The organism is Sphingomonas sp. BK481 (assembly GCF_014194875.1).
GTDB lineage: Bacteria > Pseudomonadota > Alphaproteobacteria > Sphingomonadales > Sphingomonadaceae > Sphingomonas > Sphingomonas aerolata.
In genome coordinates this window covers 114670-171547 of sequence record NZ_JACIAP010000001.1, presented here as the reverse complement: position 1 = coordinate 171547, position 56878 = coordinate 114670, and the positions used below count along the sequence as shown (strand labels likewise).

Sequence of the window (56878 nt, the reverse complement as noted above, 5' to 3'; positions counted from 1 at the left end):
CGGGCCTGTCCTATCAGGAACGCCTGTCCTCGGGTCAGGCGCCGATCCTCTACGGTCTGTCGCTGCTCGTCGTCTTCCTGTGCCTCGCCGCGCTCTATGAGAGCTGGTCGATCCCGATCGCGGTGCTGCTCGTCATCCCCTTGGGCCTCGTCGGCGCGATCCTCGCGGTGACGCTGCGTGGGCTCATCAACGACGTGTATCTCCAGATCGGGCTGCTGACGACGATGGGGCTCGCGGCGAAGAACGCGATCCTGATGATCGAGTTCGCCGAACAGGAAGAGCGCAAGGGCAAGCGCGTCATCGAGGCTGCGCTGTCCGCCGCCAAGATCCGTCTTCGTCCGATCCTGATGACGTCGTTCGCGTTCATCCTCGGCGTGCTGCCGCTCGCGCTGTCGACCGGTGCGGGCGCGAACAGCCGCATCGCGATCGGTACCGCGGTGGTCGGCGGGATGCTGACCGCGACCCTGCTCGCGATCTTCTACATCCCGCTGTTCTTCGTGCTCGTCCGCCGCGGCGCGCGCGACGGCATCGCCAAGTTGCGTGGTCGCCCGACCGGCTTCCACGGCGGCGAGGATGATCATGACGGTCGCGATTCCGAAAAGCTCGGCCCTCCCGAACAACCAGGCCCCCACCGGCCGGAGCCCGCATGATGCGTTCGCCACTCCTGATCCTCGCCGCGTCGACCGTGCTTGCGGGCTGCTCGCTCGCCCCCAAATACGTTCGGCCCGAGCTGCCGACGCCGGTATCCTGGCCGGTCGGCGACGCCTATCTGCGTCAGTCGGAGGCGGCGCTGCCGGCCTTCACCTACCGCGACGTGTTCCGGGACCCGCGGCTCCAGCAGATCATCGTCCAGGCGCTTGCGAACAACCGCGACCTGCGCGTCGCCGCCGCGAACATCGCCGCGACCCGCGCGCAATATCGCATCCAGCGCGCCGACCTGCTCCCCCAGATCGATGCGAGCGGGCGCTACAGCTATTCGGGCGGCGGCAATGGCGCGCGCAGCACCGCGACGAGCAACACGGGCACGGGCACGGGCACGGGCGGCACAGGAACCGGGACAGGCACCGGCACGGGCGGTACCGGCACGGGGACCGGCGGCACCGGCACGGGCGGGACCGTCGTCAGCTCGTCCAGCTCGAACAGCGCCTTCTCGGTCGATCTCGGCACGACCGCGTTCGAGCTCGACCTGTTCGGCCGCATCCGCTCGCTTACCGGTGCCGCGCTCAACCGCTATTTCGAGACCGAGGCCGCGGCGCGTGCGACCCGGTTGACGCTGGTCGGCGACATCGCCGATGCGTGGCTGACCTATGCCTCCGACCAGAGCCTGCTCAAGATCGCGCAGGACACCGTCGCCAGCTCGCAGCGTAGCGTCACGCTGACCCAGGCGCGGCTCCGCGGCGGCGTCGCGCCGCGCACCGACCTGCGCCAGGCCCAGCAGATCCTCTTCACCGCGCAATCCGACCTCGCGACCCAGAAGACCGCACTCGCGCAGGATATCAACGCGCTGCAACTGCTCGTCGGCGCGCCGGTCGACGCCGCGCTGATGCCCGCCTCGATCGAGCAGGCGCTGCCGACCGTCGCCACCCTGCCCGCCGGCCTCGACAGCGGCATCCTGCTCCGCCGGCCTGACGTCGTTCAGGCGGAATATGAGCTGCGTGCGACCAATGCCGAGATCGGCGCGGCGCGTGCCGAGCTGTTCCCGCGCGTCTCGCTCACCGGTCTGCTCGGCTTTGCCAGCAGCGCGCTGACCTCGCTGTTTTCGGGCGGCGCGTTCAACTATTCTGTCGCGCCCTTGATCAGCTACCCGATCTTCCGCGCCGGCGCGGGCGTCGCCAATGTCGAATATACCAAGGCGCAGCGCGATGCCGCGCTCGCGACCTACGAGAAATCGATCCAGACCGCGTTCCAGGAAACCGCCGACGCGCTCGCGCGCCAGGGCACGATCGCCGATCAGCTCGCCGCCAACGTCAATTTCGCGGCGGCGGCGCAAGACACCTATCGCCTGTCCGACGCGCGCTATCGCGGCGGCATCGACACCTTCCTCAGCTCGCTCGACGCGCAGCGTTCGCTCTACACCGCGCAGCGCAACCTCGTCGCGACGCAGCTCGTCGGCGCGAGCAACCGCGTCACGCTCTACCGCGTGCTCGGCGGCGACTCGACGCTCGAGGCGACCGCCAACGGACCGCGGCCGGTCACCGCCACCGGCGCACCGCGCGCCGAATAAGCCGGTCGCGCCGGGCCGATCCGGTCGGCCCGGCGCGGGGTAAGGATCAGCCGCCCTTCATCGGCGTGACCGCGTCGCGCCCGAACCGCATGATCAGCTCGCCGATCTCGCGCGCCTGGCTCATGCTGCGCTCGCTCTGTGTCCGCAGATAGTCGCTCTGGATCTTCATCACGTCGGTCAGGTCCTTGGCGGACGCCGCCTCGCGCATCGCCGCGAACGCCTCGCGCGTGTTCTGTTCGGCCTGGTCGATCATCTTCGCGCCGATCGTCGATCCGTTCTCCGCCATCTTGCGCCCCGATTCCTTCAGCGCCTCGCCGGCGCGCTTGGCGGGTTCACCGAAATGATCCGAAAACGCGGCCTGCGCGCGCTGCGCATCCGCCTGCATCCGGTCGGTCGCGGTCTTCGCTGCACCCGCGGCCTGGTCGGTCGCGGCCTTTGCCCGATCAGCACCCTTGTCGATCGCGGCTTTGACATCGTCTGACATATTTACGGTCCTCTCCATTCCGGCGTGCTTGCTGCATCGACCTTCGACGGGCCCGAAGCATAACCGGTTGTGGCCCGGTCGCAATGTAAGTCGCGCACGCGAAACCGCGTCTCAGGCAAAACCCGCCCTTCCCCCGCCCGCCCCCCCTTGCTAAGGCCCCGGCAGTAACCGCATTCAGGTCGGTCCCCTACGCGCCCCCGCGGTCCCATAGGCCGCTTTCCCCTCGGCGCCCGGCGGCCCGACGCCCACGGGAAGGACCCCTATGACTGCCATCGGCCAGGACACCCTCAAGACCCGCACGAGCCTTTCGACCGGCGGCAAGTCCTATGACTATTACAGCCTCGCCAAGGCCTCCGAACAGCTCGGCGACATCAGCCGCCTGCCCTTCTCGATGAAGGTGCTGCTCGAGAACCTGCTGCGCTTCGAGGACGGCGTCACCGTCACGCGCGACGACATCCAGGCGATCGTCGACTGGCAGAAGGAGCGTCGCAGCGACCGCGAGATCCAGTATCGCCCGGCGCGCGTGCTGATGCAGGATTTCACCGGCGTGCCCTGCGTCGTCGATCTCGCCGCGATGCGCGACGCGATGACCAAGCTCGGCGGCAACCCCGAGAAGATCAACCCGCAGGTTCCCGTCCACCTCGTCATCGATCACTCGGTGATGGTCGACGAGTTCGGCACGCCCAAGGCGTTCGAGGATAACGTCGATCTCGAGTACGAGCGCAACATCGAGCGCTACGAGTTCCTGAAGTGGGGCAGCAAGGCGCTCGACAATTTCCAGGTCGTCCCCCCCGGCACCGGCATCTGCCACCAGGTGAACCTCGAATATATCGGCCAGGCCGTCTGGTCGTCGGCCTCGTCGGGTGATCACGGCGACGGCACGATGATCGCCTATCCGGACACGCTGGTCGGCACCGACAGCCACACGACGATGATCAACGGTCTCGGCGTGCTCGGCTGGGGCGTCGGCGGGATCGAGGCCGAGGCGGCGATGCTCGGCCAGCCCGTGTCGATGCTGATCCCCGAAGTCGTCGGCTTCAAGCTGACCGGCGCGCTGAACGAGGGCATCACCGCCACCGATCTCGTGCTCACCGTCACGCAGATGCTGCGCGCCAAGGGCGTGGTCGGCCGCTTCGTCGAGTTCTTCGGCCCAGGCCTGTCTTCGATGACGCTCGCCGATCGCGCGACGATCGCCAACATGGCGCCGGAATATGGCGCGACCTGCGGCTTCTTCCCGATCGACGACAAGACGCTCGATTACATGCGCCTCACCGCGCGGTCTGACGAGAATGTTGAGCTGGTCGAGGCGTACGCCAAGGCCAACGGCTTCTGGCGCGACGAGAATGCCGAAGACCCCGTCTTCACCGACACGCTCGAGCTCGACATGGGCTCGGTCGTCGCATCGCTCGCCGGCCCGAAGCGCCCGCAGGACCGCGTCAGCCTCAACAAGGTCGACGAGGTGTTCAACAGCGACCTCCACAAGCTCTACCACAAGGAGCAGCCCGAGCGCGTCGCGGTCGAGGGGCGTGAGCACGACATCGGCGACGGCGACGTCGTGATCGCCGCGATCACCAGCTGCACCAACACGTCGAACCCGTCGGTGCTCGTCGCCGCCGGCCTCGTCGCCCGCAAGGCGAACGCGCTGGGCCTCAAGTCGAAGCCCTGGGTGAAGACCTCGCTCGCGCCGGGTTCGCAGGTCGTCACCGACTATCTCGACAAGGCCGGCCTCACCGCCGACCTCAACGCACTCGGCTTCAACCTCGTCGGCTATGGCTGCACGACCTGCATCGGCAATTCGGGCCCGCTGGCGCCGGCGATTTCGTCGGCGATCAACGAGAACGACCTCGTCGCGGCGTCGGTCCTCTCGGGCAACCGCAACTTTGAGGGCCGCGTCTCGCCCGACGTCCGCGCCAACTTCCTGGCCAGCCCGCCGCTCGTCGTCGCCTATGCGATCAAGGGCACCGTCACGACCGACATGATCGAGACGCCGCTGGGTCAGGGCACCGACGGCCAGGACGTGTATCTGCGCGACATCTGGCCGACCAACGAGGAAGTCCGCAGCACGATGGACGCCAACATCGACGCATCGATGTTCGGTGCGCGCTACGGCGACGTCTATGCGGGCGACTCGAAGTGGCGCGAGATCGACGTCACGGGTTCGGACACCTACGCCTGGCGCGCAGGGTCGACCTATGTCGCCAACCCGCCCTATTTCGAGGGCCTCAGCATGACGCCGTCGCCGGTGCAGGACATCATCGACGCCAAGCCGCTCGCGATCCTCGGCGATTCGATCACCACCGATCACATCTCGCCCGCAGGCTCGATCAAGGCGGACAGCCCGGCCGGCCGTTTCCTCCAGGAGCATCAGGTCAGCAAGGCCGACTTCAACAGCTATGGCGCCCGTCGCGGCAACCATGACGTGATGATGCGCGGCACCTTCGCCAACATCCGCATCAAGAACGAGATGGTCCCCGGCGTCGAAGGCGGCATGTCCAAATATGACGGCGAGGTCATGGCGATCTACGACGCCGCGATGCGCTTCAAGCAGGACGGCACGCCGCTCGTGATCGTCGCGGGCAAGGAATATGGCACCGGTTCGTCGCGCGACTGGGCGGCCAAGGGCACCAACCTGCTCGGCGTCCGCGCGGTCATCACCGAGAGCTTCGAGCGTATCCACCGCTCGAACCTGGTCGGCATGGGCGTGCTGCCGCTGCAGTTCGCCGAAGGCACCGATCGCAAGACGCTCGGCCTCGACGGCTCGGAGACGTTCACCATCCTCGACGTGGCGAGCATCCGCCCGCGTCAGGACGTGAGCGTGAAGATGACCCGCGCCGACGGCACCAGCGAGACGTTCCAGACCAAGTGCCGGATCGATACCGTCAACGAGCTGGAATATTTCCTCAACGGCGGCATCCTGCACTACGTCCTGCGCAAGCTGGCCGCCTGATCCGGCGACGTCGTCCCGGAGCAATCCGGGGCGACGCCTGCGCCCTGAACGACCGTCATCCCAGCGAAAGCCGGGATATCCCCGTGAGGCTCACATCGCCCACCACAAGGGATATCCCGGCCGTCGCTGGGATGACGTGTTTCAGGTCAGGAGCGTGGCGGACGGCGCGTCTCGAACGCGACCCAGGCCCGGCAGAAAAAAGCGGGGCGACCATGACGATCGCCCCGTAGTTCAGGGAGGGACCGGGAGGGGGAACAACCCGGCCACGTCGCCGTCCACAGGGGGAGAGGGAGCGGCGACCCCCACCTCATCGCGCCGATATGTTGCACCAATGTGTCGGAGCCCACGGATCGCCGCAATTCTTCCGCCGATCACCGCACCCGGTGGCAAACCACCACCTCCCCCAACCGTCATCCTGACGAACGTCAAGACCCAGAGCCTCGCGCGTCACGCCGTCGCTAGAGCGCCCGCCCCGCCACCGCGTCGAGCTTCGCCACCAGCGCCGGATCCCTCGCCTCGCGCGCCGTGATGATCGCACTGTCGAGACAGGTATCGATCGGCGACGCCGCCCGCTCCGCCGGCAGGCCGCGCAGCAACGCCATCACCATCGCCCGCGCTTTCGCCGCATTAGCGCCGAGCTGCGCAATCACCTCCGCGACATCGACCCCCGCCGCCTCCTCGCGCCAGCAGTCATAGTCGGTCACCATCCCGACCAACGCATAGGGCAGCTCCGCCTCGCGCGCGAGCTTCGCCTCGGGCATCGCGGTCATCCCGATCACGTCGCACCCCCATTGGCGGTACAACCGGCTTTCCGCGCGCGTCGAGAATTGCGGCCCCTCCATCGCCAGATAGGTGCCACGGTCATCGACCTGCGCACCGGCCTGGCGCGCGGCATCGGCGGCATAGCCCGACAGGCGCGGACACACGGGATCCGCCATCGAGACATGCGCGACCAGGCCCGTACCGAAGAAGCTCGACACCCGCCCTTTGGTCCGGTCGATGAACTGGTCGACGATCGTGAAGCTCCCCGGCGGCCGCGCCTCGACCAGCGACCCGACCGACGACACCGCGAGCACATCGGTCACGCCCAGCCGCTTCAGCGCATCGATGTTCGCGCGCGCGTTCAGCTCAGAGGGCGAAATCCGGTGCCCCCGCCCATGCCGCGGCAGGAAGGCTACGCCGACATGCCCGACGCGGCCGGTATAGATCGCATCCGACGGCACACCCCAGGGCGTCTCCACCGTCTGCCAGCGCCCGTCCTCGATCCCCTCGACCGCGTACAGCCCCGAGCCGCCGATGATCCCGATCGTCCAGCCGCTCATTCGGCAAGCGCCCGCGGCCGGGCGTAGGCGAAGTAGATCACCAGCCCGAGCAGGTTCCACAGCCCGAAATAGAGCTGTGTCTTCGAGGGCAGGCTGAAGAACAGGTACAGGCAGCCGAGAATGCCGACGATGCCCACCAGCGTCGCGGCAGGCGCGCGGAAGGTGCGGATCGCATCGGGCGCACGGCGGCGCATCACCAGCATGCACGCGCACACCGCGACGAACGCCGCGAGCGTCCCCGCATTGGCGAGCGCCGCGATCTCGGCGAGCGGCAGCAGCCCCGCGATCACCGCGACGATCGCCGCAGTGATCCACGTGATCCGCACCGGCGCACCGCGCTTCGACACCTTGGCGAGGCCCAGCGGCAGCAAGCCGTCACGCGCCATCGTGAAGAAGATCCGGCTCTGCCCGAACAGGAAGGCGAGCAGCACGGTTGGCAGCGCGATGACCGCCGACGCGCCCAGGAAGGTCGCGAACCCCGGCCGCCCGATCTCGCGCAGGATCAGCGCGAGCGGCTCGGCAGAGCCTGCAAACCGCGTGTAGGACAGCGCGCCCACTGCGGCGACCGCGACGAGGATGTAGATCGCGATGCACGCCACCATCGACCCGAGGATACCGATCGCGAGGTCGCGCCCCGGATTTTTCGTCTCCTCCGCCGCGGTCGAGATCGCATCGAACCCGTAGAACGCGAAGAAGATGATCGCCGCCGCCGCCATCACGCCGCGCTCCGCACCGTCGGGCTGGACGGCCTTGGGGAAGCCATAGGGCATGAACGGCTGCAGGTTCGCGCTGTTGAAATAATGGAGCGCGATGAACACGAACACGGTCAGCGCGATCATCTTCACCGCCACCAGCACCGCGTTCAGCGTCGCACTCTCGCGCGTCCCGAACGACAGCACGCCCGCGACGACCGCGATGATCACGATCGCCGGCACGTTCAGGACGCCGCCGAGTTCGGGGCTGAGCGTCAGCGCCTCGGGAAACCCGAACGCGCCGCGCAGCAACGGCGCGGCATAACCCGACCAGCCGACCGCGACGGTCGACACGACCAGCGAATATTCGAGGATGAGGCTCCAGCCGATCACCCAGGCGATCAGCTCGCCGAGCACGACATAGCTGTATGTATAGGCGCTGCCCGACGCCGGGATCATCGTCGCCATCTCGGCATAAGCGAGCGCGGCGCAGGCACAGATCCCGCCGGCGATGATGAACGACAGGATGACCGCCGGCCCCGCGAGTCCGGCGCCGACGCCGATCAGCGTCAGGATCCCCGTCCCGACGATCCCGCCGACCCCCATCGCGACCAGATGGGGCCACGACAAGGTCCGCGCGAGCTGATGCTCGGGCGGCTGCTCGGTGACGATTTTTCGGCGAAACAGACTGGCCACGTAGATCCCCTCTTCTTCAGGGGGGAGTGGCACAGGACGGGATGGGCAAGCAAGGCGGCCGGTCGGCCGGCATCGCCTTGGCTCGGCCGGATCTTTGTTCTCCCGCGAAGGCGGGAGCCCAGTCTGGGTCCCCGCCTTCGCGGGGACACATTAGCTCACGGCAGAATTTAGACCGTGAAGCTTTCCCCGCACCCGCACGCACCCCTGGCGTTGGGGTTCTGGAACACGAACCCGGCCGTGAAGTCGTCCTCGACCCAGTCCATCGTCGACCCGATCAGGTACAATATCGACCCGCCATCGACGAACAGCGTGCCGCCGGGCGTGTCGATCCGTTCGTCGAACGGCTTGGCCTCGCTCACATAATCGACCGAATAGGCGAGTCCCGAACAGCCGCGCTTGGGCGTCGACAGCTTGACCCCGATCGAATCGTCCGGCGCGCGCGCCATCAGGTCCGCGATCCGCGCATGCGCGGTCGCGGTCAGGTTCAGTGCCGCGGGCCGTGCTCGTAATGTCGTCGCCATGGCTCGTTCCTTCCATCTAAAGCCCCTACCCTTCAGGGGAGGGGTTGGGGTGGGGCGCCCGACCGGATCGCGCGCTCGCGGTGAGGCCCCACCCCCGTCCCCTCCCCTGAAGGGGAGGGGCAAGTCGTCACAGCATGCCCAGTTCGAGCTTCGCCTCGTCGGACATCTTCTGCGGATCCCATGCCGGATCCCACACCAGGTTCACCTCGGCGACCCCGACCCCCGGCACCGCACCGACGCGCATCTCGACCTCCATCGGCATCGATTCCGCAACCGGGCAGTTCGGCGTGGTCAGTGTCATCGTGACGACCGCATGCCCGTCCTCGGTCACCTCGACGCCATAGATCAGCCCCAGGTCATAGATGTTCACCGGGATCTCGGGATCATAGATGTCCTTCAATGCATCGATGATCGCATCATAGACCGCGCCACCCGGCTCGCCGGGGGAGTCCACCTGCGGCTTCTGCGCCAGGAACCCGGCGAGATAGTCGCGCTTGCGCTCCGCATCGCCGTCGGTGTCGAGCACGACACGCGCCTTGGGCGGCGACTGCACCGCCTCGACTTCCTCGATCTCGAACCGATCGCTCATCCAAATATCCTCGTTACTCGCGCGATACCGCGCACCAGCGCATCCACGTCAGCAGGACCGTTATAGACACCGAAGCTCGCCCTGGCCGTCGCGTCGACGCCCAGCATCTCCATCAGCGGCTGGGCGCAGTGATGGCCCGCCCGGATCGCGACGCGCTCTTCGTCCAATATGGTGCCGATGTCGTGCGGATGAACCCCTTCGATCGTGAACGAGACGATCCCCGCCGAATCCGCCGGGCCATAGAGCCGCACCGAATTGATCCCCGACAGCGCCTCGCGCGTCGCGGTGACCAGCGCGGTTTCGTGCGCATGGATCGCCGCCAGCCCGATGCTCTCGACATAGTCGATCGCCGCATGCAGCCCGAGCGCGCCGACGATATGCGGCGTCCCCGCCTCGAACCGTCCCGGCGCCGGCGCGTACGTCGTCTTCGCGAACGACACCTTGTCGATCATCGACCCGCCACCCTGATAGGGCGGCATCGCCTCGAGCAGCTCGGGCTTTGCCCACAGCACGCCGATCCCGGTCGGGCCGTACAGCTTGTGGCCCGAGAACACGTAAAAATCGCAGCCGATCGCAGACACGTCGACCGCGATCCGCGGCACCGACTGGCAGCCGTCGAGCAGGATCTTCGCCCCGACCGAATGCGCAATCTCCGTCGCCCGCTTCGCGTCGAGCACCGAGCCGAGCACGTTCGACACATGGCCGAGCGCGACCAGCTTGTGCGCGGGCGTGATCATCCGCTCCATCGTGTCGAGATCGATGCAATGGTCCGCGGTCAGCGGCAGCACGTCGATCGCGACACCGCGTGCCTCGGCGATCATCTGCCACGGCACGATGTTCGAATGATGCTCGAGCATCGACAGCAGGATGCGGTCGCCCGCCTTCAACTGGGTCCCCGCCCAGCAGGTCGCGACCAGGTTGATCGCCTCGGTCGCGCCGCGCACGAACACGATCTCGTCGGGCGATCCCGCACCGATGAACCGCGCCACCGCCCGGCGTGCCGCCTCGTACGCGACGGTCATGTCGGCGGAGCGCTGGTACACACCGCGGTGCACGGTCGCATAGGTCTCGCCATAAGCGCGCGTGATCGCGTCGACCACAGGCTGCGGCTTCTGCGCGGTGGCGGCGGTATCGAGATACGCCCAGCCCTCGGGGATAGCCGGAAAGTCCGACACCCGGTCGAGCGGGCGCGTTTCGAGCGTCAGGGTCACAGCGCCGCCTCCAGCCACGCATCCGCGTCCGCAACGAACGCGTCGCGCACCGTCTCGTCCGCGATCTGCGCGAACGCATCGCCGACGAACGCACGCGTCAGCAGCGCCTGCGCCTTGGCATGCGGGATGCCGCGGCTCTGCATGTAGAACAACGCGCGCTGGTCGAGCTCACCGACCGTCGCGCCGTGCGCGCACTTCACGTCGTCCGCGAAGATCTCGAGCTCGGGCTTCAGATTGACCGTCGCGGTGCGCTTGAGCAGCAGCCCGCGCAGCGACTGCACGCCGTCGGTCTTCTGCGCATCGCGCGCCACCTCGACGCGCGCCGCAAGGCTCGCGGTCGACGTGTCCGCTGCGACCGCGCGCCAGATCTGCTTGCTCTGCCCGTTGAGCGCAGCATGCCGCACCGACAGCGCGCATTCCTGCCGCTGGTCGCGCCGGGTCAGCAAGGCGCCGCCATATTCGGCAAACGCATCGTCACCCGACACGGTGATCGCGCCGTCGATCCGCGTCCCCGCATCGCCCGCGCCGAGCATCGTCACGATCAGGCTCGCCCCCGCACCGACATCCGCCTCGTCGCGCACCGACACGAAGCCCGCGGTCTGCAGCAACCGCACCGCGCGCGTCAGCTTCGCGCCCGCGCCCAGCATCATCCGCGTCGACCGGTTCGACCAGCCGGTCCCGACATAGGTCTCGACCACCGACGCCTGCGCGCCGTCCGCGAGCACGATCTCGGCGGGAACATGGTTCTCGCCCCCGGTCGCGATATGGACGATCTGGATCAGCTCGGCCGAAGCGTGCGCCTCGACGCGCAACGACCAGCCATGGCCGGTCGTCCGCGCGCCCAGCACATGCGTGCCACCCTCGAGCGGCGCGATCGCGACATGCCGAAGCTCGCTGCGACCTTCATCCAGCGCGCCATCGACAAACACCGCCCGCGCGCCCTCGAGCGCGAGGAACCACGACCCCGCCAGCGCCTCACCCCGCGGCAACCCCGCCGCCGCCGCGATCGCCGCCGGATCACCCCAGCGCCACGACTCCTCGCGCGTGGAGGGAAGTTCGAGCAGCATCGTCACGCGGCGATCCCCACATAGCCTTCGCTCTCAAGCTGCTGCGCGAGTTCCTTGCCGCCCGACCGGACGATCCGCCCGTCGGCAAGGACATGGACGAAGTCCGGCTCCACATAATCGAGCAGCCGCTGGTAATGCGTGATCAGCAGCACCGCCTTGTCAGGCGCGCGCATGATGCGGTTGATGCCGTCGCCGACGACGCGCAGCGCGTCGATGTCGAGGCCGGAATCGGTCTCGTCGAGGATCGCGAACTTCGGGTTGACGATGCCCATCTGCACCATCTCGTTGCGCTTCTTCTCGCCGCCCGAAAAGCCGACATTCACCGGCCGCTTGAGCATGTCGTAATCCATCCCGAGCAGATCCGCCTGCCCGCGCGCGAGCTTCAGGAACTCGCCGCCCGACAGCGCCTTCTCGTCGCGCGTCGCGCGCTGGGCATTCAACGCCTCGCGCAGGAACTGGACGTTCGACACGCCGGGGATCTCGACCGGATACTGGAAGCCGAGGAACACGCCCGCCGCGGCGCGCTCATGCGCCTCGAGCTCGAGCAGGTCGACGCCGTCGAACGTCACCGACCCAGACGTGACCTCGTACCCGGGCCGCCCGCCGAGCACATAGCCCAGCGTCGACTTGCCCGCGCCGTTCGGCCCCATGATCGCGTGCACCTCGCCCGCGTTCACCTCGAGCGAGAGCCCCTTGAGGATTTCCTTGCCGTCGATCTCGGCATGAAGGTTTTCAATTTTCAGCATCGAATTCTGCCCAATTCCAAATCTCTAAATTTCCGCGGCGCGTCCTGCGCCAGCGCTGTCCCGTCATGCCCGCGCCAGCGGGATGACGGGCGGGGATCACCCCACAGACCCTTCCAGCGAGATCCCCAACAGCTTCTGCGCCTCGACCGCGAACTCCATCGGCAGTTGCTGCAGCACTTCCCGCGCGAAGCCGTTGACGATCAGCGCGACCGCCGCCTCCGCATCCAGCCCGCGCGACATCGCGTAGAACAGCTGGTCCTCGGAGATCTTCGACGTCGTCGCCTCATGCTCGATCTGCGCGGAGGGGTTGCGGACCTCGATATAGGGCACGGTATGCGCGCCGCACTGGTCGCCGAGCAGCAGGCTGTCGCACTGGGTGAAGTTGCGCACGCCCTCCGCGGTCGGCGCGACGCGCACCAGCCCGCGATAGGTGTTGTCCGAGCGCCCCGCCGAAATCCCCTTCGACACGATCGTCGAGCGGGTATTCTTGCCGAGGTGGATCATCTTCGTGCCGGTATCAGCCTGCTGGCGGTTGTTCGTCACCGCGACCGAATAGAATTCGCCGACCGAGCCATCGCCCGCCAGCACGCACGACGGATATTTCCACGTGATCGCACTGCCCGTCTCGACCTGGGTCCAGCTGACCTTCGAATTCTTGCCCTGGCACAGCGCACGCTTGGTGACGAAATTGTAGATCCCGCCGACGCCGTTCTCGTCGCCCGGATACCAGTTCTGCACGGTCGAGTACTTGATCTCGGCATCGTCGAGCACGACGAGTTCGACGACCGCGGCATGCAGCTGGTTCTCGTCGCGCATCGGCGCGGTGCAGCCCTCGAGATAGGAGACGTACGACCCCTTGTCGGCGACGATCAGCGTGCGCTCGAACTGGCCGGTATTCTCGGCATTGATCCGGAAATAGGTCGACAGCTCCATCGGGCAGCGCACGCCCTCGGGGATGTAGACGAACGTCCCGTCGGAGAAGACCGCCGAGTTCAGCGTCGCGAAGTAATTGTCACGCTGCGGCACGACCTTGCCGAGCCACTTGCGCACGAGGTCGGGATATTCCTTGATCGCCTCGGAGATCGACCGGAAGATCACGCCCGCGGCTTCGAGCTCCTTGCGGAACGTGGTCGCGACCGAGACGCTGTCGAACACCGCATCGACCGCGACGCGGCGCTTCGGCGTGCCGTCCTCGTTCAGCGGATCCTCGACCACGCCCGCGAGCATCTTCTGCTCGCCGATCGGGATGCCGAGCTTTTCGTAAACGCGCAGGATCTCGGGATCGACCTCGTCGAGGCTCCCGAGCTTCGGCTTCGCCTTGGGCTCCGCATAGTAATAGGCGTCCTGGTAATCGATCGGCGGCACGTTGAGCTTCGACCAGTCGGGCGCTTCCATCGTCTGCCACAGCGCGAACGCCTTCAGACGCCAGTCGAGCATCCACTGCGGCTCGCTCTTCTTGGCGGAAATGAAGCGCACCGTGTCTTCCGACAGACCCTTGGGCGCGAATTCCTGTTCGATGTCCGAGGAGAAGCCCCACTCGTACGTCTTGTTCGCGGCGGCATAGGCCTCTGCGTTCCGGGTAGCCATCATTCCATCTCCGCCGCAACGCGGCTCTCTAATGTCTTCGCGCCTTCGCGGCTTCGCGTGAACAGACTCTTCTCACGCGAAGGCGCAAAGGCGCGAAGGAAAGGGGTAGGCGCTGCGCGCGTCATGCGGGCACCGGCGAATTCGGGACTTGCAAGAGACTGGCGAGCGTCACGCCGGCGAGCGCGCCGCGAACTGCGCCGTTGACCGCGTTCCAGTGCGGCTTCACCTTGCACGTCTGGTCGATGCAGCAATCCTGCGCCGCGCCGTCGACGCACGCGGTCAGTGCGATCGGGCCCTCGACCGCCTCGATGATGTCGGCGAGCGAGATCGACGCAGGCGGCCGCGACAGGCGAAACCCGCCGCCCGTCCCGCGCGTGCTCTCGATCAGCCCCGCGGCCGACAAGCGGCTGACCAGCTTTTGCACGGTCGGCAGCGGCACGCCGGTCTCCTCGCTCAGCAGCGTCGCGTTCAGCCGCGCGATACCACCGCAATGACGCGCCGCGGCGCTCATCATTACGACCGCATAGTCGGCTAGGCTGGAAAGACGCATGGTGGCTTGAGTCCAATCGGACCGATATGATCCGATTGACAAATGGGCTTTGCGACCGGCAGCGTCAACCCGTCCGCCAGTGCTAACGACTCGCAACTAAGTCCGCTTTGTCATTCCCGCGGAGGCAGGAATCCAATCTACCTTTTGCGTCTGCGGATAGATGGATTCCCGCCTGCGCGGGAATGACGGAAGAAGGGTTTGGCCGCCCCAGCCGATCTGGCTAAGAGCGCGCATGGCCTTCTACCACCCGCTTCTCTTCCGCCTCGACGCCGAACGCGCGCATGGCCTGACGATCGCCGCGCTCGCCGCCTGGGGCAAGGCCGGCACGCCGCTCGCCCCATCCGTCCCTCGGCTTGCGACCAGCGTGGCGGGGATCGCCTTCCCCAACCCGGTCGGCCTTGCGGCGGGCGTCGACAAGGACGGTCGCGCGATCGACGGGTTCTTCGGGCTCGGTCTCGGCAGCGTCGAGATCGGCACGCTCACGCCTCTGCCCCAGCCCGGCAATCCGAAGCCGCGCATCTTCCGCCTCCCCGAAGACCGCGCGGTGATCAACCGCCTCGGCTTCAACAATGGCGGCCTCGACGCGGCGCTCGACCGGGCGAAGGCCCACAGCCGCGGCAAGGGCGTGCTCGGCATCAATGTCGGCGCGAACAAGGACGCGAGCGATCGCACCGCCGACTACGTCCACGGCGTCACCCGCGCCGCGCCGCACGCCGATTACATCACGATCAACATCAGCTCGCCCAACACGCCGGGCCTGCGCGACCTGCAACATGGCGCAGCTTTGCGCGACCTGCTCGCCGCCTGTACCGCCGCCAAGGGCACCACGCCGATCTTCCTCAAGGTCGCGCCCGACCTCGAGCCCGCGGATATCGACGACATCGCGCGCGCCGCGATCGACAACCGGATCGACGCGCTGATCGTCAACAACACGACGATCGGCCGCCCCGGCCTGCGCTCGGCGAACGCGACAGAGACCGGCGGCCTGTCGGGCGCCCCGCTCGCTCCGCTCGCGCGCCAGCGCCTCACCGACTTCCGCAAGGCAACCGGCGCCGCGATCCCGCTGATCTCGGTCGGCGGCATCGGCAGCGGTGCGGAGGCCTATGCCCGCCTCCGCGCGGGCGCGAGCCTCGTCCAGCTCTACACCGCGCTGGTGTATGAAGGCCCCGGCCTCCCTGCACGGATGCTGCGCGAGCTCGACGCGCTGCTCATCCGCGACGGCTTCGCCAGCATCGCCGACGCGATCGGCGTCGACGCCCGCTGACACATTTCGTCATCCCGGCGAAAGCTGGGATGACGGCGAGTTTGCGGCGGACGCCTTGCCACCCACCCGATCCGCGCTAGGTTCGCACGCGATGAAGACTCCCCTCCTCGCGCTCGCCCTCCTCCTCCCCACCGCCACCGCCGAAGCCCGCCGGACCACCCCCGCCCCCGCCCCGGCGAAGGATCAGGGCATGGTCAGCGCCGCCGACCCCCGCGCCGCCGCCGCGGGGGTCGAGATCCTGCGCGCGGGCGGCAGCGCGACCGACGCGGCGATCGCGACGATGCTCGCGCTCAACGTCGTCGAGCCGCAAAGCTCGGGGATCGGCGGCGGCAGCTTCTGGGTCAGCCATGCGGCGAATGGCGGGCTCAGCACGATCGACGCGCGCGAAAAGGCGCCCGCCGCCGCCGATCCGCGCTGGTTCTACGCCGCCGACGGCACCCCGCTCAGCCACCGCGACGCGGTCCCCGGCGGTCGCAGCGTCGGCGTCCCCGGCGCGCTGCGCGGCATGGCGCTCGCGCACCGCGCCTCGGGCAGGCTCCCCTGGGCGCGGCTGTTCGACCCCGCGATCCGGCTCGCGACCAATGGCTTCAAGGCGTCGCCGCGCCTCGTCAACGGGATGAAGGCGTATGGCGGCCACATCACGCCTGAAACGCGCACGCTCTTCTCCGCCCCCGACGGATCGCCCGTCGCGATCGGCGCGATGATCAGAAACCCCGCCCAGGCCGCCCTCCTCCAGCGGATCGCCGCGCGCGGCGCCGACAGCTTCTATGTCGGGCCCGAGGCGCAGAAGATCGTCACCACGGTCAACACCGCCGCGCGCAACCCGTCGAAGATGACGACCGGCGACCTCGCCAGCTACGACGCGAAGACCCGCGCGCCGGTCTGCGTCACCTACCGCGTCCACCGCATCTGCGGCATGGGCCCGCCCTCGTCGGGCGGCATCGCCGTGCTGATGATCCTGAAACAGCTCGAACGCTTCGACATGGCCAGGCTCGGCAAGGACAGTCCGCAGGCGTGGCACCTGTTCGCCGAAAGCTCGCGGCTCGCCTATGCCGACCGCGACCTCTATGTCGGCGACCCCGATTTCGTGTCGGTGCCGGTCAAGGGCATGCTCGATCCCGCCTATCTCGCCTCACGCTCGGCACTGATCCAGCCGACCACGACGATGGCCAGCGTCAGCGCAGGTTCGCCCCCCGGCGCCCCGGCCCGGCAATCCGCGCCGGTCAGCGAAGTCCCCGGCACCACCGACCTCGCGGTCGCCGATTCGCGCGGCAACGTCGTCGAGGTGACGACCACGGTCGAGGGCTATTTCGGCTCGGGGCTGACCGTCGACGGCACCGTGCTCAACAACCAGCTCACCGACTTCGACACCGTCCCCGAAAAGAACGGTGCACTCGTCGCCAACCGCGTCGAGGGCGGCAAGCGCCCGCGCAGCTCGATGTCGCCGACGATCGTCTACGGCCCCGACGGCAAGGTCCGGCTCGCGGTCGGCGCCGCGGGCGGCTCGACGATCATCGCGCAGGTCGCGAAGGCGATCATCGGCGTCGTCGACTGGAAACTGTCCGCACAGGACTCGATCGCGCTCGGCCTGATCTACGCCCCCGGCCATGTCGCCGCGGTCGAGAAGGGCACCGAGCGCGAGGCGATGATCCCCGCGCTCGAGGCACTGGGCGAGACGGTGCAGGTCACCGCGCTCGGCCTCAAGGCGAACGCGGTCGAGCGGGTGAACGGCCGCTGGGTCGGCGCCGCGGATCCGCGCAGCGAAGGCGTCGGAATCGCGCAGGACGGCACGGTGACCCAGATCCAGCGCGTCGGCGCCCTCCAGCGCGCGCCGGAATAGCATGCCCCGCCCCTTTGTCGTCCTCCCCGCGCAGGCGGGGATCCATAGGCGCTGACATCGGTGATCCCACAGGCCGGTCAGCCAATATGGGTTCCTGCCTCCGCGGGAATGACGACGGACCGTTAGCAGACTATACCGCACCAAAGACCGAGCGGCCCCGCGAGGGGACACAGTTCGCAAGAGCGCCCCAGGAGAGACCATGCCCCGCCAGCTCGAACCCTTCCCCAACCTCGTCACCATGTTCTTCGCGCGCGCCGCGGAGAGGGGCGACTCGCCGTTCCTCTGGACCAAGCAGAGCGGCGCCTGGGTGGCGACCAGCTGGGCCGACGCCGCGCGACAGGTCGCGAGCCTCGCCAGCGCGCTGACCGCGATCGGGCTGAAACGCGGCGACCGGGTGATGCTGGTCAGCGAGAACCGCCCCGAATGGTGCCTCAGCGACCTCGCGATCATGGCGGCGGGCTGCGTGACAGTGCCGACCTATGTCACCAACACCGAACGCGATCACCTGCACATCATCGAGAATGCGGGCGCCTGCGCGATCATCGTCTCGACCGCGAAGCTGGCGAAGACGGTGCTCCCCGCGGTCTTGCGCTCCAACCAGGCGCAGATCGTGATCGGGCTCGAGGACATGCGAGTCCCCGCCGCGATCGATTTCCACAACTGGCACGCGCTGATCGCCGCGCACCCGACCACGCCCGAGACCGCGGCGGCGCACGCGACCTTCACCCGCGACGATCTCGCCTGCATCATCTACACCTCGGGCACCGGCGGCGCGCCGCGCGGCGTGATGCAGCATCACGGCGCGATCCTGCACAATTGCGCAGGCTGCGCCGCCGTCATCTCGGAGGATTTCGGCTGGGACGACGAGGTCTTCCTGTCGTTCCTGCCGCTCAGCCACGCCTATGAACATACCGGCGGCCAGCATTTCCCGATCTCCTTGGGTGGCCAGATCTATTATGCCGAAGGCCTCGAAAAGCTCGCCGCGAACATCGAGGAAACGCGCCCGACGATCATGTTCGTCGTCCCCCGCCTGTTCGAGGTGCTGCGCACGCGCATCTCGAAGACGATCGAGAAACAGGGCGGCGCGTCGGCCTATCTCCTCGCCCGCGCGCTCGACATCGGCGCCAGGCGCTATGCGGGCAAGCTCCGCCTGATCGACCGGCCGGCGCAGGCCGCCGTTGCGACCCTGTTCAAGCCCAAGATCGCCAAGAAGTTCGGCGGCCGGCTGAAAGCGATGATCTCGGGCGGCGCGCCGCTCAACCCGGAGGTCGGGCTGTTCTTCGAATCGATCGGCCTCACCTTCCTCCAGGGCTATGGCCAGACCGAGGCCGCGCCCGTCATCTCGTGCAACCGCCCCAAGGCGGGCGTGCGGATGGATTCGGTCGGCCCGCCGCTCAAGGATACCGAGGTGCGGATCGCCGAGGATGGCGAGATCCTGGTGCGCGGCGAACTCGTCATGCACGGCTATTGGCGCAACGATGCCGAGACCGCGAAGGTGCTGAAGGACGGCTGGCTGCACACCGGCGACGTCGGCGAGATCGACGCGCAGGGTCGCATCCGCATTACCGACCGCAAGAAGGACCTGATCATCAACGACAAGGGCGACAATGTCGCCCCGCAGAAGATCGAGGGGATGCTGACGCTCCAGCCCGAGATCGTCCAGGCGATGATCGCCGGCGACAAGCGCCCCTATATGGTCGCGCTGATCGTGCCCGATCCCGAATGGACGCAGCAATGGTGCGCGTCGAACGGCGATGCGTGCAATTTCAGCAGGCTGGCCGAGAACAGCGAGTTCCGCACCGCGCTGGGTCACGCGATCGAGCGCGTGAACAAGGATCTGACCGTCACCGAACGCGTCCGCCGCTTCGTGCTGGCGGACGGGCCGTTCACGATCGAGAACGAACAGCTGACGCCGAGCCTCAAGATCCGCCGCCACGTCATCCGCCAGGCCTATGGCGACCGGCTCGACGCGCTCTACCTCAAGGGCTGACGAATGGGGGGCCACATTGGACCCCCCGCCCCCTCAGGCTGCGCCCAGCGGAAGGTTGCTGCGCTTGCAGACATAGGTCGCCAGCTCCTCGCGCAGCGGCAGCCCGGCGATCGGGCGCAACGGACCGTCATAGGCGATGCTCGTCTCGACCAGCGAACGGCGCGGCGCGACGCCCAGGACGTGGAACAGGCGACGCTCGCAATCGACCTCGGTGCGGGCATAGGCGACGCGGCCGGCATGTTCCTGGCGGATGATCGCGATCACCGTGCCGCCGATCGCCCGGCGCTCGCGTAGCAGGAAATAGCGCGAGGCGGTATCCGACGGGGTCGGGATCAGGTCGCCCTTGACCGTCAGCGCGGGCGGCGCTGGCGCTGCGACTTCGGTTTCGCCCAGATTGCGCAGCGATACGCCCGCAGTGCTCATCGCATTGTTGTCGACCGCATCGGTCGACGGCGCGCCCGAACAGGCGGACACGCCCAACCCGCCGGCAACCGCCAGCGCTAACCACGTCTTCTTCATCAATACACTCCCGGGTATGAATCAGGTTCAAACGCCCGCAGCGTTACGATCGATCCGGTGGTGCGGATCGATCCCCGCCGCTCGACGTTGCGCGAGGAAATTTTCTTCGGCGAAGGGCGCGCACCGACCGGCACGCGCCCTCCCGGTCCGCTTATTTCGCCGCCGGCTTGGGCGCCGCGGCGGGCACCACCGCCATCGTCCAGTCGCGGTCGGGGCGCAGATATTTCGCCGCGACCGCCTGCAGGTCGGCCGGCGTCGTCGACACCAGATCCTCGGCGATCCGCTTGGTCGCATCGATCCGCCGCGGATCATAGGTCGCCCCGCCGAGCTGCTGCATCCAGAACTGGTTCCCGGTCGAAGCGCGCATGATGTACTGCCCCATCGGCCGCTTGATCCGCTGCAGCTCGTCATCCGCGATCGGCGTCGAGACCAGCTCGGCGGCGATCTTGCGCGCGGTCTCGAAGAAGAACGCGACCTTTTCCGGCGCGACCTGGCCGATCGCGACGAGGCGACCGCCGCTGTTCATCCCGGTCGGCCACTGGCTCTGCACGTTCGGGCTGTAGCTCGCGCCCGCCGCCTGGCGGAGACGCTCGAACAGCCGGTCGGCGAACACCTGCGCGAGCACGTCGAGGCGACGGCTCTCGGTGATCGCCTCGATCCCGCCCCCGGTCGGCCAGGCGATGACCGCCGCCGCCTGGTTCTGCGGGCCGGTATGCGTGCGCATCACCGGGGTCGCGACATGCGCGGGGAAGCGCACCGGCGCCGCCACCGCGGTCGACGCGGATCGCGCGGCTATCGCACCGAAGCTCTTGGCGACCGCGGCGATCGCCTCCTCGCTCTTCACGTCGCCGAACACCGACACCTCGATCGGCCCGGTCTTGAGCAGCGGTTCCCAGAACTTGCGGAAGTCCTTGGCGTTGAGCGCCTCGACCGACTCGCGCGACGGCGTGCCCCAGCGCGGATCGCCCGCGCGCAACAGCTTCTCCAGGTCGCGCGACAGCACGCCGTCGGGCGACGATTCATAACCCGCAAACGCCGCCAGCGCCGCGACCCGCGCGCGCGCGACCGGCGCCGCGTCCCATGCCGGGAAGGCGAGCTTGGCGGCCATCAGCGTCAGCTGGTCGGCATAATCCGCAGGCGAGGTCAGCGCGCCCAGCGTGAACGCGTCGTCGTCGATCCCGAAATCGAGGCCGATGCGACGCCCGGCGGTCAGCTGATCGAGATCGCCCTGATCGAGCTTGCCGATCCCGCCCGCGACCAGCGCGAGGTCGCCCGCCCAGGCCGGACTCGGCTTGTTCGCCGGGATCGCGCTGTAACCGCGACCGAACCGGACGCGGACATAGACGCGGCCGGTCTCGCCCGTATTGGGGAACAGCAGCAGGCGGGTGCCATTGGCATAGGTCACCTGCTCCATGTCGAACGCGGCGATCTTTTCGCGCGACGCCACGACGCCGGGCTTGCCGAGCGGCGGCAGCGCGGCGAACGTCACCGCATTCTGCTGGCGACGCAGCCCCGCCAGCCCCGAGACGTCCGCCTTCAGCGCGGTCTCGAGCTTGGCCACAGCGGCGGGGTCAGGCGTGATCGTGTTGACCAGCGCGCGCGTCGCGGTCCCCTCGAAGATCCGCTTCGACGCGGCGAGCAGCGTGGCGGGCGTGAACATGCCCTTCGCCTTGGCGTCCTGCAGGATCTTGTACGACGTCTCCGGTCCCGCGACGGTCTCGCGGATATCGAGCGCCCCGACCATGTCGTCGGCCTGACGCGCACCCGCCTCGACCCGTGCGGTCTCGACCTGGGTACGCATGATCGTGTCGAAATCGGCATATTCGCGGTCGACCTCGGCCTGACTCGGCGCATTGGTCTGCGCGTCGGCGATCACCGCGCGCACATCCTTCAGCGCCGCTTCCCAGTCGGTCCCGATCGGCACGATGTTGACGCTGGTCAGGTTCGCCGACCGCGACACGTCGTCGATCGACACCCCCGCCTGGAGATAGCTGCCACCGGCGCGTGCGCGCGTCTCGAGCCGCCGGCTGATCAGCCGCGTCGCCAGCACGTCGACCAGCCGCGTCTGGTTCATGATCGCGGTGTCGTCCTTGTACACCCAGGGCCGGACCACGCCGAGTGTGACGACCGCGGGCAGCGACGGCTCGGCGATCGCCTGCGCGGCGGGGGCGGCGGGATCGGGCTTGCCGAAATCGGGCGCCGCGGTGAACGCGCCGACCGGTTTCCAGTCCGCGAAGTTCTTGACGATCAGCCGTCCGAACAGCGCCGGGTCCATGTCGCCCGAAATGATGACGACGGTGTTCTCGGGCCGGTACCAGCGATCGTGGAACGCCTTGATGCTCGCGCCGGTCGCCGCCTCGAGCGTCTTGATGCTGCCGATCGGCGACCGGTCCGCGAGCGGCTGGCCGGCAAAGAAGGTCGATCGGATCGCATCGCCGATCCGCACCTGGGGTCCTGGCTGCTCGCGCTGTTCGGCCAGCACCACCGGGCGCTCGGCGGTGACCGTCGCATCGGTCAGCACCGGCTGCTCCATCATCCCCGACAGGATCTTCAGGCTGTCGTCGAGCCCCGCCTCGCTCGCCGAGGGCAGGTCGAGCTTGTACGTCGTCGAAACGGGCGTGGTCTGCGCATTGGTGTCCGATCCGAACGTCGCGCCGAACCGCTGCCAGACGCGCTTGGCCTCGCCGTCGGGGACGTATTTCGAGCCGCGGAACGACAGATGCTCGATGAAATGCGCATAGCCGCGCTCGGCATCGCTCTCGTTCAGCGACCCGGCATCGACCCGGACGCGCACCGACACCTGGCCCGGCGGGACGCCGTTCTTGCGCACGGCAAAGCGCAGCCCGTTGGGCAGCGTGCCGAACTTCCACTCAGGGTCGCGGGTGAGATCGCTGCCCTTGTAGAGCCACGCGGTCGTGTCGATCCCGGGCAGCCCCGGCAGCGTCGGCGCCTCGCCGGGCATCGCCACGGTCTGCGGCTGGACGGGTGCAGCAGGTGCCGCCGCGGGCGGCTTGGCGCGGGACGCGGGCCGCGCCCCCGATTGGCCGATGGCAGGGATCGCCAGACACAGCACGAGCGACAGGAAGACGGGAGCGCCGAGCGCGCGGGGGGTAAACGCCATGCCGTCCTGTAGCGCCCCCGGCCGCCGACCGCCAGCGCCGTGCCCGTCGCGCGCGCCGCGCCATCATTTCGTCCCATAGCCGCGCTATCTCAATCACCTGCAAGCGCGGATACGGGCGCGCGGTACGAGCGAACGACGAAGAGTGGAGTGCGAATGCAAGCCGAAGTCAGGGCGAAGACCGGGACCGCAACGGGTCCGGCAATGTGGCGAAATTCTGGTCGTGATCCCCGCAGCAGCACCCACCGCACCCCCGATCTGACCGTCATTTCGGGTGCGCCCCGGCCCGGCGCGCCGCTCGCGGCGGAACCCGGCCGGCCGCTGATCATCCGCGTCGGCAAGCATCTGCGCGGCGTGTTCGACCGGCTGATCGCAAGCTCGTCGCTGGTCTCGAACGACCCGGTGCTCGACGTCCGCGACTTCGCCTGGACGCAGCTGCTGCGCGAGCATTGGCGCGATATCCGTGACGAGGCGGTCGCGGTGGCGCTGCGCGGCGAGGCTTCGCCCAGCCTCGCGACGATCTCGCCCGATCACCGCGCGATCGCCGAGATCGACAAATGGCGCTCGTTCTTCCTCTGGGGCTATGGCTATCCGATCGACGAGAATCTGGTGCGCTGCCCGCGGACGCGCGATCTCGTCGCGCAGATCCCGGGGCTCAACAGCGCCTTCTTCTCGATCCTTGCGCCGGGCACGCACATCCCCGAGCATCGCGGCGTGACCAAGGGGCTGATCACCTGTCACCTCGGCCTGATCGTGCCGCGCGACGGCGACGTCCGGATGCGCGTCCACGACCGCACCGTGCGCTGGTCGGAGGGCGAGACGCTGGTGTTCGACGACACCTATAACCACGCGGTCTGGAACGACACGAGCGGCACGCGCGTCGTCCTGCTCATCCAGTTCGAGCGGCCGCTGCGCAATCCGGGCAAGTGGATCGCCGACGCCTTCCTGAAGGTCGTCCGCCGCTCCGCCTTCGTCCAGGACGCGGTCCGCAACATCGGCGACTGGAACGCCGCGGTGAAACAGCTCGACGTCTGACGGCATCCGGCCGCTCAAACGCTATGCCGGTGCCAAGGAAGAGTTTGCTTGATCCCTCCGCCCCCCGTCGCCACATGCACCCCATGCTGATCGAAACGGAATCCACCCCGAACCCCGCGACGTTGAAGTTCCTGCCAGGACGCACCGTCATGGAGTCCGGCACCCGCGACTTCGCCACCCCCGAGGAGGCGGAGGCGAGTTCGCTCGCCGACGCGATCTTCCGGCTCGGCGACGTGACCGGCGTGTTCTTCGGGCGCGACTTCGTCTCGGTGACCGCCGCCCCCGGCGTCGCCTGGTCGGATCTGAAGCCCGACGTGCTCGCGATCATGCTCGATCACTTCTCCGCCGCGATGCCGCTGTTCCGCCCCGCGAGCGCAGGCTTCTCGGTGCCATCCGGCGATACCGTGCTGACCGACGACCCCGCCGATGCCGATATCGTCGCGCAGATCCGCGACCTGATCGAGACGCGCGTCCGTCCTGCAGTCGCCAATGACGGCGGCGACATCGTCTATCGCGGGTTCGACAAGGGCAAGGTGTTCCTTCAGCTCCAGGGCGCGTGCGCCGGCTGCCCCTCGTCGAGCGCGACGCTCAAGAACGGCATCGAGCAGTTGCTGAAATATTACGTCCCCGAAGTCACCGAAGTGCGCGCCGTCTGATGATCCCGCGCGGTCCGCAGCCCGACGTCGTGCTCGACGCGATCTTCCGTGCGGCGCGCAGCTATAACGGCTATACCGACCGCCCGGTCGCGACGGCCGATCTGCACGCGATCTGGGATCTGATGAAATGGGGTCCGACGTCCGCCAACCAGTTGCCCGCGCGGCTGGTCTGGTGCGTCAGCGACGAGTCCAAGCAAAAGCTTGCCGAGGCGTGCAGCGCGCAGAATCAGCCCAAGATCCTGAACGCGCCCGTCTCGGTGATCATCGGCATGGACACCGAATTCCACGAGCATCTGCCCGAGCTGTTTCCGCACGCCGATGCGAAATCCTGGTTCACGGGCAGTGCCGAACTGCGTGCGGCGTCCGCCTTCCGCAATTCGACGCTGCAGGGCGCCTATTTCATCATCGCCGCGCGGATGCTCGGGCTCGACACCGGACCGATGTCGGGGTTCGACGCGGACAAGGTCGATGCTGCCTTCTTCGCCGACACGCCCGCGGTCCATACCAACTTCATCGCGACGCTCGGCTATGGCGATCCCGCGACGATCTTCGCCAGGTCGCCACGCCCCGACTTCGCGAAGTTCAACAGCATCGCCTGACATCACGCCCTCTTCCCGGAGGGGAGAGGAATTACCGATATGCGCACGCTGATCATCGAGACGTCCACTGCCGCCTGCTCGGTCGCGCTCGCCGATGACGGCGTGATCGTCGCGCGCACGCATGACGTCGTCGGGCGCGGCCATGCCGAACGGCTCGTGCCGATGATCGCCGCGCTGCCCGGCGGCGGCCGCGCCGACCGCATCCTCGTTGATGTCGGCCCCGGCAGCTTCACCGGCGTCCGCGTCGGCATCGCCGCCGCGCGCGGCCTCGCGCTCGGCTGGTCGGCGACGGTCACCGGCTTCTCGTCGCTGCCTTTGGTCGCGGCGGCCGGATTCGACGATCGCTTAACCGATGATATTGCAGTAGTTTTAGAGGGCGGGCATGGCGAGGTCTTCATGCAGTGCTTTGCCGCCGATCTGTCGCCGCGCACCGACATGGTGTCGCTGAAGCCCGACGCGGCGCTCGCGGCGCTGGCGGGGCGGCGCGCGGTCGGCAATGGCGTGCGCTGGCTCGCCGCGCTCGCCGATGATCTCGACCTGACCGAGGCGCTGCCCGACGCGGGCGCCGCAATCCTGCTGCCCGAGACGCTCACCGCGCTGCCGCCCGTCCCGATCTACGGCCGCGCGCCCGATGCGAAGCCCGCCGCGGTCCGTCCGGCGGTGCCGCGCTGATGGCGACCCGCGCCGTGCCCCCGCCTTCCGACGAAGACGCAGCATCCGCGGTCGTGCTGCGCGCGGGCGACGCGCGCGACCTCGCCATCGTCGACGCGCTGATGGGCGACGCATTCGACCCCGCGTATGGCGAGGCGTGGACGCGCACCCAGTGCCTCGGCGTGCTCGCACTGCCCGGCATCCAGCTCGTCCTCGCCTTTGTCGACGATCGCCCCGCGGGCTTCGCGATGACGCGGACCGTGCTCGATGAGGCGGAGCTGTTGCTGATCGCGGTCGCGACCGATGCGCGCCGCCGCGGCATCGGCACCGCGCTGGTCGGCGCGGTGATCGCCGACTGCATCGCCGCGAACGTCGCCACGCTGCATCTCGAGGTGCGCGCGGGCAATGAGGCGGTCCAACTCTACACCGCGCACGGCTTTGCCAAGGTCGGCGAACGCCGCGCCTATTATCGCGGCCGGTCGGGGGTGGCGCACGACGCGCACACCTATTCGCGCGCGCTCGGCATCTGAGGCTTATTGCGAGTCACTATCCCTTTTCGCAACAGCGTTAACCGCCTACATGGGGGTTTACCAAGGGAATGACACATGCCGCGCAAGATCGATCTGGAAGCCCTCTGCAACGAGAAGGGCCTGCGCATTACCGAGCAGCGCCGCGTCATCGCGCGCGTCCTGTCGGAAGCGGATGATCATCCCGATGTCGAGAAGGTCTATGAGCGCGCGTCCGCGATCGACCCCGGCATCTCGATCGCGACCGTCTATCGCACCGTGCGGCTGTTCGAGGAGGCGGGCATTCTCGACCGCCATGATTTTGGCGACGGCCGCGCGCGCTACGAACCCGCACCCGAGGCGCATCACGACCATCTGATCGACGTCGAGAGCGGCAAGGTGATCGAATTCGTCGATCCCGAGCTTGAGCAGCTTCAGAAGGCGATCGCCGAGAAGCTCGGCTTCCGGCTGGTCGATCACCGCATGGAACTCTACGGCGTCGCGCTGACCCGCAAGGACTGATCCGATCGGGCGCCTGCGTCTCGTCGCGCGGCTCGCGGCGCTGCTGATCGCGCTGATGCTCGCGCTGCCGGTCCACGGGCTGTGGCGGCTGTTCGGCCGGCGATCGCCCTGGCCGCCGCGCTTTCTCGGGCTGGTCGGCCGGATCATCGGCGCGCGGCGACGGATCGTCGGCACGCCGTTGCGGCATGACGTGGTGTTCGTCGCCAATCATCTCAGCTGGATCGACATCCTGCTCCTGTCGGGCGCGACCGGCACCGCCTTCATCGCCAAGGCCGAGTTGCGCGGCGTACCGCTGGTCGGCTGGCTCTGCACGCTGAACGCGACCATCTTCGTCAGCCGCGCCGATCGCATGGCGGTGACCGCGCAGATCGCGCAGCTCCGCGACACGCTCGCGCGCGACTGGCCCGTCACGCTGTTCCCCGAGGGCACCACCGGCGACGGCGTCACGCTCCTCCCCTTCAAGGCCGCGCTGCTCGCCGCGCTCGACCCGCCCCCGCCCGGCGTCCGCGTCCAGCCGGTCCGCATCGACTATGGCCCCGCCACGCACGAGCTCGCCTGGGTCGGCGACGAACCCGGCCAGCACCACGCCGCCCGCGTCCTGAAACGCCGCGGCAGCTTCGTCGCGACCTTGCACTTCGCCGAACCCTTCGCCCCCGCCGACCACGGCGACCGCAAAGCCATCGCCACCGAAGCCCGCCGCCGCATCGAAGCCCTTTAAGACTATGTTTCCCCGCGAAGGCGGGGACCCAGCCTGGGCTCCCGCCCTCGCGGGAGAACAGGGGGGAGCGCACTGCCCCCACCCAGCCCTCAAACACCACCCCGGCGAAGGCCGGGGCCCAGTTGGCAAGGCCGCAGTAACGAGGCGCCACCCTCAGTCAGCAACGTCCCCCAACTGGACCCCGGCCTCCGCCGGGGAGGTACCCTTGGTGCCGGGGCGGTGCTTCTGACGTCCGGGGAGGCACCCTCGGATACCGCCCCCGAAGACGCCCCTCCCCCCACGCACACAAATTTGGTACGGCGCGCGCATGACCTCGAAACCCAAGACCTATCACGTCAAGTCGTTCGGCTGCCAGATGAACGTCTATGACGGCGAGCGCATGGCCGAACTGATGGCCGCCGACGGGCTGACCCAGGCCGATGCGGTCGATGCCGACATCGTCGTGCTCAACACCTGCCACATCCGCGAGCGCGCGACCGAAAAAGTCTATTCGGACATCGGCCGGTTGCGCAAGGATCAGCTGCGCAAGACCGGCAAGACGCCGATGATCGCGGTCGCCGGCTGCGTCGCACAGGCCGAGGGGCAGGAGATCTTCACCCGCGCCAAGGTCGACGTCGTCGTCGGCCCGCAGGCCTATCACAACCTCCCCGACCTCGTCGCCAAGGCCGCGGCAGGCACGCCGTCGCTCGACACCGACATGCCGCTGCTGTCGAAGTTCGGCGCGCTCCCGACCCGCCGCAAGGTCGCGCCGTCGGCGTTCCTGACCGTGCAGGAAGGCTGCGACAAGTTCTGCACCTATTGCGTCGTCCCCTATACCCGCGGCGCCGAGATCAGCCGCCCGTTCGCCGCCATCGTCGACGAGGCCAAGGCGCTGGTCGACGCCGGCGCGCGCGAGATCACGCTGCTCGGCCAGAACGTCAACGCCTGGTCCGAGGACACGCGCGGCCTCCACGACCTGATCCGCGACCTCGACCGCATCCCCGGCCTCGCGCGGATCCGCTACACGACCAGCCACCCCAACGACATGACGCAGGGCCTGATCGACGCGCACCGCGACGTCGAGAGCCTGATGCCGTTCCTCCACCTCCCCGTGCAGGCGGGCAGCGACCGCGTGCTGAAGGCGATGAACCGCAGCCACACCCGCGACTCCTATCTCCGCCTGCTCGACCAAGTCCGCGCGGTGCGCCCCGACATCGCGCTGTCGGGCGACTTCATCGTCGGCTTCCCCGGCGAGACCGACGCCGAGTTCGAGGACACGCTGAGCCTCGTCGACGCGGTCGGCTATGCGCAGGCCTACAGCTTCAAATACAGCCCGCGCCCCGGCACCCCCGCCGCGTCGATCGTCGAGCAGGTCCCCGAGGCGGTGATGGACGAGCGCCTCCAGCGCCTTCAGGCCGCGCTCAACCGCGACCAGCACGCGTTCAACGCCGCCACCGTCGGCCGCACCTGCACCGTGCTGCTCGAGCGCCCCGGCAAGCTCCCCGGCCAGCTGATCGGCAAGTCGCCCTGGCTGCAATCGGTCCACCTGATCGGCGACCATGCGATCGGCGACCTGGTGGAGGTCACGCTCGCGGCGGCTGGCCCCAACTCGCTGACCGGCGTGGAACGCATCGCGCAGGCCGCCTGAAACCGCCCCACCCTTTACGACCACCCCGGCGAAGGCCGGGGCCCTGTTGGGGAACGGGCATAACGACGGACGATCCCCCGTTACATCGACCTTCCCCACTGGGCCCCGGCCTCCGCCGGGGTGGTATGGCGATCACGGGAATCGCGCGCCTCGCCCCACCCGCTGCGGCTTTCAGGCAACGCCCCCCGCACCTTCGCGCACCGTACGAAAACTACCGCTGTCCCCCACCCGAATCCCCTGCCACACTCCCCCTCGATGCAGCTTCGCCCACGCGACTCGAATCATCGCCAGCCAGGCGCCCCGGCGCCGCTTGAACGCGCGGGCTCCCATGCTCATCTCTGGTCGAACGCCATCCCAGGCGTGATGCGTGTCGGCCCGACCATACCCGATCACCGATCCGACACGCCTGCCCCCGAAAGGACCGCATGAGCCGTAAACCCGTTCCCGCCCAGTCCGGTGACCGCGCCCGAGTCGAGCTGCTGTTCGACAAGCCCCAACTCCTCGTCCGGCTCTTCGGCCAGTACGACCAGAATCTGGTAGCGCTCGAAAACCGCCTCGGTGTGTACATCACCGCGCGCGGCAACAAGATTGGTCTGGAGGGCACCGCGGAACAGGTCGCCAAGGCGCGCGACGTGCTCCACGATCTCTATGCCCGGATCCAGCGCGGCGAGGATGTCGACACCGGCCTCGTCGACGCCTCGATCGCGATGGCCGACGAACCCGTGCTCGAAGGCATCATCCGCGCCGATGCCGGCGGCGGCGCTGCTCCGCCGATCATGATCCGCACGCGCAAGAAGACGATCGTCCCGCGCACCCCGGCGCAGGCGCACTACATGCGCGAACTGACCAACAACGACATGATCTTTGCGCTCGGGCCGGCAGGCACCGGCAAGACCTATGTCGCGGTCGCGCAGGCGGTCCAGCAACTCATCACCGGCAGCGTCCAGCGCCTGATCCTGTCGCGCCCCGCGGTCGAAGCAGGCGAGCGGCTGGGCTTCCTCCCCGGCGACATGAAGGAGAAGGTCGATCCCTATCTCCGCCCCTTGTACGATGCGCTCTACGACTGCCTCCCGGCCGAGCAGGTCGAACGCCGCATCGCGAGTGGCGAGATCGAGGTCGCACCGATCGCCTTCATGCGCGGCCGGACGCTGGCCGACGCGTTCGTGATCCTCGACGAGGCGCAGAACACCACGCCGGCGCAGATGAAGATGTTCCTTACCCGCTTCGGCCAGAACAGCCGCATGGTGATCTGCGGCGATCCAAAGCAGGTCGACATCCCCGGCGGCGTCGCCGCCTCGGGTCTTGCCGACGCGGTCCGCCGGCTGGAGGGGGTCGAGAGCATCTCGATGTGCCGCTTCACCGTCGGCGACGTCGTCCGCCACCCGATCGTCGGCCGCGTCGTCGAAGCCTATGAGGGCAGCGACGCCTGATCCCCGCGCGGCTATTCCGGACATACCGGGATAGCCGCCGGGCCATCCGCATACCGTAAGGGGTGCGGAACTTTGCCACCTGTGTAATGATTTCGTCCTGACGTTTCCGCCGGAAGGACCCGCATGCTCGAAATCGCGCTCTCTTCGGAGGCTCCCTGGCCCGACCAGGACTGGGACGGCCTTGCCCAGCGCGCCGCGACTGCGGCGATCGAACGCACCCCGCACGGCCAGCTACTGACCGGCGCCGCCACGGTTGAGATCTCGTTCCGGCTCGCGTCGGACGACGAGGTCCACACGCTCAACAAGCAATATCGCCAGAAGGACAAGCCGACCAACGTGTTGTCCTTCCCGATGGTGCAGGCCGATCTGCTCGAGACGATCGCGCAGAATTCGGACGATGGCGAGGTGCTGCTCGGCGACATCATCCTCGCGCACGGCGTCTGCGTCGCGGAAGCTGCCGAGCGCGGCATCTCGGTCGAGGATCATGCGATGCATCTGATGGTGCACGGCACGCTGCATCTGCTAGGCTATGATCATATGGACGACGACGAGGCGGAGGGTATGGAGCAGATCGAACGCGACGCGCTCGCCGCGCTCGGGCTCCACGATCCCTATCTCATCACAGAGGACTGACGACCACGATGGCCGATGGCCCCAATGCCGGAAACGGCGATAGTACCGACAGTATCTGGCGCGGGCTGAAAGGCCTGATCTTCGGTGCCCCCGACGAATCGCTGCGCGACCAGCTCGAGGATGCGATCGACCGGCACGAGGGCGATCCCGCCCCCGATGCCAAGGGCGATCTCACCCCGCTCGAGCGCCAGATGGTCCGCAACCTGCTGCATTTCAGCGAGCGGGACGCAGGCGATGTCGGCGTGCCGCGCGCCGACATCATCGCGGTCGAGGAGGAGACGTCGTTCGCCGACCTCGTCAAGCTGTTCGCCGAGGCCGGCCACAGCCGCCTGCCGGTCTATCGCGACAATCTCGATACGATCATCGGCATGGTCCATATCAAGGACGTCTTCACGATCCTCGCGACCGGCGCCGAGCATCCGACGACGCTCGCCGGGCTGATCCGCGAGCCGCTCTACGCGCCGATGTCGCGCGGCGCGCTCGATCTGCTCGCTGACATGCGGCAGAAGCACGTCCATCTGACGATCGTGCTCGACGAATATTCGGGCACCGAGGGGCTCGTCACGTTCGAGGACCTGATCGAGGAGATCGTCGGCGATATCGAGGACGAGCATGACGACGCGCCGCAGGTGCTGATGACGCCGATCGACGGCGGCGCCTGGGACGTCGACGCGCGCGCCGAGCTCGAGGATGCCGCCGAACTGATCGACCCGCGGCTCGCCGAGGTCGATGGCGATATCGACACGCTGGGCGGCCTCGCCGCGCTGCTCGCAGGCCATGTCCCGCAGATCGGCGAGTGCGTCGATCATCCGAGCGGCTGGAAGCTCGAAGTCACCGAAGCCGACGAACGCCGCGTCAACCGCCTCCGCCTCCACCCCCCGGTGGTACTGGTCGAAGACGACGACTGACACGAGGGGGGCGGTGCGTCGGCCGACACACGACCCGCCCCCCCCCCCGCACGTCATTCCCGCGAAGGCGGGAACCCATACCGGCTGACCGTCCGACGGCACGCAGGCCCTGCCCCTCTGGATTCCCGCCTCCGCGGGAATGACGAAGCAGTGCGCTCCACCGCCAACCGCAATCACGCCATTGCCCCCGCCCGCACTCCCGCCTAACTCTCCTGTATGCGCAAACACATCCTCATCGTGCTCGGGCTGATCATCCTGGTCGGGATCGCCGGGTTCACCTGGCTCGCCTGGCCCGATACCGCCCGGCTCGACGTCAACCAGGTCACCGGCAAGCGGCCCGACATCACCGCGCCGCGGATCCAGATGCTGCCGACGATCGGCGTCGCCAAGGCGGTCGGCTGGCCCAAGGGCGCGATGCCGACCGCGGCGGCGGGGATGAAGGTCCAGCCGTTCGCGGCCGGGCTCGATCATCCGCGCTGGCTCTACCGTCTGCCCAATGGCGACGTGCTGGTCGCCGAGACCAATTCGCCACCGCGTAAAGGTCCCGGCATCGTCACAACGGTGATGAACTTCCTGATGGGCCGCGCGGGTGCGGGCGTGCCCTCGGCCAACCGCATCACGCTGCTGCGCGACGCGGACGGCGACGGCATCGCCGAGATGCGCTCGGCCTTCATGACCGGGCTCAACTCGCCCTTCGGCATGACGCTGATGGATGGCCAGCTCTATATCGGCAACACCGACGCGCTCGTCCGCGTGCCCTATACCGAGGGCGCGACCCGGATCACCGCCAAGCCCGAGCGTGTCATCCCGCTCAACGGCGGCGGCAATCACTGGGCGCGCAACGTGATTGCCGCCCCCGACGGCAAGACGCTCTATGTCGGCGTCGGCTCGGCGTCGAACATCGCCGAAAACGGCATGGACGCAGAAAAATACCGCGCCAACATCCTTCAGGTCTGGCCGAAGGACAAGAACTGGCGGATCTATGCCGCCGGTCTGCGCAACCCCAACGGCATGGCGATCAACCCCAAATCGGGCCAGCTCTGGACCGTCGTCAACGAACGCGACATGCTCGGCTCGGACCTCGCGCCCGACTATCTGACCCAGGTCGAGTTCGGCGATCACTTCGGCTGGCCCTGGTATTATTGGGGCGGCTATCCCGACGATCGCGTCGAGCCGAAGAACCCTGCGCTCCAGCAATATGCCAAGCGTCCCGACTATGCACTCGGACCGCATGTTGCCGCGCTCGGCCTGACCTTTGCGGGCGACGCGAAGCTCGGCGACCGCTTCACCAACGGCGTTTTCGTCGGCGAGCACGGCTCGTGGAACCGCAAGCCGCTCTCGGGCTACAAGGTCGTCTACATCCCGTTCGGCGACACCGGCTTCCCGGCGGCGAACGCGAAGCCCGTCGACGTGCTCGGCGGCTTCCTCAACAAGGATGGCGAAGCACAGGGCCGCCCGGTCGGCGTCATCACCGACAAGAGCGGCGCGCTGCTCGTCGCCGACGACGTCGGCAACACGATCTGGCGCGTCAGTACGAAGTAAGCACGGGGAGGCATGAGAACGCCTCCCCTCCCCCCGTCATCCTGACGAAAGTCAGGATCCAGAGTAACACAAGACACCGCCCGTGACCCTGGATCCTGACGTTCGTCAGGATGACGAGCGGGGCGGCGTCACACCGCGAACTCTCAGCGCAGCAGCTTCGGCCCTTCCTTGCGGATCATGTCCTGCACCTTGCCTGCGAACAGCCCGAGCAGCCCCGGCAGGTCGACGATCGCATGGACAGTGTCCTCGAACACCGTGACCTTGCTGCCGATCACCTGCCCCATCGCGCTCACGGTGAAGTGCAGTGTATCGCCTTCCCAGCGCCGATCGGTCACCGATCCGCCGGGGATCTTCGATCCGATCGTGTCGATGCCGCTGTCGAGCCGCGATCGCACCCCCGCCTTGCCGAGCTTGTGGGGGATATCGACCGAAATGGGATTGGACATTCTTTGATCCTCAGTGTGCGAACAGCATCGCGTCCTGTGCGAACGCCTTGAACTCGAGCGCGTTGCCGCTGGGGTCGCAAAAGAACATCGTCGCCTGCTCGCCGACTTCGCCCTTGAAGCGGACATGCGGCGCGATCCCGAACCGGACCCCCGCCGCCGCGACCCGCTCGGACAGGCTGGTCCAGTCGTCCATCGTCAGCACGACGCCGAAATGCGGCACCGGCACCTGATGGCCATCAACCGCATTCTCGACCGCGACCGCCTTCGCCGCCGGATCGAGATGCGCGACGATCTGATGCCCGAACAGGTCGAAATCGATCCAGTGATCGCTCGACCGCCCCTCGGGACAACCGAGAGTCCCCCCGTAAAAGGCCCGCGCGGCGGCGAGGTCATGGACGGGAAAGGCGAGATGAAAGGGGCGCAGCGTCATGCGCGGCAGGATAGAGCGGATGATCCCCTGCGTCACCCCGCCCCCGCTATGCGATGATCGCCGACCGTCCGCCGCTATTGTCGAAGTATCGCGCCCCCGCTCTCCCCATAAGCGGCCCCCCCCTGTTCTCCCGCGAAGGCGGGAGCCCAGTCTGGATCCCCGCCTTCGCGGGGAAACAGCTCGAGGTTCGGCCACCGGTCGCTACCGCCCCCATTCCTCCCCACCACCCCGGCGAAGGCCGGGGCCCAGTTGGGGGACGACGGTAACGCAGGACAGCGCGTCGTCACTGCGACCTTCCCACCTGGACCCCGGCCTCCGGCGGGGAGGTGCAAGGGATGCGGCCTGCACGATGCTATTTGTCGATATCGTACCAGCCGCCCGCAAGGAGATGGCACCACCCCGGCGAAGGCCGGGGCCCAGTTGGGGGACGGTGGTAACGAAGGACAGCGCGCCGTCACGGCGACCTTCCCAGCTGGACCCCGGCCTCCGCCGGGGAGGTGCAAGGGATGCGGCCTGCACGATGCTATTTGTCGATATAGTACCAGCTGCCCGCAAGGAGGTGGCACCACCCCGGCGAAGGCCGGGGCCCAGTTGGGGGACGGTGGTAACGCAGGACAGCGCGCCGTCACTGCGACCTTCCCACCTGGACCCCGGCCTCCGCCGGGGAGGTGCAAGGGATGCGGCCTGCACGATGCTATTTGTCGATATAGTGCCAGCCACCCGCAAAGAAGATGACACCACCCCGGCGAAGGCCGGGGCCCAGTTGGGGGACGGTGGTAACTAAAGGTTGCGCGTCGTCACGGCGACCTTCCCAGCTGGACCCCGGCCTTCGCCGGGGTGGTCATGTGTGGGGGTAGACCCAGGCGTTGGTACCGAGGCCAACGAAAGCACCCACCGCACCAACCCCGGTACCCCCATCCAGCCCCGCCGCCACGCCAGATGCAGCCTCAGATATTGCCCGCCCCCCGCCGCCACGCCATAGCGCAGGCGTGACCCGCTCTCCCGCCCGCGCCGCCCTCACCTCCCCCGCGCTCGCCTGCGTCCTGCTCGGCGCGATCGCCGCGACGGGGTTTGCGCCGCTCGATCTCTGGCCGCTCGCGCTCGTCGCGGTCGCCGCGTGGCTCGCGCTCGTCCACGATGCACCGACGCTCCGCCAGGCGCTGTGGGGCGGCTGGCTGTTCGGGCTCGGGCATTTCACCGTGAACAACAACTGGTTCCAGCACGCATTCGACTTTCAGGACGCGATGCCGCCGGTGCTCGGCTATTTCGCCGCGGTCGGGCTCGCGCTCTACCTCGCGATCTTCCCGATGGTCGCCGCGGGCCTCGCCTGGCGGTTCGGACGCCGCGCGACCGCAACGCCCGACCCCGCCTTCATCCTCGTCTTCGCCGCCGCGTGGATCGCGACCGAGTGGCTGCGCAGCGTGCTGTTCACCGGCTATGCCTGGGATCCGCTGGGGGTGATGTGGCTGCCCGCGATCGGCATCGCGCGGCTGTCCGCCTGGATCGGCACCTATGCGCTGTCGGGGGTGACGATCGTCGCGGCGGGATCGCTGTGGATGCTCAGCCGTCGCCGCGTCGCGATGCCCGCGATCGTCGTGCCCCTGCTCGCGCTCGCCGCGCTGTCGGCGCTGTGGACCGACGCCCCCGCCGCCCCCGCCAATGCCCCGCGCGTCCGCGTCGTCCAGCCCGATATCGGCCAGGAGGATCGCAGCGAATCGGACGGCGAACGCGTCCTGTCCGCACTCGAAAAGCTGTCGGGCACCCCCGGCGCCACCCCCCGCCTCGTCGTCTGGCCGGAAGGCGTGGTGCGCGACTATCTCGAGGATGGCTATCCCTTCTACGCCTATGACTGGTCGAGCCCGGCCTATCTGCGCCGCCGGATCGCGCGGCTGCTCGGCCCCGACGACATCCTGCTGACCGGCGGCACCTCGCTGTCGTTCGACCGCGAGGACCGGATCGCGGGCGCGACCAATTCGGTGTTCGCGATCGACGCACAGGCGCGGCTGCGCGGCCGCTACGACAAGGCGCATCTCGTCCCCTACGGCGAATATCTGCCGATGCCGTGGCTGCTGAAACCGCTCGGGCTCGCGCGGCTCGTCCCCGGCGACATCGACTTCACCTCGGGCGAGGGGCCGGGCAACCTGACGCTCGCGGGCTTCGGCTCGATCGGCATCCAGATCTGCTACGAGATCATCTTCTCAGGGCAGACGGTCGACCGCGCGCACCGCCCGCGGCTGTTGTTCAACCCCTCGAACGATGCCTGGTTCGGCAGCTGGGGCCCGCCGCAGCATCTCGCCCAAGCCCGGATGCGCGCGATCGAGGAGGGGCTGCCGATCGTCCGCGCGACCCCGACCGGCATCTCCGCGATCATCGCCGCGGACGGTCGCCTGCTCGCCACCGTCGCGCACGAGACCGCGGGCGCGGCCGAGCTGCCGATGCCGCCCGCGCTGCCCGTGACGCTGTTCGCGCGGCTCGGCAATCTGGCGGCGGGGCTGGTGATGGCGGCGATGATCGCCTTGGCCGTTGCCCTGCGCCGCCGCGAACGCTAGAAGGACATATAAAGCTTTCCTTATATGATGCTCCGCGGTGCCCCACCGCCGGGCCTTTTGCGAAGAGGTTTCATGCGCAAGTCCTTTCTCTTCACCTCCGAGTCGGTCTCCGAAGGCCATCCCGACAAGGTCGCCGACCAGATCAGCGACACGATCGTCGACCTGTTCCTCGCCAAGGATCCCGAGGCGCGCATCGCCTGCGAGACGCTGACGACCACGCAGCTCGTCGTCCTCGCCGGCGAGATCCGCGGCAAGGGCATCTATGAGAACGACCAGTGGGCCGATGGCGTACTCGACGAGATCGAGGCGGCCGTCCGCAACACCGTCAAGGAAATCGGCTACGAGCAGTCGGGCTTCCACTGGAACGAGTTCCGCTTCGAGAACAACCTCCACGGCCAGTCCGCAGAGATCGCGATGGGCGTCGACGAGAGCGGCAACAAGGACGAGGGTGCCGGCGACCAGGGCATCATGTTCGGTTACGCGACCGACGAGACGCCGGGCCTGATGCCCGCGACGCTCTACTACAGCCACAAGATCCTCGAGCGGATGGCCGCCGATCGCCATTCGGGCGCCGCCCCGTTCCTCGAGCCCGACGCCAAGAGCCAGGTGACGCTCGCCTATGAGAACGAGAAGCCGGTCCGCGCGACCGCGCTCGTCGTCTCGACCCAGCACGCGCCCGGCTATTCGGAAAAGGGCAAGAACCCCGATCCGGCCAAGTATGCCGAGCTGCGCGACTATGTCATGGGCGTGTTCACCGACGTGCTGCCCGCGGGCTTCATCTCGGACGAGACCGCGATCTACATCAACCCGACCGGCGCGTTCGAGATCGGTGGCCCTGACGGCGACGCAGGCGTCACCGGCCGCAAGATCATCGTCGACACCTACGGCGGCGCAGCCCCGCATGGCGGCGGCGCGTTCTCGGGCAAGGATCCGACCAAGGTCGATCGTTCGGCCGCTTACGTCGCGCGCTATCTCGCGAAGAACGTCGTCGCCGCCGGGCTCGCCCGCCGCTGCACGATCCAGCTGAGCTACGCGATCGGCATCGCCGAGCCGCTGTCGGTCTATGTCGACACGCACGGCACCGGCACGGTCGAAGAGGCCAAGCTCGAGGCGGTCCTGCCCAAGCTCGTCCGCCTCACGCCCAAGGGCATCCGCGAGCACCTCAAGCTCAACGCGCCGATCTACAAGAAGACCGCGGCGTACGGCCATTTCGGCCGCGAGCCCGAGGGTGACAGCTTCACCTGGGAGCGCACCGATCTGGTCGACAAGCTGAAGGCCGCAACCGCCTGACGCACTTCGCCCGATAGGTGATACAGAAAAGCCTCCCCCGGACCGTTCGGGGGAGGCTTTTTCATGTCCGCTACGACAAATCGGAAACGATCAGCCGGGTGGCGACCGGTCGGCCCCCGCCGTGTCGCCGACCATCGGCGCGCTCGCGCGCTGCCGGTGCCGCTGCTCGGTCAGGATCTGCCACGACGCCAGGAACAGCGCCGCGACCAGCGGCCCGACGACGATACCGCTGAGGCCGATCAGCTCGATCCCGCCCAGCGTCGTGACCAGCACGACGAAATCGGGGATCCCCGTGTCGCGCCCGACCAGGATCGGCCGCAGGATATTGTCCGCCATGCCGATCACGACGACGCCCGAGATGATCACCACCAGCCCCTGCCAGATCGCGGTGGTCGCCAGCAGATAGACCGCGACAGGGACCCAGACGATCGCCGGCCCGAGCGCGGGCAGCAGCGAGGTCAGCGCCATCAGCAGGCCCCAGAGCAGGGCCGCGGGCAGCCCGACGATCCAGAAGGTCGCCGCCCCCAGCCCGCCCTGGACCAATGCGACGATCACCGTGCCCTTGATCGTCGCGCGCACGACCGACACGAACTTGTCGACCAACGCGGCGGTGACCGACCGCTCGAGCGGCAGCGCGTCGCAGATCTTCGGCCCGATCGTCTCGCCGTCGCGCAGCAGGAAGAACATCACGTACAGCGCGATACCAAAGGCGAGCAGGAAGGCGGCGGCGTTGCGCCCGATCGACAGCGCCTGGCTGGCGATCGTCCGCACGCTGTTGCCCATCGTCTGCGACAGTCGCGCCTGGATCCGCTCGATCGAATCGAACCCGGCCTTGTCGAGCAGCGTCTGCAGGCGCGTCGGAAACGCATCATGCACCTGGTTGAAATAGGCGGCGAAATTGATCTCGCCATTCTGGATGCGGGTATAGACCGTGCCCGCCTGGTCGACGATCATCCCGCCGATGATCATGCTCGGCACGACGACCGCGAACAGGATGATCAGCAGCGTCAGTGCAGCGGCGGTGTTGCGACGCGTCGGCATCCGCTCGAGCAGACGCTGGAACAGCGGCTGGAACAGGATCGCGGCGAGCGCGGCCCACAGCAGCGCCAGGGCGTACGACCAGACGACCACGACGAGCGCGATCGTGATCACCACCAGGAATATCAGGAATCCGCCCGTTTCGAGCCGGCGCCGGTTGATCATCATGCATCCCCCCAACATCGTCGGTCGGCCCCAGACGCCGCCGACGATACCGCCCCCGCCCGAATCGGCGGGGACGGCATCATTGTACTTAGCGCAGCGCGGCGCTGCCGTTGACGAGGGCCGCCTTCTGCTCGTTCGACATCGCGGCGGCGTTCACGTCCGCGTCGTCGACCGCCTCGCCCTGCTTCTCGCCCTGATCGCGAACCGCCTCGGCGCGATCCTCGAGATTGTCGGCAGCCGCCTCGAGCGCGTCGGCGCGGTTCTCCGCGGCGCCCTCGACCTGACTGCCCAGCTTGTCGTCACCCTTGCCGCCACACGCTGCGAGCGGAATGGTCAGCGTTGCGAGCATGAGCGCGGTAGCGATGGTCTTCATGTATAAATCCCTCTTGTGAGGCCATCCAAACCGTCACGCAGGCGGAACGGTTCCCTCGGCCCCGTTCGGTACTGTCGCGGGATCGTGATCCGCGGATCTTTCCCTGTTTTCAGTGACATGCTCGACGACCGGCGCGACTCGGTCGAACAGCGCGCTGACCGCCGCCTCGGCGATCCAGCCGACCGCCGCGCCGACGACCAGGTCGGACAGATAATGCTTGCCGTTGACCGGCTGGGCCGCCGCCACCGCGACCGTCGCCAGCGCCGACGGCATCGCCGCGCCGTCGATGTCGCGCGACGCCGCACGCGCGACCGCGACCGCGCCCGCGGTATGGCCCGAGGGGAAGGACGTCTGCTTGTGGTCCTGGCTGTCGCCCGTCTCGAACCGCGCCTTGCCGGTGTCGAGCGCATGGCCCGGCCGCGTTCGGTCGACCGAATGCTTGATCACCGATTTCGCCGCGGTCGCCGCCAGGTGCGAGGCGAGCATCCGCGCGCCGCCGCGGATCAGGTCGGGCCGCCGCGCGACCAGCCCGATCACCAGCGTGCCGATCGACGTCGCGATCAGCTGCGGCTGGTCGGCGACCTCGGCGAGAAAGCCCGTCGCCTTCACCACCGGCGCGTCGCGGTGTTCGGCCAGCTTGTAGGTCGCCTTGCGGTCGACCTCGGCGATCTTTGCCGCCGCACTCTTGCTCTTGCCCGTCATCATCAGTCCTTCTGTCGCATTTCGCCGCGCACCTGCGCATGCGCCAGCAGCGCGAACACCCCCGCACCACCGACGAGATTCCCCATGATCGCCGGCAGCAACAGTCCGGCAAAGGTCCGGACCAGGTCGACATGCCCGGTGAACAGCAGCAGGAACGCCTCGTCCGATCCGACGATCGAATGGCTGAACCCGCCGATCGCGACCACATAGGTCACCGCGAAGATCACCATGAACGCCTCGCCGCGCGCATTGGGCAGCGACCAGGCGAGGATCGCGATCATGAACCCCGCCGGGATCGCGTTGACGAACGTCGCCCAGGCTCCAAGCTCGGTGATCCGCATCGACACCGCGATCATCGCTTCGCGCAGCTCCGCCCCGCCGAGCACACCGCCCGCGATCGCCGCGGCGGTCAGCGCGGTGCCGAGCAGGTTGGCGCCCAGCACGATGCCCCACAGCCGCAACGTCCGCCGCAGCGCCCAGCGCGACGGCTTGGTCACCAGCGGCAGCATCGCGCTGATCGTGCTCTCGGTGAACAATTGCATCCGCCCGAGAATGACGACCAGGAACCCCGCCGGATAGCCGAGCGACACGACCAGCTCGCGCCACGGCGTATCGGGCAGCGCGGCGTGAAGCGCACCCTCGGCGACCAGCGACGCGGTGATCGCCAGCCCCGCCGCGAGCGCGGAGAAGAACAGCGAGACCCCCGGGCGCGCGAGTTCGTCCTCGCCCGCCTCGCGCACCGCGCGGTGGAGATCGCCCGCGTCCGCCGCCTTGAGTTCCTCGACGTCCTGCTCGGGCCCCTCGGGTGCGGACCCGGTGTCCGACGTGGTGGTGCTGTTTTCGGCCATTACGGCCTTGTAACGGACCGCTCCGTGCTTTGCTCCCGCGCAATCGACCGCTAGAGCGCGCGGCGATGAACGATCCCGCCACCATTCGCCGCCTCTATGGCCGTCGCCAGGGCCACAAGCTTCGCCAGGGCCAGTCCGCGCTCGTCGAGGAGATGCTCCCGCGTCTGTCGGTTCCCGAGACGGGGATCGTCGACGCCGCGACCCTGTTCGGCGACGACCGTCCGCTGCATGTCGAGATCGGCTTCGGCGCGGGCGAACATCTCGCCGGCCAGGCATCGGCCAATCCCGATGTGGGCTTCATCGGCTGCGAACCGTTCCTCAACGGCGTCGTCGGCGCGCTCGGCCATATCCGCGACGGCGGGCTGACCAATGTCCGGCTCTATATGGGCGACGCGCTCGAGGTGATCGAGCGGCTGCCCGATGCCAGCCTCGACCGGCTCTACCTCCTCCACCCCGATCCCTGGCGCAAGGCGCGCCACGCCAAGCGGCGCATGGTCAATCACGGCCCGCTCGACACGATCGCCGCCAAGCTGAAGCCCGGCGCCGAATTCCGGCTCGGCACCGACGATCCGACCTATTGCCGCTGGTCGATGATGATCATGGACCAGCGCCGCGACTTCACCTGGCAGGCGCGCACCCCGCAGGACTTCCTGACCCGCCCCGACGACTGGCCCGAGACGCGCTATGAGCGGAAAGCCCGGCGCCAGGGCCATGAGGTCTGGTATTTCCGCTATATCCGCGACTAGCGCCCGCCGCTGCGCCGCCACCAGCCGGCCAGCGCGCGACCCGCAATCGCGGGCAGCCCGGGCCTGAGCAACAGCCAGTCGCGGATCGGTGCGCCCTCCGTCGCGCCGATCACCCGCTTGTAGCCGCTGTCGCCCGCGCCCCAGTCGACCCTGGTCGCGCCGCGCGCCATCGCCGCGACCAGGTTGCGCCAGTAGAGCAGCTTGCCCGGCGAATGCTTGGCGAAACGCGGATCGTAGCTGTTGGCGATCGCGTAGATCAGCGCCCCCGTGTCGATGTCGAACGAGAAGGCGGCGGGCACCCCGTCGACGCGGAGCAGCGCGGCCCGGAACATCCCCGCCAGCACCGGGTCGACCGCCGCCGCCTGCCAGAAGGCGAGATGCCCGTCGGTCGTGAACTTCATGTCGCGGCGATCAGTCTCCTGCGCGACCCAGCTCGTCTGCTCGACCGCGCCCAGATCGGCGAACCGCGCCGGCCAGTCCGCCCCCGCCAGCGCCTGCCAGTCGAGCGCGCCATGCTCGGCCAGATGCTTTTCGTGAAACCGGTTCTTGCGCAGCGTCGAGTTGCGCGGCCAGCGCTCGCCATCGACGCTCGGCACGAGGTCGAGCACCCAGGCGTCGCCGACATGCCGGTCGATCGCGCACCATCCCGCCGCCCGCGCGCTCGCGATCAGCGCGTCCGCCGCCGGATCGCCGTCCTGGACCGGCCCGATCCGCAGGCCGTTGCACTGCGCGGATAGCCCGCGCAGCGCCGCCGCGCGGGCCGCCTCGCTCGCCCCCATCGCCATGCCGAAACTGCGGAACGGCCAGTAACAGCCCGGCACCGTCGCCAGCCGCAGCCACGCCGGGCCGAGCGCGACGAACGGCAACGCGATCGCCGCGACACCGTCCTCCTCGACCACCAGGGTCTTCGCACGCCCGCCATAGGCACTCAGCGCGGCCGCATACCAGCCATAGCGCAGGAACCGGTGGCTCGGCGCCGCGCGCGCGGCGACCGCGTCGATCGCGATGCTCAGGCCCTCGACCACGCTCGCCTGCACGCTAGGCGGCACCGGCACGCGGTCGGACAGGAGCATCGGCTTCGACATCGCACGCCCCCTAGCAGCAATCCCTTACCAGGTAGTGCAGGATCGCACCCGTCGCCGCAGGGCTTCAGGGCGGGGGCGGGATTGGCTTCCCTCCGGCGCGGTTATTCCGCATGATGATCAGGATGATACCCCTTCCCGCCGTTTCGACGATCGCGCAGACGATCCAGCTGTCGCTTGCGCCCGTCTTTATGCTCGCGGGCATCGGCCAGCTGCTCAACGTGCTCGCCGGTCGCCTCTCGCGCGTCATCGACCGCGCCCGCCAGCTCGAAAAGCTCCATCCCAGCAGCGCGGGGCCTGAACGCATCCGCCATATCTGGGAGTTGCGGCTGCTTGACCGGCGGATGACGATCATCAACGCCTCGCTCTTCCTCGCGGTGTCGAGCGCGATCATGACCTGTATCGTCATCGCGCTGCTGTTCATCGCCGAACTCGCGAAGCTGCACTTCGGGACCTATGTCGCGGTCTCGTTCATCCTCGCGATGATCCTGCTGATCGCCGCCTTTGCCAGCTTCATGATCGAGGTGCGGATCTCGCTGGTCGCCTTCCGCATCCGCCCCGAACTGCTCGACAACCCCGAACTGCTCGACAAGCTGACATGATGCTCGAACACCGCCTGCTGCAGGGCGTCGTCGCGCTCGCCTGCCTCCTGCCGCTGCTCGTGGGCGGTCAGGGGATCGTCCACGGCCCAGCCCCGTTCGGCCACCTCGCCGACGTGCCGCGCGATCTCGACAGCCATTTCCGCTATATTTCGGGCATCTTCTTCGCGACCGGGCTCGGCTTTCTCAGCTGCATTCCGCATATCGAGACAAAGGGCCCGCGCTTCCGCCTGCTCGGCGGGCTGATCGTGGTCGGCGGCCTCGCGCGGCTCGTCTCGCTGATCGATGTCGGCATGCCGTCGCGCGGGCATGTGCTGGGGCTCGGCATGGAAATCCTCGTCGTGCCGCTGCTGATGCTCTGGCAGGCGCGCCTCGCCCGCCGGGCCCTTTCCAACGCCGGACCGAATCCCTAGACGACGCTTGACCATACCCGGTCCTCGAAAGGTCCAAGCATGCGTGAAGCCGCCATCGTCTCGACTGCCCGTACCGCCATCGGCAAAGCCTATCGCGGCGCGTTCAACGCGACCGAGGCCCCGGTGCTCGGCGGACACGTCATGAACGCGGTGGTCGAGCGCGCCGGGATCGACCCCGCGCGTATCGACGAGGTGTTCTGGGGGGTCGGCAACCAATGGGGGACGCAGGGCGGCAATGCCGGACGCATGGCGCTCTTCGCCGGTGGCCTGCCCGAATCGGTCCCCGCGGTCACGCTCGACCGCAAATGCGGCTCGGGGCTGACCGCGGTCGCGCTCGCTGCCCGCACGATCATCTGTGACGAGGCCGATGTCGCGCTGGCGGGCGGGATGGAATCGATCAGCTACACCGTGACGAAGGACGCGCCGCGCTACGTCAACCAGAGCGTCACTGCGCGCGAGCCCGCCGCCTATATCCCGATGATCGAGACCGCCGAGATCGTCGCGCGCAAATATGGCATTAGCCGCGAGGCGCAGGACGCCTATGCCGCGATGAGCCAGCAGCGCGCTGCCGCCGGCCTCGCGAGCGGCGCGTTCGCCGAGGAGATCGTGCCGATCACCGTCGAGAAGGCGCTGTTCGACAAGCAGGGCACGCGCACCGGCAGCGAGAACGTCACGCTGACCCAGGACGAGGGGATCCGCGCGGGCACGACTGCGGAGGCGCTCGCCGGGCTCAAGACGGTCTGGCCGGGCGGCGATTTCTCCAGCCCGGGGACCAGCGTCACCGCGGGCAATGCCAGCCAGCTCTCCGACGGCGCCTCCGCGCAGCTGCTGATGGACCGCCGGACCGCCGAGGCCGAGGGCAAGGAGATCCTCGGTATCTATCGCGGTTTCCAGTCGGCGGGCTGCGATCCTGCCGAAATGGGCATCGGCCCGGTCTTCGCGATCCCCAGGCTGCTCGACCGCGCCGGGCTGACCGTCGCGGACATCGGCCTGTGGGAACTGAACGAGGCGTTCGCGTCGCAATGCCTCTATTGCCGCGACCATCTCGGCATCGATCCCGAAAAATACAACGTCAATGGCGGCGCGATCGCGGTCGGCCACCCCTTCGGCATGACCGGCTCGCGCCTCGTCGGCCACGCGCTGATCGAGGGCCGCAAGCGCGGCGTTCGCTATGTCGTGGTCTCGATGTGCACCGCGGGCGGCATGGGCGCCGCCGGCCTGTTCGAGATCGTCTGACGCGACGGGGGCGGGAGGGATGACGCACCCTCCCGTCGCTCCGCACCATCCACCCTGCCCCCTCCCGTCATCCTGACGAAAGTCAGGACCCAGGGTAACGGGGTGCGGCGCGTGTGGCTCTGGGTCCTGACTTTCGTCAGGATGACGGGACGTATACAGGGCGACCCCTGTTCAGAATGACAAGGTCCTGCCCCGCCTATGCGTTTCCTCCTCCTCCCGGCGCTAGCGCTGCTGGCCACCCCGGCCTCCGCCGCCCCCCAGAAACCCACCCCCGCGAAACCCGGCACCGTCCGCGTCCGCCTCACCACGTCCGAAGGCCCGATCACGCTCGCGCTCGACACGCGCCATGCCCCCAAGACCAGCGCGAACTTCCTCGCCTATGTCGATGACGGCCGCTTCGACGGCACCGATTTCTACCGCGCCGCGCGCGGCAAGAAGGCGCCGAAATTCGGCTTCATCCAGGGCGGCATCCGCACCGACGCGCGGCGCATCCTGCCCGCCTTCCCGCTCGAGACCACGACGCAGACCGGCATTCGCCATCTCGACGCAACGATCTCGATGGCGCGCGGCAGCGAGCCCGGCTCGGCGGGCGGCAATTTCTTCATCACTGTGGGCCCGACGCCCGCGATGGACGCGCGCCCGGGCTATCTCGGCTATGCGGCCTTCGGCCATGTCGTCGGCGGCATGGACACCGTCCGCCGCATCCTCGCCAAGCCGACCGGTGGCGGGCTCGACGCGTTCAAGGGCCAGATGATCCTCAACCGCGTCGCGCTGATCAGCGCGAAGCGGCTCGACGGCACGCCCCGCCCGACCAGCGGCCCGCGACCATGGCTGTTGAAGACCCGCCCCACCCCGCCACGGCCGCGCTGAACCTCAGTCCGCGAACAGCAGGACCGGCGTCTCGAGATACTTCTTCAGCCCCTGGACGAAGCTCGCCGCGTCCCAGCCATCGACGACACGGTGGTCGCAGCTGATCGACAGGTTCATCAGCTTCGCACGGACCACCTCGTCGCCCTTAAACACGGGGCGTTCGACGATCTTGTTCGGCCCGATGATCGCGACCTCGGGCCGGTTGATCACCGGCGTCGTCGCGATCCCGCCGAGCGGCCCGAGCGAGGTGACGGTGATCGTGCCGCCGCCCATCTCGTTCGGCGCGAGCTTGCCCGCGCGCGCCGCCTCGGCGAGCCGCGTGATCTCGGTCGCGAGCTGCCAGACGTTACGATCCTGCGCGTCGCGGATCACGGGCACGGTCAGCCCCGCATCGGTCTGCGCCGCCATGCCCAGATGGATCGCGCCATGCCGCGTCACCACGCCCGCCTCGTCGTCGTAACGCGCGTTGAGCATCGGGAAATCGGGGATCGTCTTGCAAATCGCGACGATCATCAGCGGCAGCATCGTCAGCTTGGGTCGCCCGCCACGATTGGCGTTCAGATCCGCACGCATCGCTTCCAGGGCAGTGACGTCGATCTCGTCGACATAGGTGAAATGCGGGATCGCCCGCTTCGACGCGGCCATGTTCTCGGCGATCTTGCGCCGCATGCCGATGACCTTGATCGGCTGGTCCGCGCGCGCGCGGCTCGCCCCCGGCGCCTGATAGCCCTGACCCGCGCCGTATCGCAGATACGCGTCGAGATCGGCATGACGGACCCGGTCGGACTCGGTCTTCACCGACGCCAGATCAATCCCCAGATCCCGCGCCCGCGCCCGCACCGCGGGCGACGCCAGCGCGTGTGCCTTGGCGGCAGCGACCTGCTCGTCACTCCCCCCCGGCGAAGGCCGGGGTCCAGTTGGAGAGGTCGACGTAATAACGGACTGCGCGTCGTTACCGGCGCCCCCCAACTGGGCCCCGGCCTCCGCCGGGGTGGTGGCGGTCGGCGTTTCGACCACCTCTTCGACCCCCGGATTCTCCGCCTCATACTGCTCGGCCGTCTCCGCCTGCGCCGCCGTCAACGGCGCAGCCACGACCTCGCCCCCGGCGTCGACCGCATCCGTCTCGATCACCACCAGCGCGGCCCCGATCGACACCTGATCGCCGACCTCGCCCGCCAGCTCGACGACGACGCCCGACACCGGCGACTCCATCTCGACCGTCGCCTTGTCGGTCATCATGTCCGCGACCGGCGAATCCTCCTCGACGCGGTCGCCGATCGCGACGTGCCATGCGACGATCTCGGCCTCCGAGATGCCTTCGCCGATATCCGGCAGTTTGAAGGTAAAGCGAGCCATTATGCGTCCTTCATGATCTTCTTGAGGGCCTCGGTGATGCGGACCGGCCCCGGGAAATAGGCCCATTCCAGGCTGTGCGGGTACGGCGTGTCGAACCCGGTCACGCGCTCGATCGGTGCCTCGAGATGGTAAAAACAGCGTTCCTGCACCAGCGCCGACAGCTCGGCGCCAAAGCCGCTGGTCCGCGTCGCCTCGTGGACGATCATGCAGCGCCCGGTCTTCTTCACCGACGCCTCGATCGTCTCGATGTCGAGCGGGACGAGCGTGCGCAGGTCGACGATCTCCGCGTCGATCCCCGTCTCGGCGATCACCGCCGCGCAGACATGCACCATCGTGCCATAGGCGAGGATCGTCAGCGCCTCGCCCGCCCGGACGATCTTCGCCTTGCCGAGCTCGATCTTGTAATATCCCGTCGGCACCTCACCCGCGGGATGCTTCGACCAGTTCTGCGACGGCCGATCCCAATAGCCGTCGAACGGCCCGTTATAGATGCGCTTGGGCTCGAAGAAGAGCGTCGGGTCATTGTCCTCGATCGCCGCGATCAGCAGGCCCTTCGCGTCATAGGGCGTCGACGGGATCACCGTCTTGATCCCCGACATGTGCGTGAACAGCCCCTCGGGGCTCTGGCTGTGGGTCTGCCCGCCGAAGATGCCGCCGCCGAACGGCGATCGTACCGTGATCGGCGAGGTGAACTCGCCCGCCGAGCGATAGCGCAGCCGCGCGGCTTCCGACACGAGCTGGTCGAGCGCGGGATAGATGTAATCCGCGAACTGGATCTCGGGGACCGGACGCAGGCCGTAGGCACCCATGCCCACCGCGACGCCGATGATCCCGCATTCGGTGATCGGCGTGTCGAACACGCGCGTCTTGCCGTGTTTCGCCTGCAACCCCGCGGTCGCGCGGAACACGCCGCCGAAATAGCCGACATCCTCGCCCATCACGATCACATCGGGATCGCGCGTCATCATGATGTCCATGGCGGAGTTGATCGCCTGGATCATGTTCATCCGGCTGGTCTCGCCGCCGTCCGCTGCGTCGGACCCGGGTGCCTCGATCATGTCGCTCATGCCTTGCGATCCCATGGACGGCCGCTTGCCGTCTCCTCATCGAGCATCTGCTGACGCTGCTCCTTCAGATGCCAGGGCAGTTCCTCGAACACGCCGTCGAACAGCGATTCGAGCGGCTGGTGCAGCCCGTGGCCGAGGATGCCGTTCTTCTCGGCCTCCTTCTGCGCGGCCTTCACCTGCTCGGCGAGCTCCTTGTCCTGCGCCGCGTGGCGCTCGTCGTCCCATTCGCCGATCGCGATCAGGTGATCCTTCAACCGCTTGATCGGGTCGCCGAGCGGCCACGCATTGGGCTCGCCCTCGCTGCGATACTGGCCCGGATCGTCCGAGGTCGAATGGCCTTCCGCGCGATAGGTGAAATGCTCGATCAGCGTTGGCCCCTGGTTGGTCCGCGCCCGCTCGGCCGCCCATTCAGTGGCTGCGTACACGGCCAGCGCGTCGTTACCGTCGACCCGAAGCCCGGCAATGCCATAGCCGACCGCCCGCGCCGCAAACGTCGTCGCCTCCGCGCCCGCAAACCCGGAGAAGCTCGAAATCGCCCACTGGTTGTTGACGACGTTGAAGATCACCGGCGCGCGGTAGACCGCAGCAAAGGTGCACGCCGAATGGAAGTCACCCTCCGCGGTCGATCCCTCGCCGCACCACGTCGCCGCGATCCGCGTGTCGCCCTTCGCCGCCGACGCCATCGCCCAGCCCACGGCTTGAGGATATTGCGTCGTGAGGTTGCCCGAGATCGAGAAGAACCCGGCTTCCTTGACCGAATACATGATCGGCAGCTGCTTGCCGCCAAGCCGGTCCGCGGTGTTCGAATAGATCTGGTTCATCATGTCGACGAGGCTCCAGCCCCGTGCGATGAGCAGCCCCTGCTGGCGATAGGAGGGGAAGCACATGTCCTCGTAATCGAGCGCATAGGCCGCCGCGACCGCGACCGCCTCCTCGCCTAGCGCCTTCATGTAGAAGCTCGTCTTGCCCTGCCGCTGCGCACGGAACATGCGTTCGTCGAACGCGCGGAGCAGCGCCATGCTGCGCAGCATACGCCGCAGCATATCGGGCGAAAGCTTGGGATCCCACGGCCCGACCGCATGGCCCTCGTCGTCGAGAACGCGGACCAGCGTATAGGCGAGATCGGTGAAATCGCTCGCCTTGTCCGCGGTATCGGGGCGCCGCGCCTGGCCCGCGGGCGGCACGTCGACTTCGGCGAAATCGACCGGATCGCCGGGTCGAAACTTCGGTTCGGGCACATGCAGCGTCAATCCGGGTAGATTGCGCAGCGGCTGCGAATCGGCGCGAGGGTGCTCGCTGGCCATCGTCACTCCATCTCCATCGCCCGGCGGCGTACGCGCCGGATCGCTCTTCGCGGCCTTGTTATAAAATTTCAACGGCATTGGCGAGAGGGAGTTTTGCCCGGTTGCCGCATTCGCACCGGCCGCGTGCAACGCCGTGCGATCAATGCGATAGCAGCACCCTGCGGACGCGGGCGGACACGGGCAGACAGGGGGAGGGACAGCGCGACATGCTGCAGGACTGGGACGCCATCGTCGCGATCGGATGCACGCTGCCGGGTGTCGAGCCGGGCACCAGCTACGGCCGGCCCGCACTCAGGTTCCGCGGCAAGACGCTCGCGTCGACCACCGCGCCCGACCCCGGCAGCTTCGTGCTCCATATCGGTCTCGACGAGAAGGAGATCCTGCTCGACACCGACCCCGCGACCTTCTGGCAGACCGATCATTATGACGGCTGGCCGGCGGTGCTGGTCCGTTACAACACCGGCGCGGGCGAGCGGATCGCGGATCTGCTCGCCCGCGCCTGGTGGGACCGCGCCACGTCAGCGCAGCGCAAGGCCTATGGCGAACGGCCCTGAAGCGCGCCCGCCCGCTACTCCACCGTCTGCTCGATCACCCCGAAGATCGGGCGATGCCGGTCGTCCTCCGCCCAGATCCGCACCGTGTCGCCCTTTTTGAGGAACGGGGTCACCGCCGCGCCGCCCGCGATCGTCTCGATCGTCCGCACTTCGGCCAGGCAGGAATAGCCGACGCCGCCCTCGGCAATCGGCTTGCCCGGCCCGCCATCCGCGCCGCGGTTCGACACCGTGCCCGACCCGACGATCGTCCCCGCGCCCAGCTTGCGCGTCTTGGCGGCGTGCGCGATCAGCGTGCCGAAATCGAACGTCATGTCCTCGCCCGCCTCGGCGCGGCCAAAGGGCTGGCCGTTCAGGTCGACCATCAGCTTGCGGTGCAGCTTGCCGTCCTGCCACCAGTCGCCAAGCGACTCGGGCGTCACGAACACCGGGGAAAACGCACTGGCGGGCTTGGACTGGAAGAAGCCGAATCCCTTGCCCAGCTCGGCCGGGATCAGGTTACGCAGCGACACGTCGTTGGTCAGCCCGACCAGCCGCACCGCCGCCAGCGCCTCGTCGCGGCTCGCGCCCATCGGCACGTCGCCGGTCACGACGACGACCTCGCCCTCCATGTCGCAGCCCCAGCTCTCGTCGGCGAGCGGGATCGGGTCGCGCGGCCCCAGAAACCCGTCCGACCCGCCCTGATACATCAGCGGATCGTGCCAGAAGCTGTCGGGCATCTCGGCGGCGCGCGCCTGCCGCACGAGCGCGACATGGTTCACATAGGCGGAGCCATCCGCCCACTGATAGGCGCGCGGCAAGGGCGACGCCGCGTCATGCTCGTGGAACCGCCGCATCGGGATCATCTCATGCTCCAGATCGGTCGACAGATTCTCGAGCATCGGCGCAAGCCGGTCCCAGTCGTCGAGCGCGGCCTGCAGCGTCGGCGCGATATGCGTCGCATCGGCATACCAGGCGAGGTCGTTCGACACGACGACAAGCCGGCCGTCACGGCCCCGGGCTGGATCTGCGTCCTTCAGGCTGGCCAGTTTCATTGCGGATCCTCTCAATGTTTTCACCACCCTACGCCCGCCCGCCGCAGGAAGTCGAGACTCCCGGTCATGTGCGCCCCCCGACCGCCCACTCATGCGTTATCCTTGCATCCCCCCAACCCCGGCGCCACACCTGGCCACCGCCTTCGAAAGCCCGCCATGCCCCTCGACATCGTCCGCGTGCCCGTCCTCAGCGACAATTACGCCTGGCTGATCCACGATCCCGACAGCGGCACGACGGTCGCGCTCGACCCGGGCGAGGCGGATCCGGTGATCGCCGCGGCGACCGCGCGCGGCTGGCGGATCGATCACGTCTGGACGACGCACTGGCATCCCGATCACACCGGCGGCAACGCCGCGATCCGCGCTCAGGGCGCGACCGTCACCGGCCCCGCCGCCGAGGCCGCGAAGATCCCGACGCTCGACCGCACCGTGACCGAGGGCGACGTCGTCACGCTCGGCACGCACGCCGCGCAGGTGATGACGGTGCCCGGGCATACGCAGGGCCATATCGCCTTCCACTTCGCCGACGACGCGGTGATCTTCACTGGCGACACGCTGTTCGCGATGGGCTGCGGCCGGCTGTTCGAGGGCACCCCCGCCGACATGTTCGCCAACATGCAGCGCTACGCCGCGCTGCCCGACGAAACGCAGGTCTATTGCGGGCATGAATATACCCAGTCGAACGGCCGCTACGCGCTGGTAGCCGAGCCCGACAATAGCGCGATCCGCGACCGGATGGCCGAGGTCGACGCGGCCCGCGCGCGCGGCGAGGCAACCGTGCCGACGACGATCGGGCTCGAACGCGCGACCAATCCGTTTCTCCGCGCGACCTCGGCCGCCGAGCTCGGCGAACGCCGCGCGGCAAAGGATGCGTTCAAGGGCTGAATAGGCTATGTCGGGCCCCTCGGGGGCGCAAAGGAAACCGCATGCGCATCATGACACGCTTATCGCTGCTCTGCCTGACGATCGCCGCCACGGCGTGTACGGCGACCCCGCGCGAACAGGCGCAGATCGCGCAGCGCGAAACCGAAACGCAGCGAAAGCTCGCGACCGCGCTCAAGGGGCTGACCCCCGGCGAGCCGACCCTGTGCCTCAACGCCCTCGGCCAGAAGCAGGTGACCAGCTACGGCTCGACCTTCCTCTACCGCGTCAACAACGGCACGATCTACCGGACCGAGACCAATGGCGGATGCGGCGATCTCGACCGCAACATCCTGATCACGCGGACGCCGACCGGCCAGCTCTGCCGCGGCGACATCGCCAACACGATCGACCGCGCCAGCCGCTTCCCCAGCGGCAGCTGCAGCTTCGGCGAGTTCGTCCCCTATCGGAAGGTTCGGTGAGGATGCCGCGCTCCGGCCGGATCGCCGCCCTCGCCGCGCTCGCACTGACGCTCGTCGCCGGCCGCGACGATCCACTCGCGGGGCGCATCGCCGGCGCGCCGGTCCGCTGCATCGGCATCGGCCTGGTCCAGGGGCCCACGATCCTCGACGCGACCACCATCCTCTATCGCCAGTCGGGCAAGCGCGTCTGGCGCACCGGCCCGGTCGGCCCCTGTCCGCAATTGCGCCCGCTGTCGACGATCATCGTCGACATCTATGGCGGCCAGCTCTGCCGCAACGACCGGTTCCGGCTGATCGAACCCGGCCTGTCGATCCCCTCCCCCTCCTGCCGCTTCACCGACTTCACCCCCTACGACAAACCCTGACGCCCGGCCGTCCCCGATGATATGTTGCATCATGGCAACAACCCGCCGCCCAATTTTCCGCAACTGCGAACATCTTCTTTGATATGATACATCATTCGCGCTAGGCGACAGCTCCGGGGTTCAAGGAGCGTTTCTATGCGTAAGACTTTCATCGGGATCAGCGCGCTGGCGGTCTTCGCCGCGACCGCCGCGACCGCCCAGACCGACACGCCGCCGACCGGCGCACCGGCCGATACGCCTGCCGCAACCCCAGCCCCGACCCGCACCCCCGCCCCGCGCGCGGCCGCCGAGATCCTCGTCACCGCCCCCGTCCGCCAGAGCGAGACCGACGTCCTCCAGGGCACCTCGATCCTCTCGGGCGCCGAGCTCACCCGCAACCTGCGCCCGACCATCGGCGAGACGCTCGCGCGCCAGCCCGGCGTGTCCGCCACCTCGTTCGGCCCCAGCGCGTCGCGCCCGATCCTGCGCGGCTTCCAGGGCGAGCGCATCCGCGTGCTGACCGACGGGATCGGTTCGATCGACGTCTCGAACACCTCGGTCGATCACGCGGTCATCATCGACCCGCTGCTCGCCGAGCGGATCGAGGTGCTGCGCGGCCCGTCTGCCCTCCTGTTCGGCTCGTCCGCGGTCGGCGGCGTCGTCAACGTCATCGACACGCGCATCCCGCGCACCGTCCCCGAAAATGGCTACCGCGTGAACGGCATCGCCACCTACGGCTCGGCCGCGAACGAGCGCTCGGGCGGCGGCGCGGGTGACGTCGCGGTCGGCCAGCACCTCGTCCTCCACGCCGACGGCTCCTATCTGAAGTCGGGCAATCTGCGCACTGGCGGCAACATCCTGTCGTCGCAGGCGCGCGCCGCCGCGCTCAGCCAGGTCGGCCTGCCGCAGGATACCGACGAGCCGATCGACTTCGCCGGCTCCGCCGCGCTCCGCGGCAAGCTCCCGAATACCCAGTCCGAGACCTGGACCGCGGGTGTCGGCGCGTCGATCATCACCGATGGTGGCAATCTCGGCGTGTCGTACAGCCATTATGACAGCCTCTACGGCGTGCCGATCCGCTATGCGACCGCCGTCGGCCAGGAGCAGGAGGCGCCCCGCCTCGACGTCGTCCAGAACCGCGTCGACCTGCGCGGCGAGATCAACACCGGCGGCGGCTTCCTCGACAAGATCCGCGTCCGCGCGGGCCACGCCACCTATCGCCATTTCGAGCTCGAACCCGATGGCGGCGTCGGCACCGCCTTCTTCAACAACGGCACCGAAGGCCGGATCGAACTGGTCCAGGCCAATCGCGGCGGCTGGCAGGGCGCATCGGGCGTGCAATATTTCAACCGCCTGTTCGACGTGAACGGCGACGAGGCCTTCCTGCCGCGCAACGAGACCAACCAGACCGGCCTCTTCACGCTCCAGCAATACAGCGCCGGCGCATTCCGGGCCGAGGGCGGGCTGCGCTACGAGACGACGTCGCTCTCCGCCAAGACGCCGCTCGACGATCTCCGCTTCTTCCGCGGCAGCCGCAGCTTCGACGCGGTCTCGGGCTCGCTTGGCGCCTCCTACGGCGTGACCGACGCGGTCCGCTTGGGCGTCAACCTCTCGCACACCGAGCGCGCGCCGTCGGCCGAGGAGCTGTTCGCAAACGGCGGCCATGCCGGCACCCAGGCCTATGAATTCGGCAGCCCCGACTTCAAGCTCGAGAAGAGCTGGGGCATCGAGGGCACGCTCCACGCGCATGGCGACGGCTTCAGCTTCGACGCGTCGGCCTATTACAACGACTTCTCCAACTATATCTCGGAGAACCAGGTCGCGCAGAGCGTCTGCCAGACCGCCGCCGATCCGTCGGGGCGCGAGGTCGACCTGCCCTGCTTCCAGTATCAGCAGGCGGATGCGCGCTATTACGGGTTCGAGGCCAATGCCTCGGTCCGGCTCGCGCAGATCGGCGGCTATGTCCTCAACGCCGACCTGCTCGGCGATTATGTCCGCGCGACGATCGTGGACAACGGCCCCGTGCCGCGCATCCCGCCGATGCGCGTGCTCGGCGGGATCGAGGCACAGGGCGACCGCGTCAACGGCCGGCTCGAGGTCGAGCACGTCTTCGACCAGGACCGCATCGCCGCGTTCGAGACGACCACCAACGGCTACACGATGGTCAACGCGACCCTGGGCTTCAACCCGTTCGGCAAGGACAGCAAGACCTCGATCCTGCTCAGCGCGAACAACCTGTTCGACGTCGAAGCCCGCCGCCACGCCAGCTTCCTCAAGGACTTCGCCCCCCTAGCCGGCCGCGACATCCGCGCGACGCTCCGCTTCGGGCTGTAACGGGAGGGGCCACTCCCCACGCCCAGAAAAGGAGCACCACCCCGGCGAAGGCCGGGGCCCAGTTGGGGGGACCAACGTGATAGCCCCCAGCCCGCCATCACAACCGCCTTCCCAACTGGGCCCCGGCCTCCGCCGGGGTGGTAGACAGAGGCGAGCCCACCCTCCTAAACACCACCCCGGCGAAGGCCGGGGCCCAGATGGGGGGACCAAGGTGATAATCCCCCGCCCGCCATCACGAAAACCTTCCCAACTGGGCCCCGGCCTCCGCCGGGGTGGGGCGAGCGCAAGGAGCCAGCAGAAACCCTCGCGAGCGACGGCGCGCGAACCAGCCCGGAGACGCGCCGTCCCCCGCCCCCTATACCCAACCCATGCTCCCCATCCTCTACAGCTTCCGCCGCTGCCCCTACGCGATCCGCGCCCGCAGCGCGGTCGTCGCCAGCGGCATCGCGGTCGAGCTCCGCGAGATCGTCCTGCGCGCCAAGCCCGCCGCGATGCTCGCCGCCTCCCCCAAGGGCACCGTCCCCGTCCTGATCCTCCCCGACGGCCGCGTCATCGACCAGAGCC

At 68.3% G+C, this 56878-nt stretch carries 54 protein-coding genes (2 of these 54 running past the window's edge); 31 read left to right on the top strand and 23 right to left on the bottom strand.

Features of this window, described 5'->3' with window-relative positions; genetic code table 11:
* Both FHY04_RS00755 and FHY04_RS00750 read left to right on the top strand, forming a co-directional pair.
* Positions 1-650: the end of a multidrug efflux RND transporter permease subunit gene (locus FHY04_RS00755; protein WP_042467751.1), read on the top strand. It extends 2626 nt beyond the left edge of the window; the window shows 650 of its 3276 coding nt (coding positions 2627-3276); its start codon lies off the left edge, out of view; the stop codon is at positions 648-650.
* The gene (locus FHY04_RS00750) at positions 647-2224 is read left to right on the top strand and encodes an efflux transporter outer membrane subunit (protein ID WP_183935085.1); all 1578 of its coding nucleotides are present in this window, start codon (positions 647-649) and stop codon (positions 2222-2224) included. The genes FHY04_RS00755 and FHY04_RS00750 overlap by 4 nt, the downstream gene beginning before the upstream one ends.
* A 46-nt stretch (positions 2225-2270) precedes the next feature.
* Here the strand turns inward: FHY04_RS00750 and FHY04_RS00745 are convergent, their stop codons facing one another.
* Positions 2271-2708 (bottom strand): phasin family protein, encoded by a 438-nt coding sequence (locus FHY04_RS00745; protein ID WP_260171254.1) that lies wholly within the window; start codon positions 2706-2708, stop codon positions 2271-2273.
* A 262-nt stretch (positions 2709-2970) separates the two neighbouring features.
* On the opposite strand from FHY04_RS00745, the gene acnA reads away from it, so the two are divergent.
* Positions 2971-5655 (top strand): aconitate hydratase AcnA, encoded by a 2685-nt coding sequence (gene acnA / locus FHY04_RS00740; protein ID WP_031396444.1) that lies wholly within the window; start codon positions 2971-2973, stop codon positions 5653-5655.
* Positions 5656-6113: 458 nt separating this feature from the next.
* On the opposite strand, the gene mtnP is transcribed toward acnA, so the two are convergent.
* The 9 genes from mtnP to FHY04_RS00695 form a co-directional block, all read right to left on the bottom strand.
* Positions 6114-6977, bottom strand: coding sequence for an S-methyl-5'-thioadenosine phosphorylase (gene mtnP, locus FHY04_RS00735; protein ID WP_183935084.1), 864 nt, complete (start codon positions 6975-6977; stop codon positions 6114-6116).
* The gene (locus FHY04_RS00730) at positions 6974-8365 is read right to left on the bottom strand and encodes an amino acid permease (protein WP_183935083.1); all 1392 of its coding nucleotides are present in this window, start codon (positions 8363-8365) and stop codon (positions 6974-6976) included. Before FHY04_RS00730 ends, mtnP begins: the two co-directional genes overlap by 4 nt.
* A gap of 167 nt (positions 8366-8532) precedes the next feature.
* Entirely contained in the window at positions 8533-8886 is a 354-nt protein-coding gene (locus tag FHY04_RS00725) for an iron-sulfur cluster assembly accessory protein (RefSeq protein ID WP_183935082.1), read from the bottom strand.
* Between the two features lie 127 nt (positions 8887-9013).
* On the bottom strand, positions 9014-9475 hold the full coding sequence (locus tag FHY04_RS00720) for an SUF system Fe-S cluster assembly protein (RefSeq protein WP_031395029.1): 462 nt from the start codon (positions 9473-9475) through the stop codon (positions 9014-9016).
* Positions 9472-10680, bottom strand: a complete 1209-nt coding sequence (locus FHY04_RS00715; protein WP_221211609.1) for a cysteine desulfurase — start codon at positions 10678-10680, stop codon at positions 9472-9474. The genes FHY04_RS00720 and FHY04_RS00715 overlap by 4 nt, the downstream gene beginning before the upstream one ends.
* A gap of 2 nt (positions 10681-10682) precedes the next feature.
* Entirely contained in the window at positions 10683-11753 is a 1071-nt protein-coding gene (locus FHY04_RS00710; protein WP_183935429.1) for a SufD family Fe-S cluster assembly protein, read from the bottom strand.
* A gap of 2 nt (positions 11754-11755) precedes the next feature.
* On the bottom strand, positions 11756-12499 hold the full coding sequence (sufC, locus tag FHY04_RS00705) for a Fe-S cluster assembly ATPase SufC (RefSeq protein WP_031441058.1): 744 nt from the start codon (positions 12497-12499) through the stop codon (positions 11756-11758).
* Positions 12500-12595: 96 nt separating this feature from the next.
* The gene (gene sufB / locus FHY04_RS00700) at positions 12596-14086 is read right to left on the bottom strand and encodes a Fe-S cluster assembly protein SufB (RefSeq protein ID WP_183935080.1); all 1491 of its coding nucleotides are present in this window, start codon (positions 14084-14086) and stop codon (positions 12596-12598) included.
* A 121-nt stretch (positions 14087-14207) separates the two neighbouring features.
* The gene (locus FHY04_RS00695) at positions 14208-14636 is read right to left on the bottom strand and encodes an SUF system Fe-S cluster assembly regulator (protein WP_031441060.1); all 429 of its coding nucleotides are present in this window, start codon (positions 14634-14636) and stop codon (positions 14208-14210) included.
* A gap of 232 nt (positions 14637-14868) precedes the next feature.
* On the opposite strand from FHY04_RS00695, the gene FHY04_RS00690 reads away from it, so the two are divergent.
* From FHY04_RS00690 to FHY04_RS00680, 3 genes are all read left to right on the top strand, one after another.
* Positions 14869-15900 (top strand): quinone-dependent dihydroorotate dehydrogenase, encoded by a 1032-nt coding sequence (locus FHY04_RS00690; RefSeq protein WP_183935079.1) that lies wholly within the window; start codon positions 14869-14871, stop codon positions 15898-15900.
* 91 nt (positions 15901-15991) lie between these two features.
* Positions 15992-17740, top strand: coding sequence for a gamma-glutamyltransferase (gene ggt, locus FHY04_RS00685; RefSeq protein ID WP_183935078.1), 1749 nt, complete (start codon positions 15992-15994; stop codon positions 17738-17740).
* A 199-nt stretch (positions 17741-17939) separates the two neighbouring features.
* Complete coding sequence (locus tag FHY04_RS00680) at positions 17940-19730, top strand: long-chain fatty acid--CoA ligase (protein ID WP_183935077.1); 1791 nt, start codon at positions 17940-17942, stop codon at positions 19728-19730.
* A 33-nt stretch (positions 19731-19763) separates the two neighbouring features.
* Here the strand turns inward: FHY04_RS00680 and FHY04_RS00675 are convergent, their stop codons facing one another.
* Entirely contained in the window at positions 19764-20249 is a 486-nt protein-coding gene (locus FHY04_RS00675; RefSeq protein WP_037531841.1) for a hypothetical protein, read from the bottom strand.
* 151 nt (positions 20250-20400) lie between these two features.
* Positions 20401-23370, bottom strand: a complete 2970-nt coding sequence (locus FHY04_RS00670) for a pitrilysin family protein (RefSeq protein WP_183935076.1) — start codon at positions 23368-23370, stop codon at positions 20401-20403.
* A 201-nt stretch (positions 23371-23571) separates the two neighbouring features.
* On the opposite strand from FHY04_RS00670, the gene FHY04_RS00665 reads away from it, so the two are divergent.
* The 12 genes from FHY04_RS00665 (at position 23572) to FHY04_RS00610 (ending at position 34194) form a co-directional block, all read left to right on the top strand.
* The gene (locus FHY04_RS00665) at positions 23572-24402 is read left to right on the top strand and encodes an aspartyl/asparaginyl beta-hydroxylase domain-containing protein (protein ID WP_260171253.1); all 831 of its coding nucleotides are present in this window, start codon (positions 23572-23574) and stop codon (positions 24400-24402) included.
* Positions 24403-24485: 83 nt separating this feature from the next.
* Entirely contained in the window at positions 24486-25058 is a 573-nt protein-coding gene (locus FHY04_RS00660; RefSeq protein ID WP_183935074.1) for a NifU family protein, read from the top strand.
* On the top strand, positions 25058-25657 hold the full coding sequence (locus FHY04_RS00655; RefSeq protein ID WP_183935073.1) for a malonic semialdehyde reductase: 600 nt from the start codon (positions 25058-25060) through the stop codon (positions 25655-25657). The genes FHY04_RS00660 and FHY04_RS00655 overlap by 1 nt, the downstream gene beginning before the upstream one ends.
* 39 nt (positions 25658-25696) lie before the next feature.
* Entirely contained in the window at positions 25697-26329 is a 633-nt protein-coding gene (tsaB, locus tag FHY04_RS00650) for a tRNA (adenosine(37)-N6)-threonylcarbamoyltransferase complex dimerization subunit type 1 TsaB (RefSeq protein WP_056409152.1), read from the top strand.
* Entirely contained in the window at positions 26329-26838 is a 510-nt protein-coding gene (locus FHY04_RS00645) for a GNAT family N-acetyltransferase (RefSeq protein ID WP_183935072.1), read from the top strand. The genes tsaB and FHY04_RS00645 overlap by 1 nt, the downstream gene beginning before the upstream one ends.
* Positions 26839-26913: 75 nt before the next feature.
* Positions 26914-27336, top strand: a complete 423-nt coding sequence (locus FHY04_RS00640) for a Fur family transcriptional regulator (RefSeq protein WP_031394622.1) — start codon at positions 26914-26916, stop codon at positions 27334-27336.
* A gap of 55 nt (positions 27337-27391) precedes the next feature.
* Positions 27392-28054 (top strand): 1-acyl-sn-glycerol-3-phosphate acyltransferase, encoded by a 663-nt coding sequence (locus tag FHY04_RS00635; RefSeq protein WP_183935071.1) that lies wholly within the window; start codon positions 27392-27394, stop codon positions 28052-28054.
* 307 nt (positions 28055-28361) lie between these two features.
* Positions 28362-29681 (top strand): tRNA (N6-isopentenyl adenosine(37)-C2)-methylthiotransferase MiaB, encoded by a 1320-nt coding sequence (gene miaB, locus FHY04_RS00630; protein ID WP_183935070.1) that lies wholly within the window; start codon positions 28362-28364, stop codon positions 29679-29681.
* Between the two features lie 425 nt (positions 29682-30106).
* Positions 30107-31111 carry a PhoH family protein gene (locus FHY04_RS00625; protein ID WP_056409148.1) on the top strand — a complete coding sequence of 335 codons (1005 nt, stop codon included), beginning with the start codon at positions 30107-30109 and terminating at the stop codon, positions 31109-31111.
* A gap of 123 nt (positions 31112-31234) precedes the next feature.
* Positions 31235-31744, top strand: coding sequence for an rRNA maturation RNase YbeY (gene ybeY / locus FHY04_RS00620; protein ID WP_031393855.1), 510 nt, complete (start codon positions 31235-31237; stop codon positions 31742-31744).
* Between the two features lie 8 nt (positions 31745-31752).
* The gene (locus FHY04_RS00615) at positions 31753-32652 is read left to right on the top strand and encodes a hemolysin family protein (protein WP_031393856.1); all 900 of its coding nucleotides are present in this window, start codon (positions 31753-31755) and stop codon (positions 32650-32652) included.
* A gap of 216 nt (positions 32653-32868) precedes the next feature.
* The gene (locus tag FHY04_RS00610) at positions 32869-34194 is read left to right on the top strand and encodes a sorbosone dehydrogenase family protein (protein WP_183935069.1); all 1326 of its coding nucleotides are present in this window, start codon (positions 32869-32871) and stop codon (positions 34192-34194) included.
* Between the two features lie 143 nt (positions 34195-34337).
* On the opposite strand, the gene FHY04_RS00605 is transcribed toward FHY04_RS00610, so the two are convergent.
* Both FHY04_RS00605 and FHY04_RS00600 read right to left on the bottom strand, forming a co-directional pair.
* Entirely contained in the window at positions 34338-34640 is a 303-nt protein-coding gene (locus FHY04_RS00605) for a polyhydroxyalkanoic acid system family protein (RefSeq protein WP_031438938.1), read from the bottom strand.
* Positions 34641-34650: 10 nt separating this feature from the next.
* The gene (locus FHY04_RS00600; protein WP_031438939.1) at positions 34651-35070 is read right to left on the bottom strand and encodes a VOC family protein; all 420 of its coding nucleotides are present in this window, start codon (positions 35068-35070) and stop codon (positions 34651-34653) included.
* Between the two features lie 989 nt (positions 35071-36059).
* Between FHY04_RS00600 and lnt the strand changes: the two genes are divergently transcribed.
* Together lnt and metK are read left to right on the top strand one after the other, a co-directional pair.
* On the top strand, positions 36060-37619 hold the full coding sequence (lnt, locus tag FHY04_RS00595) for an apolipoprotein N-acyltransferase (RefSeq protein WP_183935068.1): 1560 nt from the start codon (positions 36060-36062) through the stop codon (positions 37617-37619).
* A 72-nt stretch (positions 37620-37691) separates the two neighbouring features.
* A complete protein-coding gene (gene metK / locus FHY04_RS00590) occupies positions 37692-38909 on the top strand; it encodes a methionine adenosyltransferase (protein WP_031438941.1) in 1218 nt (405 codons plus the stop codon).
* A gap of 90 nt (positions 38910-38999) precedes the next feature.
* Here metK and FHY04_RS00585 read toward each other — a convergent pair whose 3' ends face one another.
* The 4 genes from FHY04_RS00585 to FHY04_RS00570 form a co-directional block, all read right to left on the bottom strand.
* A complete protein-coding gene (locus FHY04_RS00585; RefSeq protein ID WP_183935067.1) occupies positions 39000-40112 on the bottom strand; it encodes an AI-2E family transporter in 1113 nt (370 codons plus the stop codon).
* An 88-nt stretch (positions 40113-40200) separates the two neighbouring features.
* On the bottom strand, positions 40201-40485 hold the full coding sequence (locus tag FHY04_RS00580; protein ID WP_042466252.1) for a hypothetical protein: 285 nt from the start codon (positions 40483-40485) through the stop codon (positions 40201-40203).
* Between the two features lie 33 nt (positions 40486-40518).
* On the bottom strand, positions 40519-41187 hold the full coding sequence (locus FHY04_RS00575) for a phosphatase PAP2 family protein (RefSeq protein ID WP_166746948.1): 669 nt from the start codon (positions 41185-41187) through the stop codon (positions 40519-40521).
* Between the two features lie 2 nt (positions 41188-41189).
* On the bottom strand, positions 41190-42035 hold the full coding sequence (locus tag FHY04_RS00570; RefSeq protein ID WP_107931909.1) for a formate/nitrite transporter family protein: 846 nt from the start codon (positions 42033-42035) through the stop codon (positions 41190-41192).
* Positions 42036-42100: 65 nt separating this feature from the next.
* On the opposite strand from FHY04_RS00570, the gene trmB reads away from it, so the two are divergent.
* A complete protein-coding gene (trmB, locus tag FHY04_RS00565) occupies positions 42101-42781 on the top strand; it encodes a tRNA (guanosine(46)-N7)-methyltransferase TrmB (protein ID WP_056409132.1) in 681 nt (226 codons plus the stop codon).
* On the opposite strand, the gene FHY04_RS00560 is transcribed toward trmB, so the two are convergent.
* Complete coding sequence (locus FHY04_RS00560) at positions 42778-43866, bottom strand: GNAT family N-acetyltransferase (protein ID WP_183935066.1); 1089 nt, start codon at positions 43864-43866, stop codon at positions 42778-42780. The genes trmB and FHY04_RS00560 overlap by 4 nt on opposite strands.
* Positions 43867-43988: 122 nt before the next feature.
* Between FHY04_RS00560 and FHY04_RS00555 the strand changes: the two genes are divergently transcribed.
* The 4 genes from FHY04_RS00555 to FHY04_RS00540 all read left to right on the top strand — a co-directional run bounded on the left by FHY04_RS00555 (position 43989) and on the right by FHY04_RS00540 (position 46981).
* The gene (locus FHY04_RS00555) at positions 43989-44465 is read left to right on the top strand and encodes a DUF2721 domain-containing protein (protein WP_031440529.1); all 477 of its coding nucleotides are present in this window, start codon (positions 43989-43991) and stop codon (positions 44463-44465) included.
* The gene (locus FHY04_RS00550; protein ID WP_183935065.1) at positions 44462-44875 is read left to right on the top strand and encodes a DUF4345 domain-containing protein; all 414 of its coding nucleotides are present in this window, start codon (positions 44462-44464) and stop codon (positions 44873-44875) included. The genes FHY04_RS00555 and FHY04_RS00550 overlap by 4 nt, the downstream gene beginning before the upstream one ends.
* 39 nt (positions 44876-44914) lie before the next feature.
* The gene (locus FHY04_RS00545) at positions 44915-46111 is read left to right on the top strand and encodes a thiolase family protein (protein ID WP_183935064.1); all 1197 of its coding nucleotides are present in this window, start codon (positions 44915-44917) and stop codon (positions 46109-46111) included.
* Between the two features lie 198 nt (positions 46112-46309).
* The gene (locus tag FHY04_RS00540; RefSeq protein WP_183935063.1) at positions 46310-46981 is read left to right on the top strand and encodes a peptidylprolyl isomerase; all 672 of its coding nucleotides are present in this window, start codon (positions 46310-46312) and stop codon (positions 46979-46981) included.
* Positions 46982-46984: 3 nt separating this feature from the next.
* Here FHY04_RS00540 and FHY04_RS00535 read toward each other — a convergent pair whose 3' ends face one another.
* Genes FHY04_RS00535 through FHY04_RS00525 form a run of 3 tightly spaced genes read right to left on the bottom strand, consistent with a single transcriptional unit; the run spans position 46985 to position 50708 of the window.
* The gene (locus FHY04_RS00535) at positions 46985-48337 is read right to left on the bottom strand and encodes a dihydrolipoamide acetyltransferase family protein (protein ID WP_183935062.1); all 1353 of its coding nucleotides are present in this window, start codon (positions 48335-48337) and stop codon (positions 46985-46987) included.
* The gene (locus tag FHY04_RS00530) at positions 48337-49344 is read right to left on the bottom strand and encodes an alpha-ketoacid dehydrogenase subunit beta (RefSeq protein WP_031394420.1); all 1008 of its coding nucleotides are present in this window, start codon (positions 49342-49344) and stop codon (positions 48337-48339) included. The genes FHY04_RS00535 and FHY04_RS00530 overlap by 1 nt, the downstream gene beginning before the upstream one ends.
* A gap of 56 nt (positions 49345-49400) precedes the next feature.
* On the bottom strand, positions 49401-50708 hold the full coding sequence (locus FHY04_RS00525; protein WP_031394419.1) for a thiamine pyrophosphate-dependent enzyme: 1308 nt from the start codon (positions 50706-50708) through the stop codon (positions 49401-49403).
* Between the two features lie 206 nt (positions 50709-50914).
* On the opposite strand from FHY04_RS00525, the gene FHY04_RS00520 reads away from it, so the two are divergent.
* A complete protein-coding gene (locus FHY04_RS00520) occupies positions 50915-51262 on the top strand; it encodes an MmcQ/YjbR family DNA-binding protein (protein WP_260171252.1) in 348 nt (115 codons plus the stop codon).
* A 14-nt stretch (positions 51263-51276) separates the two neighbouring features.
* On the opposite strand, the gene FHY04_RS00515 is transcribed toward FHY04_RS00520, so the two are convergent.
* Positions 51277-52293 carry a fumarylacetoacetate hydrolase family protein gene (locus FHY04_RS00515; protein ID WP_183935061.1) on the bottom strand — a complete coding sequence of 339 codons (1017 nt, stop codon included), beginning with the start codon at positions 52291-52293 and terminating at the stop codon, positions 51277-51279.
* A gap of 156 nt (positions 52294-52449) precedes the next feature.
* On the opposite strand from FHY04_RS00515, the gene gloB reads away from it, so the two are divergent.
* The 5 genes from gloB to FHY04_RS00490 all read left to right on the top strand — a co-directional run.
* Positions 52450-53178 (top strand): hydroxyacylglutathione hydrolase, encoded by a 729-nt coding sequence (gloB, locus tag FHY04_RS00510; protein ID WP_183935060.1) that lies wholly within the window; start codon positions 52450-52452, stop codon positions 53176-53178.
* 41 nt (positions 53179-53219) lie between these two features.
* Positions 53220-53636 (top strand): hypothetical protein, encoded by a 417-nt coding sequence (locus tag FHY04_RS00505; RefSeq protein ID WP_183935059.1) that lies wholly within the window; start codon positions 53220-53222, stop codon positions 53634-53636.
* Positions 53637-53638: 2 nt separating this feature from the next.
* Positions 53639-54001, top strand: coding sequence for a hypothetical protein (locus FHY04_RS00500; RefSeq protein ID WP_056679464.1), 363 nt, complete (start codon positions 53639-53641; stop codon positions 53999-54001).
* Positions 54002-54136: 135 nt separating this feature from the next.
* Entirely contained in the window at positions 54137-56314 is a 2178-nt protein-coding gene (locus FHY04_RS00495) for a TonB-dependent receptor domain-containing protein (protein WP_183935058.1), read from the top strand.
* A 368-nt stretch (positions 56315-56682) separates the two neighbouring features.
* Positions 56683-56878 carry the beginning of a glutathione S-transferase gene (locus tag FHY04_RS00490; protein WP_183935057.1) on the top strand. The gene runs 428 nt beyond the window's last position, so 196 of the gene's 624 nt are visible here — the first part of the coding sequence; it begins with the start codon at positions 56683-56685; its stop codon lies beyond the right edge, outside the window.

Bases quoted from the DNA above. Each gene is read 5' to 3' on its own strand.
- metK (WP_031438941.1), top strand. From the start codon at position 37,692: ATGCGCAAGTCCTTTCTCTTCACCTCCGAGTCGGTCTCCGAAGGCCAT.
- FHY04_RS00535 (WP_183935062.1), bottom strand. From the start codon at position 48,337: ATGGCTCGCTTTACCTTCAAACTGCCGGATATCGGCGAAGGCATCTCG.
- FHY04_RS00600 (WP_031438939.1), bottom strand. From the start codon at position 35,070: ATGACGCTGCGCCCCTTTCATCTCGCCTTTCCCGTCCATGACCTCGCC.
- FHY04_RS00675 (WP_037531841.1), bottom strand. From the start codon at position 20,249: ATGAAGAAGACGTGGTTAGCGCTGGCGGTTGCCGGCGGGTTGGGCGTG.
- FHY04_RS00690 (WP_183935079.1), top strand. From the start codon at position 14,869: ATGGCCTTCTACCACCCGCTTCTCTTCCGCCTCGACGCCGAACGCGCG.
- FHY04_RS00625 (WP_056409148.1), top strand. From the start codon at position 30,107: ATGAGCCGTAAACCCGTTCCCGCCCAGTCCGGTGACCGCGCCCGAGTC.
- FHY04_RS00635 (WP_183935071.1), top strand. From the start codon at position 27,392: ATGCTCGCGCTGCCGGTCCACGGGCTGTGGCGGCTGTTCGGCCGGCGA.
- FHY04_RS00605 (WP_031438938.1), bottom strand. From the start codon at position 34,640: ATGTCCAATCCCATTTCGGTCGATATCCCCCACAAGCTCGGCAAGGCG.
- FHY04_RS00695 (WP_031441060.1), bottom strand. From the start codon at position 14,636: ATGCGTCTTTCCAGCCTAGCCGACTATGCGGTCGTAATGATGAGCGCC.
- FHY04_RS00505 (WP_183935059.1), top strand. From the start codon at position 53,220: ATGCGCATCATGACACGCTTATCGCTGCTCTGCCTGACGATCGCCGCC.
- FHY04_RS00550 (WP_183935065.1), top strand. From the start codon at position 44,462: ATGATGCTCGAACACCGCCTGCTGCAGGGCGTCGTCGCGCTCGCCTGC.
- FHY04_RS00710 (WP_183935429.1), bottom strand. From the start codon at position 11,753: ATGCTGCTCGAACTTCCCTCCACGCGCGAGGAGTCGTGGCGCTGGGGT.
- FHY04_RS00560 (WP_183935066.1), bottom strand. From the start codon at position 43,866: ATGTCGAAGCCGATGCTCCTGTCCGACCGCGTGCCGGTGCCGCCTAGC.
- ggt (WP_183935078.1), top strand. From the start codon at position 15,992: ATGAAGACTCCCCTCCTCGCGCTCGCCCTCCTCCTCCCCACCGCCACC.
- FHY04_RS00585 (WP_183935067.1), bottom strand. From the start codon at position 40,112: ATGATCAACCGGCGCCGGCTCGAAACGGGCGGATTCCTGATATTCCTG.
- FHY04_RS00655 (WP_183935073.1), top strand. From the start codon at position 25,058: ATGATCCCGCGCGGTCCGCAGCCCGACGTCGTGCTCGACGCGATCTTC.
- mtnP (WP_183935084.1), bottom strand. From the start codon at position 6,977: ATGAGCGGCTGGACGATCGGGATCATCGGCGGCTCGGGGCTGTACGCG.
- FHY04_RS00615 (WP_031393856.1), top strand. From the start codon at position 31,753: ATGGCCGATGGCCCCAATGCCGGAAACGGCGATAGTACCGACAGTATC.
- tsaB (WP_056409152.1), top strand. From the start codon at position 25,697: ATGCGCACGCTGATCATCGAGACGTCCACTGCCGCCTGCTCGGTCGCG.
- FHY04_RS00750 (WP_183935085.1), top strand. From the start codon at position 647: ATGATGCGTTCGCCACTCCTGATCCTCGCCGCGTCGACCGTGCTTGCG.
- sufC (WP_031441058.1), bottom strand. From the start codon at position 12,499: ATGCTGAAAATTGAAAACCTTCATGCCGAGATCGACGGCAAGGAAATC.
- FHY04_RS00745 (WP_260171254.1), bottom strand. From the start codon at position 2,708: ATGTCAGACGATGTCAAAGCCGCGATCGACAAGGGTGCTGATCGGGCA.
- FHY04_RS00520 (WP_260171252.1), top strand. From the start codon at position 50,915: ATGCTGCAGGACTGGGACGCCATCGTCGCGATCGGATGCACGCTGCCG.
- FHY04_RS00495 (WP_183935058.1), top strand. From the start codon at position 54,137: ATGCGTAAGACTTTCATCGGGATCAGCGCGCTGGCGGTCTTCGCCGCG.
- FHY04_RS00660 (WP_183935074.1), top strand. From the start codon at position 24,486: ATGCTGATCGAAACGGAATCCACCCCGAACCCCGCGACGTTGAAGTTC.
- FHY04_RS00570 (WP_107931909.1), bottom strand. From the start codon at position 42,035: ATGGCCGAAAACAGCACCACCACGTCGGACACCGGGTCCGCACCCGAG.
- miaB (WP_183935070.1), top strand. From the start codon at position 28,362: ATGACCTCGAAACCCAAGACCTATCACGTCAAGTCGTTCGGCTGCCAG.
- FHY04_RS00530 (WP_031394420.1), bottom strand. From the start codon at position 49,344: ATGAACATGATCCAGGCGATCAACTCCGCCATGGACATCATGATGACG.
- FHY04_RS00725 (WP_183935082.1), bottom strand. From the start codon at position 8,886: ATGGCGACGACATTACGAGCACGGCCCGCGGCACTGAACCTGACCGCG.
- FHY04_RS00665 (WP_260171253.1), top strand. From the start codon at position 23,572: ATGTGGCGAAATTCTGGTCGTGATCCCCGCAGCAGCACCCACCGCACC.
- FHY04_RS00545 (WP_183935064.1), top strand. From the start codon at position 44,915: ATGCGTGAAGCCGCCATCGTCTCGACTGCCCGTACCGCCATCGGCAAA.
- sufB (WP_183935080.1), bottom strand. From the start codon at position 14,086: ATGGCTACCCGGAACGCAGAGGCCTATGCCGCCGCGAACAAGACGTAC.
- FHY04_RS00525 (WP_031394419.1), bottom strand. From the start codon at position 50,708: ATGGCCAGCGAGCACCCTCGCGCCGATTCGCAGCCGCTGCGCAATCTA.
- FHY04_RS00720 (WP_031395029.1), bottom strand. From the start codon at position 9,475: ATGAGCGATCGGTTCGAGATCGAGGAAGTCGAGGCGGTGCAGTCGCCG.
- ybeY (WP_031393855.1), top strand. From the start codon at position 31,235: ATGCTCGAAATCGCGCTCTCTTCGGAGGCTCCCTGGCCCGACCAGGAC.
- FHY04_RS00610 (WP_183935069.1), top strand. From the start codon at position 32,869: ATGCGCAAACACATCCTCATCGTGCTCGGGCTGATCATCCTGGTCGGG.
- FHY04_RS00580 (WP_042466252.1), bottom strand. From the start codon at position 40,485: ATGAAGACCATCGCTACCGCGCTCATGCTCGCAACGCTGACCATTCCG.
- acnA (WP_031396444.1), top strand. From the start codon at position 2,971: ATGACTGCCATCGGCCAGGACACCCTCAAGACCCGCACGAGCCTTTCG.
- FHY04_RS00555 (WP_031440529.1), top strand. From the start codon at position 43,989: ATGATACCCCTTCCCGCCGTTTCGACGATCGCGCAGACGATCCAGCTG.
- trmB (WP_056409132.1), top strand. From the start codon at position 42,101: ATGAACGATCCCGCCACCATTCGCCGCCTCTATGGCCGTCGCCAGGGC.
- FHY04_RS00515 (WP_183935061.1), bottom strand. From the start codon at position 52,293: ATGAAACTGGCCAGCCTGAAGGACGCAGATCCAGCCCGGGGCCGTGAC.
- FHY04_RS00500 (WP_056679464.1), top strand. From the start codon at position 53,639: ATGCCGCGCTCCGGCCGGATCGCCGCCCTCGCCGCGCTCGCACTGACG.
- FHY04_RS00640 (WP_031394622.1), top strand. From the start codon at position 26,914: ATGCCGCGCAAGATCGATCTGGAAGCCCTCTGCAACGAGAAGGGCCTG.
- FHY04_RS00575 (WP_166746948.1), bottom strand. From the start codon at position 41,187: ATGACGGGCAAGAGCAAGAGTGCGGCGGCAAAGATCGCCGAGGTCGAC.
- FHY04_RS00540 (WP_183935063.1), top strand. From the start codon at position 46,310: ATGCGTTTCCTCCTCCTCCCGGCGCTAGCGCTGCTGGCCACCCCGGCC.
- FHY04_RS00645 (WP_183935072.1), top strand. From the start codon at position 26,329: ATGGCGACCCGCGCCGTGCCCCCGCCTTCCGACGAAGACGCAGCATCC.
- FHY04_RS00680 (WP_183935077.1), top strand. From the start codon at position 17,940: ATGCCCCGCCAGCTCGAACCCTTCCCCAACCTCGTCACCATGTTCTTC.
- gloB (WP_183935060.1), top strand. From the start codon at position 52,450: ATGCCCCTCGACATCGTCCGCGTGCCCGTCCTCAGCGACAATTACGCC.
- FHY04_RS00670 (WP_183935076.1), bottom strand. From the start codon at position 23,370: ATGGCGTTTACCCCCCGCGCGCTCGGCGCTCCCGTCTTCCTGTCGCTC.